The following is a 57,671-nucleotide window of genomic DNA, read 5'->3' as shown; positions in this document are numbered from 1 at the left end:
AGCGGGGAGTTCCGCGGAGTCATCCGCGTCGAACGGAGTCGGGCTCGAGGTGTCGGGCACGCTCATCGTCAGCGTGATCGAGGCCTCGCCCGCCGTCGACGACGGCGACACCGTCGAGCCCTCCAAGCGGAGCTATTCGGTGCGCACCCGCACCGGGGCTACCGTCTCCGTCGACGGTCCCGAGCTCGACCTCGCGCGCACCGGAGACGCGTTCGACGGCGTGGTCGAGGTCGCTGACGAGATCGTCGACGAGATCGGCGGTCGTACCGAGTCGCGTGTGCGCGAACGGGCCGCGGATTCTGCGGTCGAGCTCGACACAGCGGAGGGTGCGGCACTGCTCGAAGTCGTCGACGGATCGGACGAACCGCTCACCGTGCTCGAGGCCGAGATCACGCCCGTGGCCGAATCGTCGGCGACCGAGGCTGCTCGCGACCATGTGATCGACATCGTCGTACTCAACCCGACCGGTGTGCCAGCGTTGGGCGGCGCCTATTCGAACGGAGCGCTGAACGAGATCTCGGCCACTGCCGCACGCTTCTGGTTCGACGAAGCGGCACGCGCCGCTGGCGACGGCGACATCGGTTCGTTCACCGTCTCGTCCACGATCGTCCGCACCACGTCGGCGAAGGGGTGCGAGCAGGACCTCGTCGAAATCTGGGACACGGCGGCGCAGCAGCTCGGCTTCGTCCACGCCAACGCCTATCTCGACGCGAACACCACCACGGGTCCGGTCCGCCACCTCGTCACCTACCTGCCGCCGGGGTGCCTCAACGTCGAGCCGATCGCCGTCGGCACCGTGGGCATGTCCGTCGACGACGGCGGCCTGACCATGATCACCCTCGGCACGGAGTACGACACGGCCTTCACCGCGCACGAGCTCGGCCACAACTTCGGTCTCGACCACGCGAACATGGACTTCTGCACCTCGGACGCGGTCGCGCTCGGTTGCACGGAGTACGAGTACGGCGACCTGTACGACATCATGGGTGCGACCGTGCCGGGTGCGTTGACGTCGCTGAATTCGTCGACGGCGCTCGCGCTCGGTTGGAACGACCCGGCGACCACGATGCAGCTCGCGTTGGCCGAGGGCGAATCCACGAAGACCTGGTCGATCGACCTGACGAACCTCGGAGGGCAGGGCTCGCCGAGTGCCCCTCGAATCATCGAGATCGCCGATCCCATCACCGGCGAGACCTACACGGTCGAGCACCGTCACGCATACGGCGATCTCGCGTACTACGACAGCGGGTTCTGGGCTTCATGGGATGAGGCAGCCGATGACGTCGTGTACTACGACAACGGTGTTCGCCTGCTTCGACAGACCGTGGGTGGCGGGAGCTCCGCCTTCACGGTGAGCTCGTCGAAGGGGGCGTACAACCAGTCGAGTGCCTGGTACGGCGATCCGGAGCAGGACGAGTCGATCGCGAATCCACCTCGCAGCGTGGTGGTGAAGGTCACCGGTGGCGACAGCGGTGGCGTCGCCACGATCGACGTCACGTTGTCGCGGTCGTCGGCGACGGCGCCTGCGACGCCGGTGTATCGGTTCTGGAGTGATCGGTTCCAGGCGCACTTCTACACGATCGATGCGGCGGAGCGGGATCGGGTCAAGAAGCTGTGGCCCGGGACCTGGACGTACGAGGGTTCGCGGTACTCCGCGTACACGACGCAGCAGCCGGGCACGGTTCTGGAGCGACCGCTATCGCGGGCACTTCTACACGGTGGATGTGGCGGAGCGCGATCGGGTGATCGCGACGTGGCCGAACACGTGGTCATTCGAGGGTGTCGCGTACTACGTGTATCCGGAAGACACGATTGAGCCGTCGACGGTGGCGGTGACCCGGTTCTGGAGCCCGAAGAAGCGGCATCACTTCTACACGGCCGACCCGGTCGAGCGCGACACCGTGCTGCGGTTGTGGCCGAGTCCCATCTGGGACTACGAGGGCGAGGTCTTCCGAGTCCCGACCGCAGGGTGACGGACGCGCCGGGCGTGGTGAGCACTCGTTTGCCAATGGGGGAGCGGTTCCGTTAGGATTGAGCGTCACTCGTGTGACATCCCTGTCCGCATGCCCATCGCGGAACCAACATATCGCTCTCCCACGCGATGGGCTCGATTTTGTCCTTTACGGAGCATTCACTACATGACAACCGCAACGACCAAGGCGCCCAAGCAGGTCGCGATCAACGACATCGGATCTGCTGACGATTTCCTCGCCGCGGTCGAGAAGACTTTGAAGTTCTTCAACGACGGCGACCTCATCGAGGGTACCGTCGTGAAGATCGACCGCGACGAGGTTCTCCTCGACGTCGGTTACAAGACCGAGGGTGTCATCCCCTCGCGTGAGCTTTCGATCAAGCACGATGTCGACCCCAGCGAGGTCGTCGGCGTCGGCGACACCGTCGAGGCCCTCGTCCTCCAGAAGGAAGACAAAGAAGGCCGACTCATCCTGTCGAAGAAGCGCGCTCAGTACGAGCGTGCATGGGGCGACGTGGAGAAGATCAAGGAAGCCGATGGCGTCGTGACCGGTTCGGTCATCGAGGTCGTCAAGGGCGGCCTGATCGTCGACATCGGCCTCCGTGGCTTCCTCCCGGCGTCGCTCATCGAGCTCCGCCGCGTGCGCGACCTCACGCCGTACCTCGGCCAGGAGATCGAGGCGAAGATCCTCGAGCTCGACAAGAACCGCAACAACGTCGTGCTCTCGCGCCGCGCGCTCCTCGAGCAGACGCAGTCCGAGTCGCGCTCGACGTTCCTCGCGAACCTCCACCCGGGACAGATCCGCAAGGGTGTCATCTCGTCGATCGTCAACTTCGGTGCGTTCGTCGACCTGGGCGGCGTCGACGGTCTCGTCCACGTCTCCGAGCTCTCGTGGAAGCACATCGAGCACGCCAGCGAGGTCGTCGAGGTCGGTCAGGAAGTCACCGTCGAGGTGCTCTCCGTCGAGCTCGACCGCGAGCGCGTCTCGCTGTCGCTCAAGGCGACGCAGGAGGACCCGTGGCAGGTCTTCGCCCGTACCCACGCGATCGGTCAGGTCGCTCCGGGTAAGGTCACGAAGCTCGTTCCGTTCGGCGCGTTCGTTCGCGTCGCAGACGGCATCGAGGGCCTCGTCCACATCTCCGAGCTGTCGGGCAAGCACGTCGAGCTCGCAGAGCAGGTCGTGTCGGTCGGCGAAGAGGTCTTCGTCAAGGTCATCGACATCGACCTCGAGCGTCGCCGCATCTCGCTCTCGCTGAAGCAGGCGAACGAGGGCGTCGACCCCGAGGGCACCGAGTTCGACCCGGCGCTCTACGGCATGCTCACCGAGTACGACGAGCAGGGCAACTACAAGTACCCCGAGGGCTTCGACCCCGAGACCAACGAGTGGCGCGAGGGCTTCGAGGCCCAGCGCGAGAAGTGGGAGCAGGACTACGCTGCAGCCCAGGCTCGCTGGGAGGCTCACAAGAAGCAGGTCGCCGCGGCGAACGCTGCTGCTGTGGCCGACGACTCGTTCGCTTCGGCTGGTGCTTCGTACTCGAGCGACTCGGCCGGCGCGGGCACCCTCGCCGACGACGCGTCGCTCGCGGCGCTGCGCGAGAAGCTCTCGAGCAACAACTAGTCACGAACCGCGACACGTCGCGGTCCGCGATACGGAAGGCCGGTCCCCTCGGGGGCCGGCCTTTCCGGCGTTCCAGGGGGAGGTCGACAGTTCGAGCAGCTTCGCCTCCTGAGGCGTCGCGTCGTGGGTCGCACGATTAGAGTGGGGAGCGTGTATCTGATCGGTCTCACGGGCGGCATCGCCTCAGGCAAGTCCACGGTCGCGCGTCGACTCTACGAACACGGTGCCGTGCACATCGACGCCGACCAGCTCGCCCGGCGCGTGGTGGAGCCGGGAACGCCGGCTCTGGCTGCGATCGTCGAGGAGTTCGGCGCCGACGTACTGCACCGCGACGGCACGCTCGACCGGGCGAAGCTCGCCGCGCACGTCTTCGGCGATGCCGAGCAGCTCGCGAAGCTGAACGCGATCGTGCATCCTGCGGTGCGAGAGCTCTCGGGCCGCCTGATCGCGAAGGCCGAGCAGGAGGACCCCGATGCCGTCGTGGTCTACGACGTGCCGCTGCTCGTCGAGGCATCCGTCGATCACCCGTTCGACCTGATCGTCGTGACCAACGCCCCCCGACGCGCCCAGGTCGAGCGTCTCGTCGAGAACCGCGGACTCGAACGGGGCCAGGCCGAGGCTCGCGTCGACGCTCAGGTCGACAACACGGCTCGCCTCGCGATCGCCGACGTCGTGATCGACACGGATGGCTCGCTGGCCCACACGATGAGCCAGACCGACGAACTCTGGCACCGCATCGTCGAAGAGCGTCGCGCCCGCGCCTGATCATCGCCTCCTCGGGCTGACAGCCCGCTCACAGGGGGAGTGTCGGCGGGCGCTCCTAGACTGGAGAGCATGCAGGCCACACGTTCAGTTCGGCCGTTCGAGGTCATCAGCGAGTACACGCCGAGCGGCGATCAGCCGGCGGCGATCGCCGAGCTCGCGGCACGCATCAATGCCGGTGAGACCGACGTCGTGCTGCTCGGCGCGACCGGCACCGGCAAGTCCGCGACGACGGCTTGGCTCATCGAGCAGGTGCAGCGGCCGACGCTCGTGCTCGCGCACAACAAGACGCTCGCGGCGCAGCTCGCCAACGAGTTCCGCGAACTGCTCCCGAACAATGCCGTCGAGTACTTCGTCTCGTACTACGACTACTACCAGCCCGAGGCGTACGTTCCGCAGACCGACACCTTCATCGAGAAAGACAGCTCGATCAACGCCGAGGTCGAGCGCCTGCGCCACTCGACGACGAACTCCCTACTGAGTCGCCGCGACGTCGTGGTCGTGTCGTCGGTCTCGTGCATCTACGGCCTCGGCACGCCCGAAGAGTACCTCGGCGCCATGATGCCGCTCCAGGTGGGCCAGCAGGTCGATCGCGACTGGCTGATCCGCAAGTTCGTCTCGATGCAGTACCAGCGCAACGACGTCGACTTCTCGCGCGGCAACTTCCGCGTGCGCGGCGACACGATCGAGATCATCCCGATCTACGAAGAGCTCGCCATCCGCATCGAGATGTTCGGCGACGAGATCGAGGCGCTCTACAGTCTGCATCCGCTGACCGGCCAAGTCGTCGCGAAGCTCGACTCCGTGCCGGTCTTCCCCGGCTCGCACTACGTGGCGAGCACCGAGGTCATGCAGCGCGCGATCGGCACCATCCGCATCGAGCTCGAAGAGCGGCTGGCCGAGCTCGAGCGCGAGGGCAAGCTGCTCGAGGCGCAGCGGCTGCGCATGCGCACCACGTTCGACCTCGAGATGATGGAGCAGATCGGGTTCTGCTCGGGCATCGAGAACTACTCGAGGCACATCGACGGCCGTCAGGCCGGTGAGGCGCCGCATTGCCTCCTCGACTACTTCGCCGACGACTTCCTGGTCGTCATCGACGAGTCCCACGTCACGGTGCCGCAGATCGGTGCGATGTACGAGGGCGACTCCTCGCGCAAGCGCACCCTCGTCGAGCACGGGTTCCGCCTGCCGAGCGCGCTCGACAACCGGCCATTGAAATGGGACGAGTTCAAGGCGCGCGTCGGTCAGACCGTGTACCTCTCCGCGACGCCCGGGCGCTACGAGATGGGCATCGCCGACGGCGTGGTGCAGCAGATCATCCGCCCCACCGGGCTCGTCGACCCGCAGATCGTGGTGAAGCCCTCGAAGGGGCAGATCGACGACCTGCTCGAAGAGATCCGCACCCGCGCCGGTCGCGACGAGCGCGTGCTCGTCACGACCCTCACGAAGAAGATGGCCGAAGAACTCACCGACTTCCTCACCGAGGCGGGCGTGCGGGTTCGGTATCTCCACTCCGATGTCGACACCCTGCGCCGCGTCGAGTTGCTCACCGAACTCCGGGCCGGCGTGTACGACGTGCTCGTGGGCATCAACCTCCTCCGCGAGGGCCTCGACCTGCCCGAGGTCTCGCTCGTGGCGATCCTCGACGCCGACAAAGAGGGCTTCCTCCGTTCGTCGACGTCGCTCATCCAGACCATCGGTCGTGCCGCGCGGAACGTCTCGGGCGAGGTGCACATGTACGCCGACGTGCTCACCGACTCGATGAAGTCGGCGATCGACGAGACGACGCGGCGTCGCGACATGCAGCTCGAGTACAACCGGGTCAACGGCATCGACCCGCAGCCGTTGCGCAAGCGCATCGCCGACATCACCGACGTGCTCGCCCGAGAAGAAGCCGACACGGCTGCGCTCCTCGCCGGTCGCGACGCGAAGAAGAAGACCTCGGTGCCGAACCTCCGACGCGAGGGCATCGCGGCGGCCGGCGCCAACGACCTCGAAGACATCATCCGCGACCTCAACGACCAGATGCTCGTCGCAGCGGGGGAGCTGAAGTTCGAGCTCGCAGCGCGTCTGCGCGACGAGGTCTCCGACCTCAAGCGCGAACTCCGACAGATGGAGAAGGCCGGCCACCTCGGCTGAACATCGACGAGGGTCGCCCCGATTCGAACGTATGTTCGCTCAGAGCACGCGCGCTCGAGGCATCCGTGTCGGTGGGTCTCCTTAGACTCGTAGGGTGCCAGTTTCACGTCTCGATGCCCATTCGCACCTGAGTGTCCGCGGTGCTCGCGTGCACAACCTGCAGAACGTCGACGTCGAGATTCCTCGCGATGCGATGGTGGTCTTCACGGGCCTCTCGGGGTCCGGCAAGTCGTCGCTCGCGTTCGACACGATCTTCGCCGAGGGTCAGCGGCGCTACGTCGAGTCGCTGTCGGCGTACGCCCGCCAGTTCCTCGGGCAGGTCGACCGACCCGATGTCGACTTCATCGAAGGGCTCAGCCCCGCGGTCTCGATCGACCAGAAGTCGACCAACCGCAACCCGCGCTCGACCGTCGGCACGATCACCGAGATCTACGACTACATGCGCCTGCTCTGGGCGCGCATCGGCGTGCCGCACTGCCCGGTGTGCGGTGAGCGCATCCAGCGCCAGACCGTGCAGCAGATCGCCGATCAGCTCATGGAGCTGCCTGAGGGCACCCGCTACCAGGTGGTCAGCCCGGTGGTCTCGAAGAAGAAGGGCGAGTTCGTCGACCTCTTCCGCGACCTCGCTGCGCAGGGCTACTCGCGAGCGGTCGTCGACGGCGATGTCATCCGGCTCGATGACCCGCCGAAGCTCAAGAAGCAGATCAAGCACGACATCTCCGTCGTCATCGACCGGCTCGTCGCCGGGCCCGAGTTGCTCGGGCGCCTCACCGACTCGCTCGAGACCGCGCTGCGGCTGACCGACGGGCTCGTGCAGGTCAACTACGTCGACGAGACCGGCCCCGAAGCATGGGCGACGTTCTCCGAGAAGCTGTCGTGCCCCAACCAGCACCCCATCCAGCTCACCGAGATCGAACCGCGCACCTTCTCGTTCAATGCTCCCTTCGGCGCCTGCCCCGAGTGCTCGGGTCTCGGCACCCGTATGTCGGTCGACGACGCGCTGCTGCTCGGCGATCAGAGCCTCAGCATCGCCGAGGGCGTCATCCTGCCGTGGACCTCGCAGGGCAAGAGCCTCTACAACTACTACGAGAAGCTGCTCGGCGGTCTCGCCCGTGATCTCGACTTCTCGCTCGACACACCCTGGGAGGAGCTCGACGAGGGCGCCCGCCAAGCGGTGCTGCGCGGCGACAACTTCGAGGTCAAGGTGAAGTGGCGCAACCGCTACGGCCGTGAGATGAGCTACACCTCGGGCTTCGAGGGCGTCGTGCCCTACATCGAGCGCCAGTACCTGCAGGCAGAGACCGACGTGCAGCGGGCACGTTGGTCCGAGTACCTCCGCGAGGTGCCGTGCCCGGTGTGCGATGGCAAGCGGCTGAAGCCCGAGGTGCTCTCGGTGCTCATCCACGACCACAGCATCGCCGACGTGGGGCTGCTGAGCCTCACCGACGCTCGCTCGTTCATGGACCGTCTCGCACTCACCGACCGCGAGCAGACGATCGCCGCCCAGGTGCTGCGCGAGATCAAGCTCCGACTCGACTTCCTGATCCGCGTCGGGCTCAGCTACCTCGACCTGTCTCGCGCCGCGGCCACGCTCTCCGGCGGTGAAGCACAGCGCATCAGGCTGGCGACCCAGATCGGCTCGGGCCTCACCGGCGTGCTCTACGTGCTCGACGAGCCGAGCATCGGGCTGCACCAGCGCGACAACCGTCGCCTCATCGACACGCTCATCGCGCTTCGCGACCTCGGCAACACGCTGATCGTCGTCGAGCACGACGAAGACACCATCCGCACCGCGGACTGGATCGTCGACATCGGCCCCGGTGCCGGCGTCAACGGCGGCACCGTCGTGCACTCGGGCAGCTACGCCGACCTCGTCAAGAACACGCGATCGCTGACGGGCGACTACCTCTCGGGTCGCAAGGAGATCCCGATCCCCGAACAGCGCCGGGCGATCGATGCCGAGCGCAAGATCGCCGTGCAGGGCGCAGAGGCCAACAACCTGCGCGGTGTCGACGTCGAATTCCCGCTCGGCGTGCTCACGGCCGTGACCGGTGTGAGCGGTTCGGGCAAGTCCTCGCTCGTCAACGACATCCTCTACCGGGTGCTGGCGAACCGCCTGAACGGTGCGCGCAAGGTGCCCGGCAAGCACCGCCGGGTCACCGGGCTCGACCAGCTCGACAAGGTCGTGCACGTCGACCAGGCGCCGATCGGGCGCACGCCGCGCTCGAACCCCGCCACCTACACCGGTGTCTTCGACCGCATCCGCACGCTCTTCTCCGAGACGACCGAGGCGAAGGCGCGAGGCTACCTGCCGGGTCGATTCAGCTTCAACGTCAAGGGCGGGCGCTGCGAGGCGTGCTCGGGCGACGGCACGATCAAGATCGAGATGAACTTCCTGCCCGACGTCTACGTCGCGTGCGAGGTCTGCGGCGGCCAGCGCTACAACCGCGAGACCCTGCAGGTGCACTACAAGGGCAAGAACATCGCCGAGGTGCTCGAGATGCCGATCAGCGAGGCGGCCGAGTTCTTCGAACCGATCTCGGCGATCCACCGCTATCTCAAGACCCTCGTCGACGTCGGACTCGGCTACGTGCAGCTCGGCCAGAGCGCCACGACGCTCTCGGGCGGGGAGGCGCAGCGCGTCAAGCTCGCCACCGAACTGCAGCGGCGCTCCAACGGGCGCAGCGTCTACGTGCTCGACGAGCCGACCACCGGCCTGCACTTCGAAGACGTGCAGAAGCTCCTGAAGGTGCTCGGCAAGCTCGTCGACAAGGGCAATACGGTCATCGTCATCGAGCACAGCCTCGACGTGATCAAGTCGGCCGACTGGATCATCGACCTCGGGCCCGAGGGCGGCTCCGGCGGCGGCCAGATCGTGGCGACCGGTACGCCCGAGCAGGTGGCGTCGGTGTCCGAGAGCCACACCGGGTACTTCCTGCGCGAGATCCTCGACGCGGCGTCGGTGCGTGCCGCGGTCGCCAGCTGAGGCGATGAGCACTGTGCTGCCCGGCACCGAGGGCGTGCCGTACCGCCCGAAGAAGGGTGAGATCCCGACGGCGCCCGGCGTCTACCGGTTCCGTGACGCCGATCGCCGGGTGCTCTACGTGGGCAAGGCGAAGAACCTCCGGGCGCGTCTCTCGAACTACTTCGCACCGTTGCGAACCCTGCACGAGCGCACGCGACGGATGGTCACGACGGCCGCTTCGGTGGAGTGGACGGTCGTCGCGAACGAGGTCGAGGCGCTGCAGCTGGAGTTCACCTGGATCAACGAGTTCGATCCGCCCTTCAACGTGCAGTTCAAAGACGACAAGTCGTATCCGTACCTCGCGGTGACGCTGGCCGAAGAGTCACCGCGCGCCGTCGTCACCCGCAACCGCAACATCCGAGGGGCCAAGTACTTCGGTCCGTACCCGAAGGTGTGGGCCGTCAACGAGACGCTCGAGATCCTGCTCAAGCTGTTCCCGATCCGCACGTGCAAGGACTCCGACTACCGACGGGCGATGGCCAGCGGCAAGCCGTGCTTCGCCGGCCAGATCGGTCGCTGCTTCGGGCCGTGCTCGGGGGTCGTGACGATCGAGGAGCATCGCGAGAACGTCGACCGCTTCGTCTCGTTCATGCAGAATCAAGACCGCCGCATCATCGGCGAGCTCACGCAGCGCATGCGCTCGGCCGCTGCGGTGCAGGACTACGAGTCGGCGGCGCGATTCCGTGATCGCCTGCAGGCGGCCACGTCCTTCTTCGAGAAGAGCGCCGTGGTGCTCGGCGAGAAGGTCGACATCGACGTCTTCGGCATCGACCACGACGAGCTGGCCGCTGCGGTGCAGCTCTTCATCGTGCGCGGCGGCCGCATCCGCGGTGTGCGCTCGTGGACCGTCGACAAGGAGCTCGACGTGCCGCTCGGCGAACTCGTCGACTCGGTCGTGCAGAACGCCTACGGCGATGGCGAGGTGCCTCCGGCGGAGGTCGTCGTTCCCGAGCTGCCCGACGACGCCGAAGCGCTCGAGACCTGGCTCGGCACGATCGCCGGGCGCAAGGTGCGGCTGCGGGCCGCGCAGCGCGGTGACAAGGCTGCGCTGCTCGGTACGGCGACGCAGAACGCCAAGCAGACGCTCATGCTCTACAAGACACGGCGCAGCGCCGACTTCACGACCCGGTCGCGCGCGCTCGAAGACATCCAAGAGGCGCTCGGCATGGCCGACGCGCCGCTCCGCATCGAGTGCTACGACGTCTCGCACCTCAGCGGCACCAACATCGTCGCCTCCATGGTGGTCTTCGAAGACGGGCTGCCGCGCAAAGACGAGTACCGACGGTTCACGATTCCGCACTCGACCGACGACACCGACTCGCTCCACCAGGTACTCACCCGTCGGCTCGCATACCTGAAGGCCCCCGACTCGATCGGCTCGCCGATCGAACCCACGACCGCGACGGCGACCGTCCCCGCGACGGCAGCGGGCGAAGACGCGGCGACCTCGAGCACCGCCGACGGAGCAGACGTACCAGAGGGCGAAACGGATGCTGCGGCATCCGAGCGCCGCAAGAAGTTCGCCTACCGGCCGAACCTGCTGATCGTCGACGGCGGGCAGCCGCAGGTGGCCGCCGCGGCGCGCGCCCTCGAGGAGTCGGGCGTCGAGGGCATCTACCTCTGCGGCATCGCGAAGCGGCTCGAGGAGATCTGGACGCCCGATGGCGACTATCCCGTGATCCTGCCGCGCAACAGCGACGCGCTCTTCCTCTTCCAGCGGGTGCGCGACGAGGCGCACCGTTTCGCGATCACCCACCAGCGTCAGCGTCGCAAGCGCGACATGGGCAGCGTGCTCTCCGAGATCCCCGGCCTCGGACCGTCGCGCGTGAAGGAGTTGCTGCGGCACTTCGGCTCGGTGAAGCGGTTGCGCGCGGCATCCGAGACCGACATCTCCGAGGTGAAGGGAATCGGTCCCGCTCTCGCGGCGACCGTGCACCGCACCCTGCACGCCGATGGCGCCCCCGCACCCAGATAGGCTTGGGTGTCGACACGCGGAAGGGGGCCTCGACACGATGACCGCAGATTCCGAGCAGCAGGAGATGCTGATCGTCACCGGCATGTCCGGCGCAGGGCGCTCGACGGTGGGCAACGCGCTCGAAGACCTCGGCTGGTACGTCGTCGACAACCTTCCGCCGCAGATGCTGCGCCCCCTGGTCGAGCTCGTCGAGCGGGCCGGCACGTCGTTGCCGCGCATCGCGGCGATCGTCGACATCCGCGGCCGCGACTTCTTCTCCGAGCTCCGCGAGATCATCCAGGCCCTGCGCACCGGCGTGAACGTGCGCGTCGTCTTCCTCGACGCGACCGATTCCGTGCTCGTGCGCCGCTTCGAGTCGGTGCGCCGACCGCACCCGCTGCAGGGCAACGGCACGCTGCTCGACGGCATCGGCGCGGAGCGCGCCCGCCTCGCGGAGCTGCGCGAGGCCAGCGACATCGTCGTCGACACCTCCGACCTGAACATCCACCAGCTGGCCACGCTCATCACCGAGACCTTCGCCGAGGCCGGCCACGCGGGGCTCCGCATCACGATGCAGAGCTTCGGGTTCAAGTACGGCGTCCCCTCCGACGCAGACCTCGTGGCCGATGCGCGCTTCCTGCCCAACCCGTTCTGGATCCCCGAGCTCCGCCACCTCACGGGCGACGACGCCGTCGTGTCCGAGTACGTGCTGAGTCAGCCCGGTGCGATGGAGTTCGTCGAGGCGTACGTGAAGGCACTCGAGCCGGTGCTCGCCGGCTACCAGCGCGAGAACAAGCGGCACGCGACGATCGCGATCGGATGCACCGGCGGCAAGCACCGCTCGGTCGCCCTGGTGCGCGAGCTGGCGAAGCGCATCGCCGCGCTGCCCGGCGTCGCCGTGAGCGTGAAAGATCGGGACCTCGGCCGCGAGTGATCGCCGGCCCTGCAACAGATGAGAGATGGGACGACAAGTGGCACTGACCGCTGACGTGAAAGAAGAACTGGCGCGCGTCGAGGTGTCGAAGACCGGGGTCAGGGTCGCCGAGCTGGCATCGATCCTGCGGTTCGCCGGCGGCCTGCACATCATCTCGAACCGCATCGCGATCGAGGCCGAGCTGGATTCGCCGACGCTCGCGCGCCGCGTGACGCGCGATCTGGGCGAGATCTACGGCGTGCGGCCCGACGTCTCGGTGATCTCACCGACCGGGATGCGTCGTTCCAACCAGTACCTCGTGCGCGTGCTCGAGGGCGGGGAGACGCTCGCGCGTCAGACCGGGTTGCTCGATGCCCGCCGCCGCCCGGTGCGCGGCCTGCCGAACAAGCTCACCACGGGGTCGCGCGACGAGGTCGCGGCGATCTGGCGCGGGGCGTTCCTCGCGAAGGGCAGCCTGACCGACCCCGGTCGCTCGGCCGCCCTCGAGGTGACGTGCCCGGGCAACGAGACCGCCATGGCCCTCGTGGGAGCCGCCGGCCGCCTCGGCATCTCGGCGAAGGCCCGTGAGGTGCGAGGCGTCCACCGCGTCGTGATCCGCGACGGCGAGGCGATCAGCGCCATGCTCGCGGTCATGGGTGCCACCGAGACCGTACGCAACTGGGAGGAACTGCGGCAGCGCCGCGAGGTGCGCGCCACGGCGAACCGCCTCGTGAACTTCGACGACGCGAACCTCCGTCGTTCGGCGCAGGCCGCCGTCGCCGCATGCGCTCGTGTCGAGCGCGCCATGGAGCTCCTCGGCGAAGGCATCCCCGACCACCTGAAGTACGCCGGCGAGCTCCGCCTCGCCCACCGCGAGGCGAGTCTCGACGAACTCGGCCACTACGCCGACCCGCCCATGACGAAGGACGCGGTCGCCGGTCGCATCCGTCGCCTCCTCGCGATGGCCGACAAGAAGGCCGCCGACCTCGGCGTGCCCGGCACCGAGGCGAGCCTTCCCGCAGATCTCGACGAAGTCTGAGCGGATGCCCCGGCGACCGTACCGCCCGGAGCGTGCACGTTCGGCCAGACAGATCTCCGGGGCATCCGGCGCACGGTGTCAAGCCTCTTCGGCACCATGGGTGCCGAAGCGGCGACGGGCATAGACTCGAGGGGCAGCCGCGGAATCCCGGGGAGACGCCCGGGGGATCCGGCGCACCTGACAAGGAGAAGCAATGGCCGACTACACCCTCCCCGACCTGCCCTACGACTACTCGGCGCTCGAGCCGGCGATCAGCGGCACGATCATGGAGCTGCACCACTCGAAGCATCACCAGGCGTACGTGACGGGTGCGAACACCGCGCTCGCCCAGCTCGCGGAGGCCCGCGATTCGGGCAACCTCGCGAACGTCAACAAGCTCGAGAAGGACCTCGCCTTCAACCTCGGCGGCCACGTCAACCACTCGATCTTCTGGACGAACCTCTCGCCCGAAGGCGGCGACAAGCCGACCGGCGACCTCGCCGCGGCGATCGACGACCAGTTCGGCTCGTTCGACAAGTTCCAGGCGCACTTCACCGCGACGGCGCTTGGCGTCCAGGGTTCGGGCTGGGCGGTGCTCGCGTGGGATTCGCTCGGAGAACGCCTGATCATCGTGCAGTTCTTCGACCAGCAGGGCAACCTGCCCGCCGGCATCGTGCCGCTGCTGATGCTCGACGTCTGGGAGCACGCGTACTACCTCGACTACCAGAACGTTCGGGCCGATTACGTCACGGCGTTCTGGGGCATCGCGAACTGGGAGAACGTCCAGAAGCGGTTCACCGCAGCTGGTGAGAAGACCTCAGGGCTGCTGCTACTGTCGTAAACGGATGGTGTCCCCGGACCTGTCCGGGGACACCGTCGTCCGACCAGTTCACCCGTGAAAGTGCGCGTTCGCGCCATCGTCAAACAGGAGACATCTGTGTCTGTAAAGATCGGCATCAACGGCTTCGGCCGTATCGGCCGCAATTACCTCCGTGCCGCCCTCGCGCAGGGCGCCGACCTCGAGATCGTCGCCGTGAACGACCTCACCGACAACAAGACGCTCGCACACCTCCTGAAGTACGACTCCATCACGGGTCGCCTGGACGCGACGGTCGACTACGACGAGAACAACATCATCGTCGACGGCAAGCCCATCAAGGCCTTCTCGGAGCGCGACCCCGCCAACCTGCCCTGGGGCGAGCTCGGCGTCGACATCGTCATCGAGTCGACCGGCTTCTTCACCAAGGCAGCCGACGCCCGCAAGCACATCGAGGCCGGTGCGAAGAAGGTCCTCATCTCGGCTCCCGCGACCGATGAAGACGCGACGTTCGTCATGGGCGTCAACGAGCACGAGTACGACCCCGAGAAGCACAACATCATCTCGAACGCGTCGTGCACGACCAACTGCCTGGCCCCCCTCGCGAAGGTCTTCAACGACGCCTTCGGCATCGAGCGCGGTCTCATGACCACGGTGCACGCCTACACCGCCGACCAGAACCTGCAGGACGGCCCGCACAAGGACCTCCGCCGTGCCCGTGCGGCTGCGATCAACATCGTCCCGACGTCGACCGGCGCGGCCAAGGCCATCGGCCTCGTGCTCCCCGAGCTCATCGGCAAGCTCGACGGCTTCGCGCTGCGAGTTCCGGTGCCCACCGGCTCGATCACCGACCTCACGGTCACCTCGTCGCGCCCCGTGACCGTCGACGAGGTCAAGGCCGCCTACAAGGCCGCTGCAGAAGGCCCCATGAAGGGCATCCTCAAGTACACCGAAGACGAGATCGTCTCGAGCGACATCGTCTCCGACCCGCACTCGTCGATCTTCGACGCCGGTCTGCTCCGCGTCCTGGGCGACCAGGTCAAGCTCTCGAGCTGGTACGACAACGAGTGGGGCTACTCCAACCGCCTCGTCGACCTCACCGAGTACGTCGCCGAACGTCTCTGAATCGAGCTCCTGTGACCCTGCGAACGATCGATTCCCTCGGTCCGCTCGCCGGCAAGCGCGTCGTCGTCCGTTGTGACCTGAACGTCCCCCTCCGGGACGGGGTCATCACGGACGACGGCCGCGTGCGGGCATCGGTCCCCACCCTGGCGGCCCTCGTCGCCCAGGGCGCCCGCGTGATCGTGGTCTCCCACCTCGGTCGCCCCGATGGCGCACCCGACCCTCAATACAGCCTCGCGCCCGTCGCGACGCGCCTCGGTGAACTGCTCGACGCGCCGGTCGCCTTCGCGACCGACACGGTCGGCACGGATGCCGCGGCGAAGGTCGCGGCTCTCGCCGACGGCGAGGTGCTCGTGCTCGAGAACCTGCGCTTCAACGCAGGGGAGACCTCGAAGAACGAGGCCGAGCGCACCGCGTTCGCCGGAGAGCTCGCCGAGTTCGCCGACGCGGTCGTCTCCGACGGCTTCGGCGTCGTGCACCGCAAGCAGGCGAGCGTCTACGAGCTCGAGCAGCTCCGTCCGAGCGCAGCCGGCCTGCTCATCGCCGCGGAGCTCGACGTGCTCGACCGGCTCACCGAGAACCCCGAGCGCCCATACACGGTCGTGCTCGGCGGTTCGAAGGTCTCCGACAAGCTCGGCGTCATCGCGCACCTGCTGCCGCGTGTCGACGCGTTGCTCATCGGCGGCGGCATGCTGTTCACCTTCCTCGCCGCTCAGGGGCACAAGGTCGGATCGAGCCTGCTCGAAGCCGACCAGATCGAGACAGTGAAGGGCTACCTCGCCGAGGCCGCCGAGCGCGGTGTCGACATCGTGCTGCCGACCGATGTGGTCGTGGCCGCCTCGTTCTCTGCTGAGGCCGAGCACGTCGTCGCACCCGCCGACGCGATCGAGCAGACGCCGTTCGGGGCATCCGGTCTGGGGCTCGACATCGGGCCCGACACCGCCTCCGAATTCGCGAACCGCATCCGCGGCTCCAAGACGGTGTTCTGGAACGGCCCGATGGGCGTGTTCGAGCTCGCGCCGTTCGCGGCGGGCACCCGTGTGGTCGCGGCGGCGTTGACCCAGGTCGACGGCCTCAGTGTCGTGGGCGGCGGCGATTCAGCCGCCGCTGTTCGTCAACTCGGCTTCGAAGACGCTCAGTTCGGTCACATCTCGACCGGCGGAGGCGCGAGCCTCGAGTTCCTCGAAGGTAAGAAACTTCCCGGACTGGAGGTCCTCGGATGGCAGTGAAGCGCACCCCGTTCATCGCAGGCAACTGGAAGATGAACCTCGATCACCTGCAGGCGATCGCGTTCGTGCAGAAGCTCGCATGGGCCCTCGCCGACGCGAAGCACGACTTCGCCGACGCGGAGGTCGCTGTCTTCCCGCCGTTCACCGACCTGCGTTCGGTGCAGACGCTCGTGGCGGCCGACTCGCTGCCCATCGGGTACGGCGCGCAGGATGTCTCGGCGCACGACTCCGGTGCCTACACCGGCGAGATCTCCGGCGCATTCCTCAAGCAGCTCGACTGCCGTTACGTGATCATCGGTCACTCCGAGCGGCGCACGCTGCACGCGGAGTCCGACGCCGAGGTCAACGCGAAGGTCAAGGCAGCGCACCGTCACGGCCTCGTGCCGGTCGTCTGCGTCGGCGAGACCGCAGAAGACCTCGAGGCCCACGGACCGAGCGCGGTGCCGGTCGCGCAGCTGCGTGCTGCGCTCGAGGGCGTCGACGGCTCGAAGGGCCTCGTCGTCGCCTACGAGCCCGTCTGGGCGATCGGCTCGGGGCAGGCGGCGACGCCCGCCCAGGCCGAGCAGGTCGCTGCGGCGCTGCGCGCGCTCCTCGTCGAGCTCGTCGGTGAAGAGGTCGCCCAGTCGACCCGCGTGCTGTACGGCGGTTCGGTGAAGGCGGCGAACATCGCCTCGTTCCTTCGCGAACCGAACGTCGACGGGGCCCTCGTCGGCGGCGCGAGCCTCGACATCCCCGAGTTCGCGAGCATCGTGCGGTTCAAGAAGCACGTCGGAGCCTGATCTTTCGTACCCGGGAGTGCGATGCGCTCCCGGGTACGGCCATGCTTCCGGCTATACTCGAATGTCGGCATCGACCCATCTGTCGTGCCCGGAAAGGTTCACCCGTGGAGATTCTCCAGGTCGTCCTGCAGGTGCTGCTCGGTCTCACGAGCCTGCTGCTGACGTTGCTCATCCTGCTGCACAAGGGTCGTGGCGGCGGTCTGTCCGACATGTTCGGAGGCGGTGTCACCTCCAGCCTCGGCGCATCCGGTGTCGCCGAGCGAAACCTGAACCGCATCACGGTCATCCTCGGACTCGTCTGGGTGACCTGCATCGTCGTGCTCGGCCTCATCACCAAGTTCGACTCCGGAATCTGACGGGAACCACCATGGCATCAGGAAACAGCGCCATCCGCGGGTCGCGCGTCGGAGCAGGCCCCATGGGCGAGCAGGATCGTGGCTTCCACGCCGATCGTGTCGCCATCAGCTACTGGGACGCTCACGGCAACGAGACCGTGCGGTACTTCTCGGCGACGCTCCCCGAAGAGGAGATCCCCGAGACCATCGACAGCCCGTCGACCGGTCTTCCGGCCGGCCGCGACCGCGAGAACCCGCCGTCGGTGTCGAAGCTCGAGCCGTACAAGACGCACCTCGCGTACGTGAAGGAACGCCGCACCGACGAAGAGGCTGCTGCGCTGCTCGACGACGCACTCACGCAGCTGCGCACGCGTCGCGGTCAGGCTCCGAAGGACTGACGCGCGAAGCGGCAACGCGAGAAGGGGGCGGCCTGATGGCCGCCCCCTTCTGCGTGCTTCCGTGCGGTGTCGACCGCGTCAGTAGTCGCGCGCGATGAGCGATTCGGGCACTTCGGATGCCGCGTCGGCGTCGACGAAGAACACCGTTCGACGACGGCCCTTGATGCCCGCGACCGGCACCTCGTCGCGGCTGGCGCCGGCCAGGGCGAGACCGAGAGCCGATGCCTTGTCGGCGCCCGCGAGCACCATCCACACGCGCTGCGACGCGTTGATGACCGGCCGGGTGAGGCTGAGCCGCTCGGGCGGGGGCTTCGGTGAGTTGCGCACGGGGATGACCGTGCGATCGGTCACCTGGATGCCTGAGCGGTGCGGGAAGAGCGACGCGATGTGCCCGTCGGGACCGACGCCCAGGAACGTGATGTCGAAGATCGGATGCGACAGGCCGTCGACGCCGTGCGCCGAGAGTTCCGCGGTATAGACCTCGGCCGCCGTGTCGAGGTCGAGTCCCGAGTCGGACGCGGGGAACGGATGCAGGTTCTCGGCCGGCAGGTCGAGCCCACCGAGGAATGCGACCCGGGCCTGCTCGTCGTTGCGCTCGGCGTCGCCGGCGGGCAGCCATCGCTCGTCGCCCCACCAGAAGTGCACGCGCGACCAGTCGATCGAGGTGTGCGCGGGCGAGGCGCCGACCGCCTGCAGCACCGCGCCGCCCATCGAACCGCCGGTGAGCACGATGTGCGCCACCGCCTGGGTGTCGAGGATGTCGAGGAGCTTCGTGATGAAGCGTGCTGCGACTGAACCTGCGAGGGACGCCTTGTCGGGGTGCACGAGCACACGCCGTTCGTTGGTCATTCAGAGCCTCCTTGGCCGCGGGCCTCGAGGAGCTCGAGTCCGCGGGTGATGACCTCACCGTACAACTCGTCGGGGTCGAGGCGGCGCAGCTCGTCGGCGAGACAGTCGCGGAGGTTGCGACGCGCCAGCGCGAGGTCGTGCCGCGGCTGACCCGGCTGGCGCAGCGTCGCGATGCCCGGGACGTCGCGGATCAGTTCGATCGCACCGCTCTCGCGCTCGAGGCTCACGCCGTGGATGCCGTGGTAGCCGGCCTCGGGCCCGGCGAGCTCGTACTCGGTCGGGGCGTTCAGCTGCAGTCGCAGCCATGCCGCGAGGAGCGTGGTCGAGGGCGAGTCGACGGCACCGCTCACGTGCACCCGGGTCACCGGTTCGTACGGCGGCTGGTCGAGCACCGCGGCGAGCTGCGCACGCCAGAGCGTGAGCCGCGTCCACGCGAAGTCGGCGTCGCCCGGGGTGTAGTTGCCGGCGAGTGCGCGCAGCGCCGCCTGCGGGTCGGGCTGCGCCGAGGCATCCGTGATTCTGCGGTGCGCGATGCGCCCGAGCGGTGAGCGCCCGGGTACCTCGGGTGCCGCGCCGGGCCACCAGGTGACGACCGGGGCGTCGGGAAGGAGGAGGCCCATGATGAGGCTCTCCTCATCGCGCGCGGCGTCGCCGCAGGCGCGGAGCACGATGACCTCGCTCGCACCGGCGTCTCCGCCGACGCGGATCTCGGCGTCGAGGCGGGGCTCGACCGCCGACGTCTCGGTGCCGGGCTCGGTCGAGACCACGATGACGCGCATCGGGTGCTCGCGGGAGGCGTCGTTCGCGGCCTCGATGGCCTCTTCCTCGGCGCCGGGCGAGGTGGCGATCACCAGCGTGAGCACGCGGCCGAGGGCGACGACGCCGCCCTCCTCGCGGATCTTCACGAGGGCCTTCGAGACCTGACTGGTCGTCGTGTCGGGCAGATCGACGATCATGGGCGTCTCCAGCTTCGTCCGTCGCGTTCGAGGAGTTCATCGGCGGAGGCCGGGCCCCAGGTGCCTGGCCGGTACTGCTCGGGCTGGCCCTGCGTCGCCCAGAACTCCTCGATCGGGTCGAGGATCTTCCAGGAGAGCTCGACCTCCTCCTGCCGGGGGAAGAGCGGCGGGTCGCCGAGCAGCACGTCGAGGATCAGCCGCTCGTAGGCCTCGGGGCTCGCCTCGGTGAAGGCGTGACCGTATCCGAAGTCCATCGTGACGTCGCGTACCTGCATGCCGGCTCCCGGCACCTTCGAGCCGAAGCGGATCGTGACGCCCTCATCGGGCTGCACGCGGATGACGAGTGCGTTCTGGCCGAGCTGCGAGGTCTGGCTGTCGGCGAACACCTGCTGCGGCGCGCGCTTGAAGACGACCGCGATCTCGGTGACGCGACGGCCGAGGCGCTTGCCCGCCCGCAGGTAGAACGGCACGCCGGCCCAGCGTCGCGTGCCGATGGTGAGCTTCATGGCTGCGTAGGTCTCGGTCGTCGACTCGGGGTTCATGCCGTCTTCGTCGAGGAACCCGATGACCTTCTCACCGCCCTGCCAGCCGCCCGCGTACTGGCCGCGCGCGGTGCCCGTCGCGAGGTCGTCGGGCAGGCGCACGGCCGCGAGGATCTTCTCCTTCTCGGCGCGCAGGTCGCCGGCCTCGAACGAGATCGGCTCCTCCATCGCCGTGAGCGCGAGCAGTTGCAGCAGGTGGTTCTGGATGACGTCGCGCGCGGCGCCGATGCCGTCGTAGTAGCCGGCGCGGCCGCCGACGCCGATGTCCTCCGCCATCGTGATCTGCACGTGGTCGACGTGATTCGCGTTCCAGATGGGCTCGTAGAGCTGGTTCGCGAACCGGAGCGCCAGGATGTTCTGGACGGTCTCCTTGCCGAGGTAGTGGTCGATGCGGAACACCGAGTCGGGCGGGAAGACCGAGGCCACGACGTCGTTCAGCTCGCGAGCCGTCTTCAGGTCGCTGCCGAACGGCTTCTCGATGACGACGCGACGCCACTGGTCGCCGCGCTGCTCGGTCAGCCCCGAGCGCTTCAGTTGCTCGGTGACGAGCGGGAACGACTTCGGCGGGATCGACAGGTAGAACGCGTGGTTGCCCATCGTGCCGCGTTCGCGATCGAGGTCCTGGACGACCTGGCGGAGCCGGTCGAAGGCGGCGTCGTCGTCGAAGTCGCCGGGCACGAAGCGGATGCCTCGGGCCAGCTGCTTCCAGACATCCTCACGGAACTCGGTGCGCGCGTACTTCTTGACCGAGTCGTGCACGACCTGCTCGAAGTCCTGGTCGGCCCATTCGCGACGTGCGAAGCCGACGAGCGCGAATCCGGGTGGCAGGAGCCCTCGGTTCGCGAGGTCGTAGACCGCCGGCATCAGCTTCTTGCGCGACAGGTCGCCCGTCACGCCGAAGATGATGAGGCTCGACGGACCCGCGATGCGGTTCAGCCGGTAGTCCTTGGGGGATCTGAGCGGATTGTGCTGCGCGGTGATCGCGGCCGGTTGCATCGTTCCTCCGGGTATCAGGCGACGACGTCGAACAGCGTCGCCGTATTGGCCGAGGGGTCGGTGAGCGTGAGGGTGAGCACCGGTCGCCCGTGCTCGGCGAGCACGCTCGCGTCGCCGGAGGCCTGCGCTGCGATCAGCTGACCGAAGGTGAACGGGCGATCGGGGATCGCGACGTCTTCGGCAGGCGTCTGCGTGATCTGCAGGAACGCGCCGACCGCAGGACCGCCCTTGTGGAACTGCCCGGTCGAGTGGAGGAAGCGCGGGCCCCAGCCGAACGTGACCGGTCGACCGGCGCGAGCCGCGAGCAGGCCCCTGAGCCGTTCGAGCTCGGGGTGGGCGACACGGTCGACATAGGCCTGGATCGAGAGGTAGCCGTCGGCCGGCAGCTCTTCGAGGAGCACGTCGATCGCCGAGGCGAGGTCGCTCGAGGCGCCGATCACCTCGGCGGTGCCGCGCACCTCGATGCCCTGTTCGACGAATGCCGCCGGGGTGGGCTCGGGACGCGCGTCGAGGAGGCCGCGCGCGGCGATCTTCGCTGATTCCACGTCGGGCTGGTCGAAGGGATTGATGCCGAGGATGCGGCCCGCGACGGCGGTCGCGTACTCCCAGACGAGCAGCTGCGCGCCGAGCGTGCCCGAGACGCGGATCTCGCCGGAGTCGTCGCGACCGAAGATCTCGTCGCCGGCGTCGTCGACGATGCGCACGATCTGCAGGTCGGCGAGGTGCTCGCCGAGTTCGGGCGCGTCGACGTCGAGCACGACGGGGAGGAGCCCGGTGCCGTTCTTGCCGGTGGACTCCGCGATCAGCTGCTCGGCCCAGTCGGGGAGTCCGACGATGTGGGTGCCGTCGGCGATGATGCCGAGCTTGTCGCGGAGGGGAACCGTCGCCGCGATCGCCGCGCCGAGCACGAGACCCGGGTTCTCGGGACTGTCGATGGCGAGCGAGAGCTCGATCGTCTCGGCCTCGTCGAGCACCTCGGAGATGTCGACGCCGGCGAGGCCTGAGGGCACGAGGCCGAAGGCGGTGAGGGCCGAGTAGCGGCCGCCCACGTCGGGGTCGGCGTTGAAGACCCGGTAGCCCGCAGCGCGGGCCGATTCGTCGAGCGGAGAACCGGGGTCGGTCACGACGATGATGCGCGTCGCGGGGTCGATGCCGGCATCGCGGAAGGCCTGCTCGTAGACCCGGCGCTGGCTGTCGGTCTCGACGGTCGAGCCCGACTTCGACGAGACGACGAGCGCCGAGGTCGCGAGCCGGTCGGCCAGGGCGGTGCGAACCTGCCCGGGCTCGGTCGAGTCGAGCACGGTGAGGTCGACGTTCGTCGTGCGCGTGATGACCTCGGGCGCGAGCGATGAGCCGCCCATGCCGGCGAGCACGATGTGATCGACGCCGGCGGCTTCGAGTTCTTCGCGCAGGGCTTCGATCTCGGGGACGAGCGGGCGGGAGATCGCGACGGCCTCGGTCCAGCCGAGGCGCTTCGACGCCTCCGCCTCGGCCTCGGCGCCCCAGAGGGACGCGTCCTGCGCGGTGATGCCGCTGGCCACGAGGTCGGCGACGAGCGTCGGCACCGTGCTGCGCACGGCATCGGCAGCGGCCCCGCTGACGGAGATGCGGAAGCTCATCGTGCGGCCTCCAGCGCGCCGCGAACGGTGTCGAGCAGCTCGTTCCAGGAGACGATGAACTTGTCGACTCCCTCGTTCTCGAGCAACAGGGTCACGTCGTCGTAGTCGACGCCGACGGCTGCGAGCGCGTCGAGCACCTCGCCGGCCTGCACGTAGGCGCCGGTGACGGTGTCGCCAGCGATGACGCCGTGGTCGAATGTGGCCTCGAGCGTCTTCTCGGGCATCGTGTTCACGACGCCCTGCGCGACCAGCTCGGTCACGTACAGGGTGTCGGGCAGCGCCGGGTCCTTCACGCCGGTCGACGCCCAGAGCGGGCGCTGGCGGTTCGCGCCGGAGGCGAGGAGTGCTGCGGCACGCTCGCCGCCGAACTCCTGCTCGAAGAGCTCGTAGGCGAGGCGCGCGTTGGCGAGTCCGGCCTTGCTCTTCAGCGCGAGGGCCTCCTCGGTGCCGATGGCGACGAGTCGCTTGTCGATCTCGGTGTCGACGCGCGACACGAAGAACGAGGCGACCGAGTGGATCGTCGACAGGTCGATGCCGGCGGCCTCGGCCTGCTCGAGCCCCGCGAGGTACGCCGCGATCACCTCGCGGTAGCGGTCGAGGCTGAAGATCAACGTCACGTTGACGCTGATGCCGGAGCCGATCGCCTCGGTGATCGCGTCGAGGCCCTCGGCCGTCGCGGGGATCTTGATCATGGCGTTCGGACGGTCGACCTTCGCCCAGAGCGACTTGGCCTCGGCGATCGTGCCGGCGGTGTCGCGGGCGAGACCGGGGGAGACCTCGATCGAGACGCGGCCGTCGAAGCCGTTCGAGCGGTCGTACACCGGGCGGAAGACGTCGGCGGCGGCCCGCACGTCGTCGGTGGTGATCTCGAAGACCGCCGTGTCGACGTCGGCGCCGGCTGCGGCGAGCGAGTGCACCTGCTCGGCGTAGCGCTCGCCCTTGGCGAGGGCGCCGGCGAAGATCGTCGGGTTGGTGGTGACGCCGACGACGTCGCGCTCGGCGATGAGTCGGGCGAGGTCGCCGGAGGCGATGCGCTCACGCGAGAGGTCGTCGAGCCAGATGCTGACGCCCGCCTCCGACAGTGCTGCAGTGGGGGAGCTGGTCATGGGAGTGTCTCCTCTTCTGGCGCGCGTCAGGCCGACGCGAGCGATTCCTTCGCGGCGGCCACGACGGCCTCGGCCGTGATGCCGAACTCGCGGAACAGGGTCTTGTAGTCGGCGGAGGCGCCGAAGTGCTCGATCGAGACGGCACGGCCGCGCGAACCGAGGTAGCGGTGCCACGAGAGCGCGAGCCCGGCTTCGACCGAGACGCGGGCCGTGACAGCCGAGGGCAGCACCTGCTCGCGGTACTCGGCCGGCTGCTCCTCGAACCACTCGAGCGACGGTGCCGACACGACGCGTGCGCCGATGCCCTCCGCTGCGAGCGTCTCGCGGGCTGCGAGGGCGAGCTGCACCTCGGAGCCGGTGGCGATGAGGATCACGTCGGGCGTGCCCGATGCGGCCTCGGCGAGCACGTAGGCGCCCTTCGCCACGTTCGACGCGGCGGCGAGGGCGTCACCGGATGCCGCGGCCGTGCCCCGCTCGAACACGGGGATGTTCTGCCGGGTGAGGGCGATGCCCGCCGGGGCATCCGTGCGCTTCAGGATCTCGAGCCAGGCGTACGCGACCTCGTTGGCGTCGGCGGGCCGCACGACCGTGAGGCCCGGGATCGCCCGGAGCGTCGCGAGCTGCTCGATCGGCTGGTGCGTCGGGCCGTCTTCGCCGAGGGCGACGGAGTCGTGGGTCCAGACGAAGATCGAGGGCACCTGCATGAGCGCCGCGAGGCGCACGGCGGGCCGCATGTAGTCGCTGAAGATGAGGAAGGTGCCGCCGAAGGCGCGCGTCTTGCCGTGCAGCACGATGCCGTTGACGATCGCGCCCATGGCGTGCTCGCGGATGCCGAAGTGCAGCACGCGGCCGTAGGGGTTGCCCGAGAACTCGTGCGTCGACCACTCGGTCGGGATGAACGAGGCCGCGCCGTTGATCGTGGTCAGGTTCGACTCGGCGAGGTCGGCCGATCCGCCCCACAGCTCGGGCAGCACGCCGGCGAGGGCGTTGATGACCTTGCCCGAAGCTGCGCGGGTCGAGACCTCGGTGCCGCCCTCGAAGACGGGGAGCACGGACTCGACGTCGGCGGGCAGCTCGCCCGCCTCGAGCCGGTCGAGGAGCGCCTTGCGGTCGGGGTTGGCTGCGGCCCATGCGTCGAACGCGAGCTGCCACTCGGCGTGCTGCGCCGCGCCGCGCTCGACGGCACCACGCGTGTGGGCGAGCACGTCCTCGGCGACGACGAAGCTCTGCTCGGGGTCGAAGCCGAGCACCTCCTTCGTCGCGGCGAGCTCCGCCGCACCGAGCGCGGAACCGTGGATCTTGCCGGAGTTCTGCTTGCCGGGCGACGGCCAGCCGATGATCGTCTTCAGGATGATGATCGAGGGCTTGTCGGACTCGCCCTTGGCGGCCTCGATCGCGGCGTGCAGTTCGGCCACGTCTTCGACGTACTGGCCCGTCTTCTTCCAGTCGACGGTCTGCACGTGCCATCCGTAGGACTCGTAGCGCTTCGCGACGTCTTCGGTGAAGGCGATGCTGGTGTCGTCTTCGATGGAGATCTGGTTGGAGTCGTAGATCACGACGAGGTTGCCGAGCTGCTGGTGGCCGGCGAGCGACGACGCCTCGCTCGTGATGCCCTCCTGCAGGTCGCCGTCGCCGGCGACGACGTAGACGAAGTGGTCGAACGGGCTCGTGCCCGCCGCGGCCTCCGGGTCGAAGAGGCCGCGCTCGTAGCGGGCGGCGTAGGCGAAGCCGACGGCGGAGGCGAGGCCCTGGCCGAGCGGGCCGGTCGTGATCTCGACGCCGGCGGTGTGACCGTACTCGGGGTGGCCAGGGGTCTTGGAACCCCAGGTGCGCAGCGACTCGAGGTCGGAGAGCTCGAGGCCGTCGCCGGCGAGGAAGAGCTGCACGTACTGGGTCAGCGAGGAGTGGCCGGCAGAGAGGATGAAGCGGTCGCGGCCGAGCCACGCGTGGTCGGACGGATCGCGGCGCATGACCTTCTGGAACAGGAGATAGGCGGCGGGCGCGAGGCTCATCGCGGTGCCGGGATGCCCGTTTCCGACCTTCTCGACGGCATCGGCCGCGAGAACTCGGGCCGTGTCGATCGCTTGGTCATCGAGAGAATCCCACTGCAGAGTTGCCACGATTGTGCTGTTCCTTCCGGTCGCTGGACGGTGACGGGAACCGACGGCCCCGAGCACCCCTGGAATCGCTTCGGCGCGAATCGCCCGGCGGACGACCTCTGGACGTTTGCACCGGACGGCAATTCGAAAACCGCGCCGTCGGGCGCGCACTGCCAAGTATATGGACTCCTCACGTTTCATGACGGTGACGCGGAGCTCACGCGCACGACGCTCGGTCGTGAGGCTGAAGGGCGCCGAAGCGTGACGGCGGAACGGGCGACACATGATGTCATAGAATCGATGACGAGCGTGGCCGTGTTTTGCGTGCCCGCGCCGGAAGAGGAACGATGCAGGCAGCCGTAGAGACCAGAGACCACCGCCCGGCGATGACCGTCCGGCGCAAGCTCTCGGCCTATCTGGCCCTCACCAAGCCGCGAGTGATCGAGCTGCTGCTCGTCGTCACCGCGCCGACCATGATCCTCGCCCAGCAGGGACTGCCGAGTCTCTGGCTGCTCATCGCCACCCTCATCGGCGGTGCCATGAGCGCGGGCTCGGCCGGTGCGTTCAACTGCTACATCGACCGCGACATCGACCGGGTCATGAAGCGCACGCAGGGGCGTCCACTCGTGACCGGCGAGCTGAGCGATCGCGAGGCGCTCGTCTTCGCCTACGGCCTCGGCATCGCGTCGATCGTCTGGCTCGGCGTCTTCACCAACTGGCTCGCCGCGGGCCTCTCGCTCGGTGCGATCCTGCTCTACGTCGTCTTCTACAGCCTGATCCTGAAGCGCCGCACCGCCCAGAACATCGTCTGGGGCGGAGTCGCGGGCTGCATGCCCGTGCTCATCGGATGGGCCGCCGTCACCGGCGACCTCAGCTGGCCCCCGGTCATCCTCTTCCTCATCATCTTCCTCTGGACGCCGCCGCACTACTGGCCGCTCTCCATGAAGTACAAAGACGACTACGCGGCCGCCGGGGTACCGATGCTCGCCGTCGTACGGGGCCGCGCTCAGGTGGGGCTGCAGGTCATCCTCTACGCATGGGCGACCGTCGCGTGCTCGCTGCTGCTCATCCCGATCGCCGACATGGGACTCGTGTACTCGACGGTCGCGGTCGTCACGGGTGTGTGGTTCATCTACGAGACCCACCGCCTGTACAACCTCGCGATCCGCCACGAACAGGTCTCGCCGATGCGGGTCTTCCACGGCTCGATCGCCTACCTGTCGCTGCTCTTCCTCGCGGTCGGCATCGACCCCTTGCTGCCGTTCTAGCGGCGCGGAGACAGCGCCGGTTCTGCGAGGCGACGCCGGTCGCGGTCGGGACGTGAACTGACGCCGGTCAGGCGTCGGACGCCTCGGGGTCGTCGATCACCCGGTCGTCGACGTGCTCGGCGAAGAACGCCGACTGCCGAGTCATGATCTCGCGCATGCCGGCAGCCCTCGGGCTGCCGTAGACGGTGCCCACGAAATCGAGATCGCGCTGGATCGCCCAGATCTCGTCGTGCCGCTCGGGCGGAAGCACCGTGGCGGGCGACCCGACCGCGACCCACGAGATCGGCACGACCGCTCCCGGGTCGAGGACGGTGTTCACCTGCACCACCGCATTGATGCGCACCTCGGCGCCGCGACCGATGCTCGCGCCGGGGAAGACGGACGCGCCGGTGGCGATGAACACCTCGTCGGCGATGGTCGCGCCGTTCACGTGGGCGTGCGGCCCGATCATCACGTGATCGCCGATGACCACCTCGTGAGCTCGTCGTCCGCGAATGAGGGCGTGTTCCATGACGACGCATTCGATGCCGACGCGGATGGCGCCGTCTTCGGCGCTGAGCACCGCGCCGTGCAGGATGCGACTTCCGGCTCCGACGATGACCTCACCCGAGAGGACGGCGGTGGCGGCGACCGAGGCGTCGGGGTGCACGATGGGCCGACGGCCCCGGTGTTCGATCAGCATTTCGGTCTCCTGGTCGGCCGAGCCCGGGTGTTCAACCGGCTGGCGTGGTCCTCACGGCGCGGCCGGGCTCGACGCCTGTCTCGGGCGCGGCATCCGCCCCCATCGGGCGCTTCAGTCGCATGATGACGATCGTCATCGCGGCGGCCGTGAGCGCAGCGAGCACCATGTGCACGCCGACCGCGAATGCCGGCAGGCCGTTGCGCGCCTGGTAGAGCCCGACGCCGACCTGCACGAGCTCGATCGCGAGCAGTGCGATCGACCAGCGCAACGTGGGAAGCCTCAGTCGCCACGCCGCGACGACGAGCGCGAGGGTGAGCACGACCAGCGCGTAGCCCGGCCACGCGTGCACGTGCTCGAGGATCTCGGAGTCGAAGCCGGAGCGGCCCGCCGCGGCGTCGCCCGAGTGCGGCCCCGAACCGGTGGTCAGCACGCCGAAGACGATCGAGATGAGCAGCACCGCGCTCGTCAGGTGGGTGAGGCTCGCGTACCACCCGGGAACGGCGGATTCGCGGGGACCGGCGGGGGCGTCCATGCGGGCGAGGAACGCCGCGGTGACGCAGACGAGCGCGAGGGACGAGACGTAGTGGAATCCGACGATGAACGGGTTCAGTCCGGTCCACACGGTGATGCCGCCCACGATCGCCTGCGCGACGATGCCGACGCCCACGATGAACGAGAGCACGAAGAGGTCGCGACGCTCGCGTCGGATGCGCCAGACGAGCACGAACACGATGAGCGCGATGATGCCGACCACGCCCGTCATCATGCGATTGCCGAACTCGATGAGCGAGTGGTAGGTCAGCTCGTCGGTCGGCACCAGCGACTCGGCCGTGCACGTCGGCCAGGTCGGGCAGCCGAGACCGGAGCCCGTCAGTCGCACCGCGCCGCCCGTCGCGATGATCGTGACCTGCGCGACGAACGAGGCCCAGGCGAAGATACGGAGAGTGCGGGTCACGCGGGTCGTTCCTGATCCGGATCGCGCTGTGACGGCACTGGGAGTCCTGCCCGGCGCCTGCCGCGACCCTATAGACTTGAGGGGTTGGTAGGCCCGCCGACCGCGCGAGATCGCGCGCCACGGGCCGCATACCATCTTAGGTTGGCACTAGCGCCACCGGGCACATCATCACCCACTCAACGAGCACCTCGACTCACGAGGGGAATGAGCCGGCCTGATAGCCGGTTGCACGGGAGGAGAAGAGGGAGAGCATGACGGACGTACTGATCGACCGACCGGAACTCGAAGGACTCGGTACCTACGAGTTCGGCTGGGCCGACTCCGACGCTGCGGGGGCCTCGGCCCGACGCGGCATCTCGCCGGAGGTGGTCGCCGACATCTCCGCGCTGAAATCGGAGCCGGAATGGATGCTCCAGCGTCGCCAGCGCGCCCTGCAGCTCTTCGAGCGCAAGCCGATGCCCACGTGGGGCGCCGACCTGTCGGAGATCGACTTCGACAACATCAAGTACTTCGTGCGCTCGACCGAGAAGCAGGCCCAGACCTGGGAAGACCTGCCCGACGACATCAAGAACACGTACGAGAAGCTCGGCATCCCCGAGGCCGAGCGCCAGCGCCTCGTCGCGGGCGTCGCGGCCCAGTACGAGTCCGAGGTGGTCTACCACCAGATCAATGAAGAGCTCGAGCGCCAGGGTGTCATCTTCATGGACACCGACACCGCGCTGAAGGAGCACCCCGAGTTCTTCGAGGAGTACTTCGGCACCGTCATCCCCGCCGGCGACAACAAGTTCGCGGCGCTGAACACGGCCGTGTGGTCGGGCGGTTCGTTCGTCTACGTGCCGAAGGGCGTGCATGTCGAGATTCCGCTGCAGGCCTACTTCCGCATCAACACCGAGAACATGGGCCAGTTCGAGCGCACGCTGATCATCGCCGACGAGGGCAGCTACGTGCACTACATCGAGGGCTGCACGGCGCCGATCTACAAGAGCGACTCCCTGCACTCGGCCGTCGTCGAGATCATCGTCAAGAAAGACGCACGCGTGCGCTACACGACGATCCAGAACTGGTCGAACAACGTCTACAACCTCGTCACCAAGCGCGCCACGGCCGCCGAAGGCGCCACCATGGAGTGGGTCGACGGCAACATCGGCTCGAAGGTCACGATGAAGTACCCGTCGATCTTCCTCATGGGCGAGCACGCCAAGGGCGAGACGCTCTCCGTCGCGTTCGCAGGCCCCGGCCAGCACCAGGACGCCGGCGCGAAGATGATCCACATGGCGCCGTACACGCAGTCGTCGATCGTCTCGAAGTCGATCGCACGCGGCGGCGGCCGGGCAGGCTATCGCGGCGAGGTGCGCATCGACGCGAACGCCCACCACTCGGCGAACAGCGTCGTCTGCGACGCGCTGCTCGTCGACACGATCTCCCGCTCCGACACCTACCCGGCGATCGACATCCGCGTCGACGACGTGAAGCTCGGACACGAGGCCACGGTCTCGAAGGTCAGCGAGGAGCAGCTCTTCTACCTGATGAGCCGTGGCATCGACGAGACCGAGGCCATGTCGATGATCGTGCGCGGCTTCATCGAGCCGATCGCGCGCGAGCTCCCAATGGAATACGCGATGGAACTCAACAAGCTCATCGAAATGGGCATGGAAGGATCGGTGGGCTAGTAGTGACCGCCCAGATGACCAGCACCGCCATGCCCACCGCAGGCCAGCACGGCCTCGTCGCCCACTCCGACGGCGCCTTCGTGCCCGTGCAGACCCGCTCGGAGCGATTCCGCTCTGTGAACGTCGAGGACTTCGCGCCCATCAACGGCCGCGAGCACGAGTGGAAGCTCTCCCCGGTCGCGGCGTTCGCCGACCTGACCGGTGGCGAGCTCGACGGTGCGCGCCTCCCGATCGAGACGACGGATGCCTCGGGCATCTCGTTCTCGTACATCCCGCGCGACGACGCCCGCATCGGCACGGCGGGCACGCCCGAAGAGCGCGCGAGCGCCAACGCGTGGTCGACGTTCGACGAGGCCCTCCTCGTCTCCGTGACCGGCGAAGACGAGAAGATCGCGTACGTGACCCGCACGGGGCTCGGCGATGCGCCGCGCGCCGCGCACACCGTCATCGAGGCCGCGCCGAACAGCCGCGGCTTCGTCGTGCTCGCCGGCACGGGCGCCGCCCGCCTCAGCGAGAACGTCGAGATCCTCGTCGGCGCCGGGGCGTCCCTCACCGTCGTCTCGCTGCAAGAGTGGGACGACGAGGCCGTGCACCTCTCGAGCCAGTTCGCCCGCCTCGGCCGCGACTCGTTCCTCAAGCACATCGTCGTCTCGCTCGGCGGCAAGGTCGTCCGGGTGAACCCCTCGACCCACCTCGCCGAGCAGGGCGCCGACATCGAGGCCCTCGGCCTGTACTTCGCCGACGCCGGCCAGCACCTCGAGCAGCAGGTCTACGTGCACCACGACGCGCCGCACACCAAGAGCCGCGTGACCTACAAGGGCGCGCTGCAGGGCGCAGGTGCTCGTACCGTCTGGATCGGCGACGTGCTCATCGGCAACGCCGCGGTCGGCACCGACAGCTACGAGCAGAACCGCAACCTCGTGCTCACCGAGGGCACTCGTGCGGACTCCGTGCCGAACCTCGAGATCGAGACCGGCGACATCGAAGGTGCCGGGCACGCGAGTGCCACCGGCCGGTTCGACGACGAGCAGTTGTTCTACCTCATGGCACGCGGCATCCGCGAAGACGAGGCACGACGGCTCGTCGTGCGCGGCTTCCTCACCGACATCGTGCAGAAGATCGGCTCGGCCGACCTCGAAGCCCGCCTCACCGCGGCGATCGAGGCTGAACTGGAAGGTCGCTGACGTGACATCCGTGCGTGTGTGCGCCATCGACGATCTCGCCGTCAACGAGGCGTCGCGCTTCGTGCTCGAGGGCGTTCCCATCGCCGTCGTGAAGGACGCCGCCGGCGATGTCTTCGCCATCGGGGACACCTGCACCCATGGCGACATCTCGCTCGCCGAGGGCTTCGTGGAAGACGACACCCTCGAGTGCTGGGCGCACGGCTCCATGTTCTCCCTCAAGACGGGCAAGCCGCTCACGCTGCCCGCATACGAGCCCGTCCCGGTCTACCAGGTCGAGCTCAAGGACGGCGACGTCCACATCGATCCCGCGGTCACCCTGACCGTCTGACACACCTTCTCCGGCCCGGAACGGCCGGCAACCGAAAGAGATCATTACGAACATGTCCGTTCTCGAGATCAAGAACCTCCACGTCAACGTCGAGACCGAGCAGGGCACGCGCGAGATCCTGCGCGGCGTCGACCTCGTCATCAACGAGGGCGAGATCCACGCGATCATGGGCCCCAACGGCTCGGGCAAGTCGACGCTCGCGTACACGATCGCCGGCCACCCCAAGTACCAGGTCGTCGAGGGCGAGATCCTCCTCGACGGCGAGAACGTGCTCGAGATGTCGGTCGACGAGCGTGCGCGCGCGGGGCTCTTCCTCGCGATGCAGTACCCCGTCGAGATCCCCGGCGTGACCGTCACGAACTTCCTCCGCACCGCCAAGACGGCGATCGACGGCGAGGCGCCCGCGATCCGCGGCTGGATCAAGGACGTCCGCGAGTCGATGTCGAACCTCAAGATGGACTCGGCGTTCGCCGAGCGCAACGTCAACGAGGGCTTCTCGGGCGGCGAGAAGAAGCGCAACGAGATCCTCCAGCTCGAGCTGCTCAAGCCGAAGTTCGCCGTGCTCGACGAGACCGACTCCGGCCTCGACGTCGACGCGCTGAAGATCGTCTCCGAGGGCGTCAACCGCGCCCACGCGAACACGGGCCTCGGCGTGCTGCTCATCACGCACTACACGCGCATCCTCCGCTACATCAAGCCCGACTTCGTGCACGTCTTCGTCGCGGGCCGGATCGCCGAGCAGGGCGGCGCAGAACTCGCCGACCGTCTCGAAGAAGAGGGCTACGACCGCTACCAGGTCGCCGAGTCCGCGGCCGAAGCGGTGCCGGCCGAAGCTCTGTCTGCCGAATAGGCAGAGGGTAGAATCGCAACCATGGTCACCTCACTCGCACCAGAGCGCTACGACCAGGTCGAAGAAGCGCTGAAAGACGTCATGGATCCCGAGCTCGGGGTCAACATCGTCGACCTCGGCCTCATCTACGACCTCGGTTGGGACGACGAGAACGACGCCCTGGTCATCCACATGACGCTCACGAGCGCCGGATGCCCCCTCACCGACGTCATCGAGGAGCAGACCGCCGAGGCGCTCGACGGCACCGTCGATGCCTTCCGCATCAACTGGGTGTGGATGCCGCCGTGGGGCCCCGAGCGCATCACCGACGACGGCCGCGACATGATGCGGGCACTCGGCTTCGCGATCTGAGTCTCGCGATCCGAGCCACTCGCTCGACATCGACGGATGCCCCGTGCAGCACGCTGCACGGGGCATCCGTCGTCTCAGGCGAGGCCGCGGCGCTCGAGGAGCGCCGCGATGTCGGGCTCGCGCCCGAGCAGGCGCCGGATCGACTCCCGCGGGTCGCGCGAGCCGCCCGGAGCGAGGATCTCCGCGCGGTAGCGCGCACCGTTCTCCCGAGTGGCGCCGCCGTTCGCCTCGAACCAGGCCATGATGTCGGCGCCCGGCACCTCGCTCCAGATGTACGAGTAGTACCCGGCGTCGTACCCGCCCGCGAAGACGTGCGCGAAGTACGTGCTCGAGTAGCGGGGCGGCACGAGCGGGTCGTCGAGTCCGGCGGCGGCGAGTGCCCGGTGCTCGAAGTCGGCGACATCGGCGACAGCATCGGCCTCGGCGGGGGAGAGGCGGTGCCACGCCTGGTCGAGCACGGCCGCCGCGAGGTACTCGGTGGTCGAGAAGCCCTCGTTGAAGGTGCGCGAGGCCAGCAGGCGGTCGACGAGCTGCTGCGGCATCCGCTCGCCGGTCTCGTGGTGCACCGCGTACTCACCGAGCACCTCGGGGCGCAGCACCCACAGTTCGTTGACCTGGCTCGGCAGCTCGACGAAGTCGCGGTAGACGTTCGTGCCCGACATCGACGGGTGCACGACGTGCGAGAGCAGGCCGTGCAGCGCATGACCGAACTCGTGGAAGAGCGTCTCGGTCTCGTCGAGCGTGAGCAGGGTCGGCTCGCCCGCGGCCGGCCGCGCGACGTTCATGTTGTTCACGACGACCGGGAGCGTGCCCTCGAGCGTCGACTGCTCGACGAGCGAGCTCATCCACGCGCCGCCGCGCTTCGAATCCCGGGTGTACAGGTCGAGCAGGTAGAGCCCGACCGGGGTGCCGTCCTCCTCGAACACCTCGAACACGCGCGTCTCGGGGTGGTAGCCGACGAGGTCGGTGCGCTCGAGGATCCGCAGGCCGTAGAGCAGCTCCGCGGCGCGGAAGACGCCGCGCGTGAGCACGCGGTCGAACTCGAGGAACGGGCGCATCTCGTCGAGGTCGACCGCGTACCGCTCGCGCCGCACGGCCTCGCTCAGCAGCGCCCAGTCGGATGCCTCGATCGGCTGTCGTGCCTCGGCGACCGCCTGCTCGGCGAGGGCCAGGGCTTCGCGCCGGGCATTCGCGGTCGCCGCGGGCACGAGCCGGTCGAGCAGTTCGGCGACGGCCTCCGGCGTGCCCGCCGTCTCGTCGACGGTGACTGCGGCGGCGTGGTTGTCGAAACCGAGGAGTGCGGCCCGCCGGGCGCGGATCCGCACGATCTCGAGGAGCGTCGAACGGGTGTCGTGAGCACCGCCGCGGCGTCCACGTGACCGAGAGGCGGCGAGCAGGCGGTCGCGCACGGCGTCGCGCTCGAGGGCCGCGAGAGCCGGCTGCCCGGTCGGCAGCACGAGGGTGATGAGCCAGCCGTCGAGACCGCGCGCGATCGCGGCCTCTCGCGCCGCCGAACGCCGACCGTCGTCGAGGCCTGCGAGGTCGTCGGGATCGGTCAGGTGCAGCGCGAGATCGTTGCCGTCGGCGAGCAGGTGCTGCTGGAACGCCGTCGTGAGCTCGGAGAGACGGGTGTTCACGGCCGTGAGCTCGAGGCGCTGCGGCTCGCTCAGGGCGGCCCCGGCGAGGGTCGCGGTGCGGTGGTACTTGTCGAGCAGCTCGGCCGACTCCGCGTCGAGTCCGAGCTCGTCGCGCGCGTCCTGCAGTTCGGAGAGTCGCGCGTAGAGGCGCGGATCGAGCCGGATCGCGTCCTGATGCGCCGACAAGAGGGGCGCGAACTCCACCTCGAGGGCGTCGATCGCGGCATCGCTGTCGGCCGAGCTCGCATTCTCGAAGACGGGGAGCACTCGGCGGAGCAGCTCTGCCGAGCGTTCGAGGGCGACGACGGTGTTCTCGAACGTCGGCGCCGAGGCATCCGTCGCGATCGCCTCGATCGCCCGACGCTGCTCGCGCATGCCGGATTTGATCGCCTCCCGGTAGTGCTCCGGTCGGATGAGGGCGAAGAGCGGAAGCCGGTAGGGCAGCGGGCTCGGCTCGAGGAACGGGTTGGAATGCTCGGTCATCCATCCACCGTAGTTCGCTGTCACACGAGCGGGCATGAGCCTAGGCTCGGAACATGAGCACCGAACGCGCCGAACACGGTCTCCGAGATGCCTACACGCACGGCCATCATGCGAGCGTGCTGCGCACGCACTCCTGGCGCACGGTCGAGAACTCGGCCGCCTACCTCGTGCCGTATCTGCACGAGGGAGCCCGCATCCTCGATGTGGGCAGCGGCCCGGGCACCATCACGATCGACCTGGCCCGCCGAGTGCGGCCCGGTACGGTCGTCGGCATCGACGCCTCGGCCGACGTGGTCGCCGCGGCGACGGGGCTGGCTGAGAGCGAAGCGGTGTCGAACGTCGAGTTCGCCGTCGGCGACGCCTATGCGCTCGACTTCGACGACGACTCCTTCGACGTGGTGCACGCCCACCAGGTGCTGCAGCACCTCGCGCGCCCAGTCGATGCACTGCGGGAGTTGCGCCGCGTCACGAAGCCCGGTGGCGTCGTCGCCGCTCGCGACGTCGACTACGGCGGCGTCATCTGGAACCCCGCCTCGCCGGGTCTCGCCCGATGGCTCGAGCTCTATCGCGCCGTGCATCGCTGGAACGGCGGCGAGCCCGACGCGGGGCGGCACCTGAAGGGTTGGGCGCGCGAGGCCGGCTTCGTCGACGTCGCCACGACCGGCGACGTCTGGGTCTTCTCCACCGCGCTCGAACGCGAATGGTGGGGCGGCGCGTGGGCCGAACGTGCCACGGAATCGCAGTTCGCCGCGCACGCCATCGAGTCGGGCCATTCCGACATCGACGAGCTCCGCGGCATCGCCGACGCATGGCGGGCGTGGGCCGCCGACGATGACGGCTGGCTGCTCATGCCGCACAGCGAGATCATCGCGCGGGCGTAGCCGAATCCGGCCGCGCATCGTTCCGGCCGCGCGCGTGCGCTGAGCGGGTGGCCGCTACCAGTCCTCGTCGGCGTCGTGCGCGTCGACGATCGTGTCGCGCACGACCGTGCCGTCGTCGAGTTCGGCGATCGGCCGGCCCTCGAGCCAGGTGAGCGTCCAGTGACGGTTCGCACCGTCGCCGGTGAACGCCGTCTCTGCGGCTGCGATGCGTTCGCGCAGCTCGGCCGGCACGCTGACCGGCGGCTGGGAGCCGAACGCCCATCGCGTGCCGAGCCGCATCAGGCGTCCATCTCGTAGGTGACCCAGCTGGTGCGTTTGGCGAGCTGGTCGTAGACCTGCTGCGCCGGCGCATTGTCGGCTGCGGTGATCCAGCTGACCCCGCCCTGGCCGATCTCGGCGGCGCGGGCGTGCACGTACTCGATGAGCGCCCGCCCGATGCCCGATCCCCGAGCACTCTCGTCGACGTAGAGGTCGTCGAGGTACATGCCCCGCGTCGCGGTCAGCGAGTTCGGCACCGCCCGGTAGTGGGCGAGCCCGACGGGCCTGCCCTCGTCGTCGACGGCGAGCGCGGCCTGCAGCGGCTCGGACTCGTCGCGGATCCAGTTCCAGACGATCAGCGCCTTGGCGTCGTCGAGTTCGGTCTCGTAGAAGCGGCAGTACGCCTCGAACAGCGGCAGCCATCCGAAGAAGTCGTCGTCACCGGCCGATCGGATCTCGTAGTTCATGGTTCCCCCTATTCCGACGGCGCCTCGAAGACGACGTCGCGGACTTCGAACGACTCGGCTTCGACGAAACCGAGCTCGGCGATGCGCCCCACCGCACGCAGATCTGATACGACCGACTCCAGCAGCGCGATCGTTGCGGCGGGTGCTGCGATCACGGCACTCGCGACGGGCGTCTTCTGTGACGCCTTCGCGTCGGTCTTGGCACGCCGGATGCCGGTCAGCGCGAGGCCTGCGATCTCGAGCAGCTCGACGCCGGCTTCGCCACGGGCGGCCAGGTCGTCGACGCTCGGCCACGATGCGACGTGCACCGAGCCCTCGTGCGACCAGCGCCACGCCTCTTCGGTCGCGAACGGGATGACGGGCGCGAAGAGACGGAGCAGCACGTCGAGCGCGGTCTTCAGCGCCGCGACCGCCGAGGCCTGCTCGGGGCTCGGCTCGCCGTAGGCGCGCTCCTTCACGAGCTCGAGGTAGTCGTCGCAGAACGTCCAGAAGAACGTCTCCGCGAGCTCGAGCGCGCGTGCGTGGTCGTAGGCCTCGAGTGAACGGGTGGCGCGCTCGACGACGCCCGCGAGTTCGGCGAGCATGCTGCGGTCGACGGGCACGGTCACCGGGGCATCCGCTCGGCCGTCGAAGCCGAGGATGAACTTCGCCGCGTTCAGCACCTTGATGGCGAGGCGGCGGCCGATCTTGACCTGCGTCGGATTCTGCGGGTCGAACGCCGCGTCGGTGCCGAGGCGCGACGATGCCGCCCAGTAGCGCACCGCGTCGGAGCCGTGCTGGTCGAGGAGCCCTGCGGGGGTGACCACGTTGCCCTTCGACTTCGACATCTTCTTGCGATCGGGGTCGACGATGAAGCCCGAGATCGAGGCGTTCGCCCACGGAGCAACTCCGTGTTCGAGCTCGGCGCGGAGCGTGGTGGAGAAGAGCCAGGTCCGGATGATGTCCTGACCCTGAGGCCGCAGCGAGTAGGGGAAGACCAGGTCGAAGAGCTCGGGGTCGCGCTCCCAGCCGCCGGCGAGCTGCGGGGTCAGCGAGGACGTCGCCCAGGTGTCCATGACGTCGTGCTCGCCGATGAAACCGCCGGCCTCGCCACGCTGCGACTCGTCGAAGCCCGGTGCAGCGGCCGACGACGGGTCGACCGGAAGCATCTCGCGGGTCGCGACGATCGGCTCGTCGAACACCGCGTCGCCCGCGGCGTCGAGCGGGTACCAGACGGGGATCGGCACGCCGAAGAAGCGCTGGCGCGAGACGAGCCAGTCGCCAGAGAGCCCACCGACCCAGTTCTCGTAGCGCACGCGCATGAAGTCGGGGTGCCAGTCGATCTCGCGGCCGTGCGAGAGCAGGCGTTCGCGGAGGGCCTCGTCGCGGGCGCCGTTGCGGATGTACCACTGGCGCGTCGAGACGATCTCGAGCGGCTTGTCGCCCTTCTCGAAGAACTTGACCGGGTGGGTGATCGACTTCGGGTCGGCGAGGAGGTCGCCCGAGTCGCGAAGCTGCTGCACCACGGCCTGCTTGGCCGAGAAGGTGGTCTTGCCTACCAGCTCGGCGAACGCCGCCTTGCCCGCCTCGGAGGTGATGACGTCGGGGGCCTCGGCGATGACGCGGCCGTCGAAGCCGATGATCGCGCGGTTCGGCAGGTCGAGTTCGCGCCACCACACGACGTCGGTGATGTCGCCGAACGTGCAGATCATGGCGATGCCCGTGCCCTTGTCCTTCTGGGCGAGGTGGTGGGCGACGACGGGCACCTCGACGCCGAAGACGGGCGTCGTGACAGTCGTGCCGAAGAGCGGCTGGTAGCGCTCGTCGTCGGGGTGGGCCACGAGGGCCACGCACGCGGGGATGAGCTCGGGCCGGCTCGTCTCGATCTCGATGACACCGCCGTCGGGGCGGTGGAACGAGATGCGGTGGTAATGGCCCGGCTGCTCGCGGTCCTCGAGCTCCGCCTGGGCGACGGCGGTGCGGAAGGTGACGTCCCACAGGGTCGGGGCGAGCGCCTGGTACGCCTCGCCGCGCTCGACGTTGCGCACGAAGGCGAGCTGCGACGCGAAGAGCGATTCGTCGCCGATCGTGCGGTAGGTCTGGGTCCAGTCGACCGACAGGCCGAGCTGGCGCCAGAGCGCCTCGAACTGCTGCTCGTCTTCGACGGTCAGCCGCTCGCACAGCTCGATGAAGTTGCGGCGGCTGATCGGCACCTGGTCGGCGGCCTTCGTCGACTTGCCGTCGCCGCCCTCGAACGGCGGCGCGAAGCCCTCGATGTACGCCAGGGTGGGGTCGCAGCGCACGCCGTAGTAGTTCTGCACGCGGCGCTCGGTGGGCAGTCCGTTGTCGTCCCAGCCCATCGGGTAGAAGACGCTCTTGCCGCGCATGCGCTGGAAGCGCGCCACGACGTCGGTGTGCGTGTACGAGAAGACGTGGCCGATGTGGAGCGAACCCGAGGCGGTCGGCGGCGGGGTGTCGATCGAGTAGATGCACTCGCGCGTCGCCGTCGTGCGGTCGAACCGGTACGTGCCCTCGCGCTCCCACGCGCCGCCCCAAACCGATTCGAGGCCTTCGAGAGCGGGCTTGTCGGGAATGCGCGCGGTGTCGGTCATGATGCTCCGGTTCGATATCGGCGGCACCGTGTCGGTGGTGAGGTGCCTGAATGTGCGACGATCCAGCCTACCGGAGAGCGCGCCGAGAGCCGGCTGGACGCCGTCGGCGCGCCTCGCCCGCCCGGATCAGCGGGGGAGGCGGGGCGAATCGGCGACGAGTCGGGCGGTGTACGGATGCTCCGGGTGTGCGAACAGCGCGTCGGCGGCGCCGCTCTCGACGACCCGGCCGGCCTGCATGACCGCGACCCGGTCGGCCATGTGCTGCACGACGCCGAGATCGTGCGAGATGAACAGCAGGGCGAGGCCGCGCTGTCGCTGCAGGTCGTCGAGCAGGTCGAGGATCTGCGCCTGGATCGTCACGTCGAGCGCGGAGACGGGTTCGTCGCAGATCAGGAGCTCGGGCGACCCGGCAAGGGCTCGCGCGATCGCCACTCGTTGCCGCTGGCCACCGGACAGCGTCAGGGGCCGCCGGTCGGCGACGGATGCCGCGAGCCCGACCTGGTCGAGGAGTGCGGTGACGACGGGAGCGGTGGGTCCGGAGGACCTGTCGCTCGTGCCCGCCTCGCGGGCACCGCGCACCGCATCGGCGAGCAGGCGGCCGACGTTCCACCGCGGGTCGAAGGAGCCGAGCGGGTCCTGGTAGATCGCGCCGATCCGATGGCGCGCCGGGCGCCGGCGCCGCTCGGCCAGCTCCGACCACTCCTCGCCGTCGAAGCGCACCGTGCCGCGGTCGGGCGCCGTGAGGGCGAGGGCCAGTCGAGCCACCGTGGTCTTGCCCGAGCCGGATTCGCCGACGAGTCCGAGCGTCTCGCCGCGCCGGAGCGACAGGGACACGTCGTCGACGGCCGTGAAGCGGCCGCCGGGCACGGCGAACGTCTTGGTGAGGTGCGCCAGCTCGAGGAGCGGAGTCGCTTCGACGGTGGGAGCCGCGGCCGGCGGCGTCGGCGTTGCCCTCGTCGTGCGGATCGCCGGTTGCTTCGGCGTCATCGAGAGTCGCTCCCCGCGCGGCGTCTGCGCCGGCACCGCCGCGATCAGTGCTCTCGTATAGTCCTCCCGCGGCGACTCCAGCACGGCTCGGGTCGGGCCCTGCTCGATGATCCGTCCGTCGCGCATGACGAGGATGCGGTCGGCCATGCGCGACACGACGGCCAGGTCGTGGCTGATGAGCAGCATCCCCGTGCCGCGTTCGCGGATCTCGTCGAGCAGGGCGAGGATCCGCGCCTGCACGGTGACGTCGAGCGCAGTCGTCGGCTCGTCGGCGATGAGCAGGGGCGGATCGAGCGCGATCGCCGCGGCGATGAGCGCGCGCTGACGGAGTCCGCCCGACAGTTCGCCCGAACGGCGCCCGGCGGCGAACGCCGGTTCGGGCATGCCGACATCGGCGAGGAGCTCGAGCACTCGAGCCGACCGCTCGGCCGCCGACAGCCGCAGATGGATCCTGAGCGGGTCGTCGATCTCGCGGCCGACGGTTCTGAGCGGATCGAGGGAACCGAGCGCGTCCTGCAGGATGAGCCCCGCCCGACGCCCGCGCACGCCTCGCCACTCGCGTTCACTCGCCGCCCGCAGATCGAGGCCGTCGATGCGCAGCCGCTCGGCCGAGGCCTGTGAACCGGCGCCGGCCATGCCGAGCAGTGCCCGCGCCGTCACCGACTTGCCCGAACCGGACTCGCCGACGATGGCGACGCATTCGCCCCGGGAGATAGTGAGGTCGACGCCGTGCACGACCTCGACTCCTTCGAACGCGACACGCAGTCGCGACACGTCGAGCACCGGAGCGGGTTCCGAGTTCATCGCTCGCCCCGCCCGCGACGTGTGAGTGCGCGACCGAGCACGGTCGTCGCGATGGTCGTGCCGACGATCATGAGCCCGGGGAACACCGTCATCCACCATGCGGTCGCGAGGTACGTACGGCCGGCGGCGAGCATCGCACCCCACTCCGCGGCCGGGGGCTGGGCACCGAGTCCGAGATAGCTGAGGGCGGCGGCCCAGACGATCGCCTGGCCGATGCCGAGTGTCGCGAGCACGAAGATCGGGATGAGCGCGTTCGGCAGCACGTGCCGGGAGAGGATGCGGGCGGGGGAACGGCCGAGCACCCGCGCGGCTTCGACGTACTGCGACGAGCGGATCGCGACGAGCTGGCCACGGATGATCCGGGCGTAGCCCGGCGCCGTGGAGAGGCCGACCGCGACCGTGGCCGTGACGGGGCCGGGTCCGTACACGACGATGACGAGGAGTGCGAGGAGGAGCCCCGGGAAGGCGAAGAGCACCTCGACGAGGCGGTTGACGCCGTAGTCGACGACCCGGCCGCCGAAGCTCGCCAGCACGCCGAGCACGAGTCCGAGCGCGAGGCCGATCGCGGTCGCCGCGACCCCGATGAGGAGCGACGTGGCGGTGCCGGCGACGACGCGGCTGTAGATGTCGCGGCCCGACTCGTCGGTGCCGAACCAGTGCGCGGGCGACGGGGACTGGAACGCGTCGGCGGGGGCGATCTCGTTGGGATCCTGCGTCGCGACGAGTTCCGGCGCGAGTGTCGCTGCGAGGAGGAAGAGCACGAACGCTCCCGCGACGAGGGTGCCGACCCGCGGCATCCGACCTCTACGACGTGCGGGCGCGTGCGCGGCTGCCGAGACCGCGGTGGCCTGCTGGAGTTCGAGATCGCTCATCGGCTGGACTCCTGACGCAATCGAGGGTCGGCGATGCGAGCCGCGAGATCGGTCAGCACGGTCATCAGCACGTACACGAGCGCGACGAGCAGCACCACGCCGGTGACGACCGGGATGTCTCGGAGCGTCACCGCCTGCAGCAGGGTGCGACCGAGCCCGGGCATCGCGAAGATCGTCTCGACGACGACCGCCCCCGAGAGCAGCCAGCCGAGCGCCCAGCCCGACAGGCTGATGGCCGGGAGTGCGGCGTGCCGGATCGTGTGGCGCACACGGAGGCCCAGAGCGCTCTCGCCGCGGGCGCGGGCGGAGACGACGAAGGGCTGCTGCATCGCGTCGAGGAGGCTGTCTCGCATGACCTGGGCCAGGAAGCCCGCGAGCGGGATCGCGAGGGTCACGACGGGCAGCACGAACCCGACGGGAGTGCCGGTGGCGACGGGCGGCAGCCAGTCCAGCGCCACGCTGAAGACCGCGATGAGCACGGCGGCGAGCCAGAAGTGCGGCAGGGCAGCGGTCGTGATCTCGATGCCCTCGCCGACGGCGCTCGCGATCCTGCCGCGCCCGGTCGACCAGATCGCGAGACCGAGCGCCAGGACCCATGCGAGCACCAGGGAGAGCGCGGCGAGCAGCAGCGTGCCGCCGAGCTGGGCCGCGAGCAGGTCGGCGACGGGGAGCTTGAGGGCGTACGACGTTCCGAGGTCGCCCGTGAGCAGGCGACCGAGCATCGCGAAGTACTGCACGATGAGCGGCTGGTCGAGCCCGTAGTCGCGACGCACCTGGTCGAGCGCCTCCTGGGACGCCTGCGAGCCCGGGCCGCCGAGGATCGCCTGCGCCGGATCGCCGGGGATCAGTCGGATCGCGAAGAAGGTCAGCGTGGCCACCGCCCACAGCACGAACACCGCGCCGGCCACGAGCAGGCCGGCGCGGCGAACGGTGGCGCCGCGGGGGGAGCGGCGCTGCTCAGCCGGCGAGCCAGGCGTCATAGAACGTCGGCGTCGAGACGGTCGGCATCGCGCGGGCCCCCTGTACGGACGTGCTGAGCAGGAAGCTGTTCTGCTGGTCGTACAGCGGCAGCAGGTAGTAACCGCCGAGGATCAGCTGCTGCGCCTGCTCGTAGAGCCCGGCGCGGGCTTCGGCGTCGCTCGTCGTCGCAGCATCGGCGAGGAGCGAGTCGACCTCTGGGTCGTCGAGCTGTGCGAGGTTCGCGAAGTACCCGCTCGGCGCCGGCGTGATGCTGTCGGAGTGATACAGGATGCGCAGGACGTCGGGGCCGACCTTGGTGTACGGAGCGCTCACGATCTCGTACTCGTGCGCCGCGAGCGCGCCGTACCAGCTCGAGAGGTCGAGGAGCTCGATCACGACGTCGAAGCCCGCTGCCCCGGCCGTCGCCTGGACCTGCTCGAAGAGCGACTGCTCGGCGGGGATCGACTGGTTCGTGCTCACCGGGAAGCGCAGGGTCAGCCGCGCACCGTCCTTCACGCGATAGCCGTCGGCGTCGCGCTCCGTCCACCCAGCCTCGTCGAGGAGGGCATTCGCCCGCTCGAGGTCGGGCTGGAAGAGCGAGTCGTCGGCGTACGCGACCGCCTCGACCGAGGAGAGCGGCGAGTACGACCGCTCCGCCGTGCCGAAGAAGAGCGCGTCGATGCCCTCGTCGACCTCGACCGCGCGGATGAACGCCTCGCGCACGCGCTCGTCGTCGAACGGGGCCTGACCCGAGTTGAGCTCGATGCGGTTCGCAGCGCCGGGGCGCGGCGCGTCGAGCCAGGTGAGCGAGTCGTTCGACTTCGCAGCCGCGATGGTGTCGGGCTGGGGGTTGTCGATGACGTCGACCTGGCCGCCCTGCAGTGCCGCATACCGTGAAGCGGAGTCGGGAACGAAGCGCCAGTCGATCGCGTCGAGGTACGCGGGCCCCTCGTGCGCCGCATCGGCGGGCGGGGAGGTGTAGTCGTCGTTGCGCACGAGCGACACGCGATCCTGCTTGACCCACTCGTCGACGACGAAGGGGCCGGTGCCGATCGGCGCCTGGCAGTTCTCGTCCATGCCGCGGGCGAGGCCGGCGGGTGATTCGATGGCGACCCACGGCTGGCTGAGAGACTCGAGCAGGGCGCTGTCGGGCGCATTCATCACGAAGCGGGCAACCTGGTCGCCCACGACCTCGACGGCCTCGACCTTGCCGAGAGCGAGGTAGCCCGTCGACGACTGGGTCGCCGGGTCCTTCACGTGCTCGACGTTGGCCTTGACGGCGGCGGCGTCGAACGGCGTCCCGTCGGTGAAGGCGACGTCGTCGCGAAGGGTGAACTCCCACGTGAGGCCGTCGTCGGCGACCGTCCACGATTCCGCGAGCCAGGGGATGATCTCGCCCGATGCGTCGCGCGAAACGAGCGATTCGAGGAACTGGCCGGCGAGCAGCGCCTGCGGGTAGTTGCCGCCGACGTGCGGGTCGAGGCAGGTCGGTTCGGCGTCGCCGCTCGCGTAGCTGAGCGTGCCGCCCGACACCGGCTCGCCGGATGCTACGGGCGCCGGCGCCTGGCAGGCGGCGAGTGCGATCGTCGAGACGAGGGCGACGCCGGCGGCGGCGAGCCTGCGCACGTTCGAGGAGGTGGTCACGGGTGCAGCACGCATCGAGGTCCTTGCGGTGGGGAGCTGGGGCGGGCTCGCGTCGGCGTGGCCCGAACACATCCTGACATCGGCGTGCAGCCGCGACAAGCAGGTTGTTCGACTATCACTAGAACAATAAACTTTGAACATGCTGATCCGCCTCGACCCCACCCTCGACGCACCGCTCTTCGAGCAGCTCGCCTCGGGCCTGCGCGCGTCCATCATCGACGGTCGGCTCTCGGGCGGCGAGCGCCTGCCCGCAGCTCGCGAACTCGCCGACTCGCTCGGCGTCAACGTGCACACGGTGCTCCGCGCATATCACCGGCTGCGCGACGAGCGCCTCATCGAGCTCCATCGCGGCCGGGGTGCCGTCGTCGCCGTGCGCATCGGCGGGCATGCCGCGCTCGCGGGCGCCGTGTACGACCTCGTCGACGAGGCGAAGAACCACGAACTGCCCGAGGCCGCCCTGTTGGCGCTCGTCAGCGAGGCGTACCGCTCGGCGCCCCGTGCCTCTGGCGTGCTGCGTCCCATGCCGACGCGGTAGTCTTGACGGCAACGATGTTGATCCGGCTATCACCGGGGAGTCTTCGGAAGAACCCAGGCGGGCGCCACGCGGCATCCGCTCGGCAGTAGAACCGAACGGTTCGGCCCGTCACCGCCGGCAATGAGGGGCGAGTCGGTCGCAAGACGCGATTCGCAAGCGAGGTGGTACCGCGGCGGCGCTCGATCGAGCACCGGCGTCCTCGTGAGAGCATCCGTCCCCGCAAGGAGCGAGCGTGTACCCCCGTACCTCAGACGACCACGGTGTCGCCCCCTCACCCGAGTTCCCCGCCGTCGAGCGCGACGTGCTGGCCTTCTGGAAGGCCGACGGCACGTTCCAGGCCTCGATCGACCAGCGCGAGGGCGCTCCCGAGTGGGTCTTCTACGACGGCCCACCGTTCGCCAACGGCCTGCCCCACTACGGGCACCTGCTGACCGGCTACGCGAAGGACCTCTTCCCGCGCTTCCAGACCATGCGCGGCAAGCAGGTGCATCGCCGCTTCGGCTGGGACACCCACGGCCTGCCCGCCGAGCTCGAGGCCGAGCGCCAGCTCGGCATCACCGACAAGAGCGAGATCGAGGAGATGGGCATCGCGGCCTTCAACCAGGCCGCTCGCGACGCCGTGCTCCGCTACACCAAGGAGTGGCAGGAGTACGTCACCCGCCAGGCGCGCTGGGTCGACTTCGAGCACGACTACAAGACGCTCGACGTGACCTTCATGGAGAGCGTCATCTGGGCGTTCAAGACGCTGCACGAGAAGGGCCTCGCCTACGAGGGGTACCGCGTGCTGCCGTACTGCTGGCGCGACCAGACGCCGCTCTCGAACCACGAGCTGCGCATGGACGACGACGTCTACAAGATGCGTCAGGACCAGACGGTCACGGTCACCTTCCCCCTCGTCGGCGCGAAGGCCGAGTCGCTCGGGCTCACGGCCGTGCGCGCCCTCGCCTGGACGACCACGCCGTGGACTCTGCCGACGAACTTCGCCCTCGCGGTCGGTCCCGACATCGAGTACGCGGTCGTGCCCGCAGGTCCGAACGGCACGCCCGATGCGACCGTGCTGCGCGAAGAGGTCGGCACCGCCGTCTCGGGCGCCGTGGCATCCGACACCGAGGTGCTCGGCGGCGAGTACCTGCTCGCGATCGACCTCGTCGGCAACTACGCCAAGGAGCTCGGCTACGAGTCGGCCGACGACGCGCGCGCCGCGGTCTCGCGCACGGTGCGCGGCAGCGAGCTCGAGGGCGTGGCCTACGACCGGCTCTTCGACTACTACGCCGACGTCGAGGAGTACGGCCTGCAGAACGCCTGGCGCATCCTCGTCGCCGACTACGTCACGACCGAAGACGGCACCGGCATCGTGCACCAGGCGCCCGCCTACGGTGAAGAGGACCAGAAGATCTCCGAGGCCGCGGGCATCCCGGTGATCATCTCCCTCGACGAGGGCGGCCGCTTCCTGCCGGCGGTGACGGATGTCGCGGGGCTCCTGTGGAGCGACGCGAACAAGCCGCTCACCCAACTGCTGAAGGCCGAGGGGCGCCTGCTCCGCCAGGCGAGCTACGAGCACTCGTACCCGCATTGCTGGCGCTGCCGGAACCCCCTCATCTACAAGGCCGTCTCGAGCTGGTTCATCCGCGTGCCGGAGTTCCGCGACCGAATGGGCGACCTCAACCAAGACATCAACTGGGTGCCCGACAACGTCAAGGACGGCCAGTTCGGCAAGTGGGTCGCGGGTGCCCGCGACTGGTCGATCAGCCGCAACCGCTACTGGGGCTCGCCGATCCCGGTGTGGAAGAGCGACGACCCCGAGTATCCCCGCGTCGACGTCTACGGCTCGCTCGAGGAGCTGCAGCGCGACTTCGGCCGCCTTCCGGTGAACCCCGACGGCGAGCCCGACCTGCACCGCCCCTACATCGACGACCTCGTGCGACCGAACCCCGACGACCCCACCGGCCGTTCGATGATGCGCCGCATCCCCGACATCTTCGACGTGTGGTTCGACTCGGGCTCGATGCCGTTCGCGCAGGTGCACTACCCGTTCGAGAACCAGGAGTGGTTCGACAGCCACAACCCCGCCGACTTCATCGTCGAGTACATCGGCCAGACGCGCGGCTGGTTCTACGTCATGCACGTGCTCTCGACGGCGCTGTTCGACCGGCGCGCCTTCTCGAACGTCGTGAGCCACGGCATCGTGCTGGGCAGCGACGGCCAGAAGATGTCGAAGTCGCTGCGCAACTACCCCGACGTCTCCGAGGTCTTCGAGCGCGACGGCTCCGACGCGATGCGCTGGTTCCTGATGTCGAGCTCGGTGCTGCGCGGCGGCAACCTCGTCGTCACCGAAGAGGGCATCCGCGAGGGCGTGCGGCAGTTCATGCTGCCGCTCTGGAGCACGTGGTACTTCTTCTCGCTCTACGCCAACTCGGCGCGCGAGGGCGGCTACGAGGCATCCGCTCGCACGGATTCGACCGACGTGCTCGACCGTTACCTGCTCGCGAAGCTCGGGGAGCTCGTCACCGACGTCACCGCCGACTTCGAGGCCTTCGACTCGCCGCTCGCCGCGGCGAAGCTGCGCGACTTCGGCGACGTGCTGACGAACTGGTACGTGCGCCGTTCGCGCGACCGGTTCTGGGCGGGCGTCGGTGAAGACGGCTCGGGCAGCGACGCGTTCGACACGCTCTCCACGGTGCTCGAGACGCTCACGCGCCTCTCGGCTCCGCTGCTGCCGCTCGTGTCCGAGCAGATCTGGCGCGGCCTCACCGGCGGGCGCAGCGTGCACCTGGCCGACTGGCCCGACGCCGCGGCCTTCCCGGTCGACCACGACCTCGTCGCCGCGATGGACTCGGTGCGCGAGATCAGCTCTGCGGCGCTCTCGCTGCGCAAGCAGTCGGGTCGCCGGGTCCGGCTCCCGCTCGCCCGCCTCACGGTCGTCGCGACGGATGCCGCGGCGCTCGCGCCGTTCGAGGCGATCCTGCGCGACGAGCTCAACGTCAAGGCCGTCGACCTCGTGACGCTCGACGCCTCGAGCGCCGAGCGCTTCGGGGTCACGAAGCGGCTCACCGTCAATGCGCGCGCCGCCGGGCCACGGCTCGGCAAGACCGTGCAGCAGGCGATCCAGGCCGCCCGCTCGGGCGACTGGAGCGTCGAGGGCGACACCGTCGTCGCGGGCGGCATCGCGCTCGAGGCGGGGGAGTACGACCTCGTGCTCGAAGCGGGCGGCTCGGGCGACGGATCGAGCGCGCTCGCGCTGCTCGCCGACGGCGGTTTCGTCATCCTCGACACGGCGACGACCCCCGAGCTCGAGGCCGAGGGTCTTGCGCGCGATGTCGTTCGCGCCGTGCAGGAGTCGCGCAAGGCAGCCGGCCTCGAGGTCGGCGACCGCATCCGCCTGACGCTGACGCTCGATGAGACCGGGGCGGCGGCGGCCGAGCGGCACCGCGAGCTCATCGCGGGCGAGACGCTCGCGACCGAACTGACCGTGATCGCCGGAGACCCCGACGACGAGGCGAAGACGGTCGGCGAGTCCTCGCGACTGGCCGTGGAGGTGGCGAAGGCATGACCGACGAACTCGACTACGTCGACGCGGCGGACGCCGTGTACCGGAGCCTGCTCGAACGGGTCGGCGAAGCCGCCCCCGAGCGACGGCTCGACGCGACGCGACGCGCCGTGGAGATCCTCGGCGACCCGCATCGCGCCGCGCCCGTGATCCACATCTCCGGCACGAACGGCAAGACCTCGACGAGCCGCATGATCGAGTCGATCCTGCGCGCTGGGGGCCTTCGTACCGGCCTCATGACGAGCCCGCACCTCGAGCGGTTCACCGAGCGCATCCTCATCGACGGCGAGCCGGTCTCCGACGAGGCCGTCGCCCGCAACTGGGAGGAGATCGAGCCGTTCATCGCCATCGTCGACGCCGAGCTCGAAGCGGCCGGCAAGCCCCGGCTGACCTTCTTCGAGACGCTCACGGCGCTCGCGTTCGCGTGCTTCGCCGACGCCCCGGTCGACGTCGTCGTGCTCGAGGTCGGCATGGGCGGCGAGTGGGACTCGACGAACGTGGCCGACGGTCAGGTCGCCGTGTTCACGCCGATCGACCTCGACCACGAGTCGGCGCTCGGCACCACGATCGAGCAGATCGCGCGCACGAAGGCCGGCATCATCAAGTCCGAGGCGGCCGTCGTCACGGCGTTCCAGTCGCCCGAGGCGCTGACGGTGCTGCGCGACGTCACGGCCGAGCGGGGCGGAACCTTCGCCGTCGAGGGCGGCGCATTCGCGGTGCTCGACTCCCGCGTCGCCGTCGGCGGCCAGCTCATCTCGGTGAAGGGCCTCGCGGGGGAGTACCGCGATCTCGCGCTGCCGCTCTTCGGACGCCATCAGGCCGAGAACGCCGCCGTGGCCATCGCCGCGGTCGAGTCGTTCCTCGGCGCCGGCACGATGCGCATGGCCGACGAGGTGCTGCAGCAGGGCCTCGGCGCGGTGACCTCGCCCGGGCGCCTGCAGATGGTCGGCACCGAGCCGCCCGTGCTCGTCGACGCCGCGCACAACCCGCACGGAGCGCGCGCGCTCGTCGCGGCCCTCGACGAGTACTTCGACTTCGACGAGGTCGTCGCAGTGGTCGGCGTGCTGCGCGACAAGGACGCGGAGGGCATCGTCACGGCGCTCGACGGTGCCGTCGAGCGGTTCAACATCACCACCTCGTCGTCGGAGCGCTCGATCCCCGTCGACGAGCTCGCCCTCGCCGCCGTCGGCTGGAGCAACGAGGACAAGGTGTACCAGTACGACGACCTGCTCGACGCGCTCGACGACGCACGGAAGTGGGCGGCTGAAGCACCGAAGCGCGCTGTCGTGGTCACCGGCTCGATCGTGCTCGTGGGCGAGGCCATCGCCATCGCCGCAGACCGTGAATGGGGGCGCTCGTGAGCGACTCGACGTCCATGCCCGAACCCGACGACACCGCGGCCGCGGCGTCCGGTGAGGCCGCGGCGTCCGGCGACCTGGCCGCTGACGCGCCCGTCGCGCCGCTGCGTTCGATCCGCCAGAGCCTCGCCGCCATCGTGCTCGGCTTCGAGGTCATCGTGGTGTTCCTCGCGGCACTCGTCATCTGGGGGCTCGCCCAGGGCGGCGTCGAGGGCTCCCTGCCGTCATGGGTCGCCCTCGCGGCCGGCGGCGTCATCATCCTCGCCCTGATCGCGACGATCGGGCTCCTGCGGTTCAACTGGGCGTACACGCTCGGCTGGGTGATCCAGGCGCTCATCCTCGCATCGGGCTTCCTCAACCCCGCGATGTTCGTCGTGGGCGCGCTCTTCGGCGGCATGTGGTGGTACTGCATGGTGACCGGCGCACGTATCGATCGAGAACGAGCGGCAGCGGCCGCGCAATGGAAGGAACAGCAATGACCAGCCCCATCGAAGAGACCCTCGTGCTCGTCAAGCCCGACGGCGTCGCACGCAACCTCACCGGCGAGATCCTCCGCCGCATCGAGGCGAAGGGGTACTCCCTCGTCGACATCCGCTTCGTGCAGCCCGACCGCGAGCTGCTCGCCCGCCACTACGCCGAGCACGAGGGCAAGCCCTTCTACGAGCCGCTCATCGAGTTCATGGAGTCCGGTGCCATCGTGGCCATGCGCGTCGCCGGCAACCGCGTCATCGAGGGCTTCCGCGTGCTCGCCGGCACGACCGACCCGACGACGGCGGCTCCCGGCACGATCCGCGGCGACTTCGGCCGCGACTGGGGCCTGAAGGTGCAGCAGAACCTCGTGCACGGCTCGGACTCGGTCGAGTCGGCCGAGCGCGAGCTCGCCCTCTGGTTCTGAGGCGTCGCGCTTCGAACCGCTGAACGGATGTCGCGGCGCCCGGGTCACCCGGGCGCCGCGACATCCGTGTCTCAGCTGAAGGCGTTCTTCAGGTCGAGGATGACGCGCGGGATCGCGTCCATCTGCGCCTGTGCGAGGAGCACGACCACGGCGTAGCAGACGACCGTGATGAGCGGCACCCACCCGAACCAGACGCCCGCGATGCGGCGCACGCGTGCCGATGCGGGAATATGCCCCTCGCGGAGGTTGTAGAGCGTGAGCGCCCAGAACGTCGGGATCGTGACCGCCCACGTGAGCATGCACCAGGGGCACAGCACGTCGAGCACGTAGATGCTCTGGTAGATGAGCCAGCCGACGAACACGAGCGCGCCGGCGACGCCGACGTTGAACGCCGCCCAGAACCAGCGTGCGAACGTCGCGCCGGCGAGGATGGCCACGGCGATGGTGATGACCACGGGCCAGGCCATCAGTCCGATGAACGGATTCGGGAACCCGAAGACCCCGCCCTGCCACGAGGCGAGGTTGGTGCTGCACCCGACGAGCACGCCGACATTGCATCCGGGAATGTGCGACGGGTCACTGAGCGAGAGCACCTTCTCGATCGACAGCTCGAACGCTGCGAGGAGGCCGAGACCTCCGGCGATCAGCAGGAATACGGCGAGGCCGACGGGTCGGGAACGGGTGGGCGAGTCCGGCATGCTCGGATTATGGCATGCCGATTCCGCTCCCAGCTGCGAGAGCATGCGATAATCGAAGGAGTCGTCCGGGCCGCGCCCGGCGCGACGCCAATGAGGGCTTTGAGGATGCAGCGCATCCGAGTGGGCGGTGAACGCACCGCAAGACGTGGCGACACAGGCAACCTGCCGGTCGCAGTAATGAAGGATTCGGCGGCTCGGCGCAAGCGCGGAGCCGCTCCAGACGAGTACGGGACGACGGCGCGGCTGTCGGAACCGGCGTAGGAGTGCACCAGAGATGGTGGAAGGCAACGAGAAGAACACGAACGAACCCGAGGCCGGCAACGGCCCGACCCGACGTCGCGGCGGCCTCTTCGGCGCTCGACGCGCGAGCCGCGCGAAGGCGGTCGACACGCAGGTGACGCCCGCGGTCGAGACTCCGGTCGCGCCGGCGGTCGAGAGTGCAGCGACGGATGCCGCGGCGCCGGTCGCTCCCGCGAAGGCCGACGCTCCGCGCGTCGACGCTGCCGCAGCGACCACGCCCGCGACCTCCGACGTCGACCCGGTCGCGGCGACGGGTGCCGAGGCATCCGCTGCGACCGTCGAGGTCGTCGCCGAACCGGCGGTCGAGGCCGTCGAGGTCTCGCCGATCCCCGCGACCCTCACGACCACGTCGCTGATCTTCCACGCGCCGCCCGTGCTCGTGGGCTTCGACCGGCCCGAGCGCGACGAACGCGGCGGCCGTGACGAACGCGGCGACCGCGGTGGCCGCGAGCAGGCACGTGACGACCGCGCCGCTCGCGACCGCGACGACGACGAGTCGTCGACCGTACGCCGGCGCACGCGCCGTCGCAGCGGCGAAGAGGGGCGTGCCAACACCGACGAGCCCGCCAACACGGTCGTCAAGGTGCGCAAGCCCCGCGAGGTCGAGCTCATCACCGAGCCGCAGAAGGTCAAGGGCTCGACCCGGCTCGAGGCGAAGAAGCAGCGCCGCCGCGACGGGCGCGACGCCGGCCGTCGCCGCGCGGTGATCACCGAGGCCGAGTTCCTCGCCCGCCGCGAGTCGGTCGACCGTTCGATGGTCGTGCGCGAGAAGGGCGGCCGCATCCAGATCGGCGTGCTCGAAGACGGCGTGCTCGTCGAGCACTACGTCGCGCGCAATCAGGACGCATCGCTCATCGGCAACGTCTACCTCGGGCGCGTGCAGAACGTGCTGCCGAGCATGGAGGCCGCGTTCGTCGACATCGGCCGCGGTCGCAACGCCGTGCTGTACTCGGGCGAGGTCGACTGGGAGGCCGCCGCCGAGAACGGCGAGAAGAACCAGCCCCGCCGCATCGAACTCGCACTGAAGCCGGGCGACCGGGTGCTCGTGCAGGTCACGAAGGACCCGGTGGGCCACAAGGGCGCCCGCCTCACGAGCCAGGTCTCGCTGCCCGGCCGCTACCTCGTGTACGTGCCCAACGGCTCGATGAACGGCATCAGCCGCAAGCTCCCCGACACCGAGCGTGCGCGCCTGAAGAAGATCCTCAAAGAGGTGCTGCCCGACAACCAGGGCGTCATCGTGCGCACCGCGGCCGAAGGCGCCACCGAAGAGCAGCTCACGCTCGACGTGAACCGCCTCATCGCGCAGTGGGCCGACATCTCGACCCAGCTCGAGAAGGTGCAGGCGCCCGCGCTGCTGCACTCCGAGCCCGACCTGCTCATCAAGATCGTGCGCGACGTCTTCAACGAGGACTTCCAGAAGATGGTCATCGAGGGCGACGAAGCGCGCCAGACCATCGAGCGGTACCTCCGCGCGGTCGCACCCGACCTGCTCGAGCGCGTCGAGGCGTACGCCGGTGAGCGCGACTCCTTCGACGAGTTCCGCATCAGCGAGCAGATCGAGAAGGCGCTCGACCGCAAGGTCTGGCTGCCCTCGGGCGGCTCGCTCGTCATCGACCGCACCGAGGCGATGACCGTCGTCGACGTCAACACGGGCAAGTTCGTCGGCTCCGGCGGCAACCTCGAAGAGACCGTCACGAAGAACAACCTCGAAGCGGCCGAAGAGATCGTGCGCCAGCTCCGCCTGCGCGACATCGGCGGCATCATCGTCGTCGACTTCATCGACATGGTGCTCGAGTCCAACCGCGACCTCGTGCTGCGTCGTCTCGTCGAGTGCCTCTCGCGCGACCGCACCAAGCACCAGGTCGCCGAGGTCACCTCGCTCGGCCTCGTGCAGATGACGCGCAAGAAGCTCGGCCTCGGCCTGCTCGAGTCGTTCAGCGAGCCCTGCGAGATCTGCGCCGGTCGCGGCATCATCGTGCACCACGAGCCCGTCGTGAAGCACCGCAGCGCCCAGCAGTCGCAGCCCGAGCGTCGCGGTCGCGGTCGCGGCGGCAACCAGCAGCAGCCCGCGCAGGCGCCCGCCGAGCCCAAGACGCACACCGGTACCCACGCGATCACCGACGACGTGAAGAACGCGCTCGCGCAGATCGCGGCGTCGACGATTCCGCACACCGAGCACAAGGCCGACGAGCCGGCAGCGGATGTCGCGGGGGAGCAGCCCGCTGCCTCGAACGCCGACGCCGACCGCGCTCCGAAGGCCGACGCCGATGAGAAGCCGGCCGAGACCACGGGCGGCGGTCGTCGTCGCGGTCGTCACCGTCGGGTGTCGCAGGACCAGGGCGCCGCGCCGGTCGTCTCCGAGCCCGTCGCTGCACCGCCGGCTGCGGCCGCGCCGGTCGTCGAGGCGCCCACGGCGCCCGTGGTCCCCGAGGTCGCGCAGATCCTCGACCTGCCCGTGCCCCCGGTGTCGCGCAGGCGCCCGGCTCGCGTCGCCGAGACCGAGGTGCTCCTCGACTCGGTGCTCGACGCGCTCCCTGCTCCGAAGAAGGCGGGCGAGGGGCGCACGCGCAGTCGTCGCGTCTCGACCGCCGCGCTCAGCACGACCGCCGGCGGCCAGCCCGTGATCACTCGGGCCGACGGCTCGGGCGACTCCGCGGCATCCGACTCAGTCGAGTGATGAGCGGGCTGCGCGTTCACGCCGTTCGCGCGGCGTGACGCGCAGTCCGCTCTGCCGGAGGCGCTCGACGAGCTCCCTCGGCGAGACCGGTACGGCGCCCGCGGCGACGAGGTCGTCGTAGCGCTCGACGGGCACGTCGTAGTGGTCGAGATCGAACGATCTCGGCGGCAGCCCGGTTCTCTCAGCGAACTCCCGGAGTTCGTCGATGGACTCATCGCTCACGAGGTGAGCCCAGACGGTGCCGTGCTTCGGCCAGAGCGGCGTGTCGATGAGCACGGTCATGGGCCGATCCTACGCGCCGAGCCTGCGACGCGCCGGTGCCAGTGGTTTGACCGGCCCCGCGACATCCGGTAAACTCGACCGTTGGTGCCGCCGCTTATCACGGTGTGCCCGTCCGCAGGTCTCCGATGTTCGGTTCTCCGAGCTCTGGAATCGCCTGCACAACAGTTTTCTGCCAGTCACCACCCTTCTTCCCGCTGGGGCGACCGCGCAGTGACACCCCATCAGACAGTCGGGGCCCTCGGGCTCCCCAGAGATAGGTACGAGTAGTGGTTTACGCAGTAGTGCGCGCCGGCGGTCGGCAGGAGAAGGTCGAAGTCGGCACCATCGTGACGATGGACCGCATCAAGGCAGACAAGGACGGCAACGTCAAGCTCGCCGCGGTGCTCCTCGTCGACGGCGACAAGATCACCTCCGACGCCAAGGCGCTCGAGAAGGTCACGGTCACGGCCGAGGTCCTCAACGACCTCCGCGGTCCGAAGATCGTGATCCAGAAGTTCAAGAACAAGACCGGCTACAAGAAGCGCCAGGGGCACCGTCAGGACCTCACGCGCGTCAAGGTCACTGGAATCAAGTAAGGGCCCGGGAGAAGCGAAATGGCACACAAAAAGGGAGCAAGCTCCACTCGCAACGGTCGTGACTCCAACGCGCAGCGCCTCGGCGTGAAGCGCTTCGGCGGCCAGGTCGTCGGCGCAGGCGAGATCATCGTCCGCCAGCGCGGCACGCACTTCCACCCGGGCGCGGGCGTCGGTCGCGGTGGCGACGACACCCTGTTCGCGCTCGAGGCCGGTGCAGTGCAGTTCGGCAACAAGGGCGGCCGCAAGGTCGTCAACATCGTGGCGGTCGGCGAATAGTCGATCGACGTTCATCGTGAGGGCGGGCTTCGGCCCGCCCTCACGTGTTTTACTCGGTTTGGAGGATGCAGCATGGTCAGCTTCGTCGACGAGGTGACGCTGTTCCTGCGTGCCGGTCATGGCGGGAACGGCTGCGTCTCCGTTCGCCGTGAGAAGTTCAAGCCGCTCGCCGGCCCCGACGGCGGCAATGGCGGCAACGGCGGCGACATCGTGCTCATCGCCGACCCGCAGGTGACGACACTGCTCGGCTACCACGGGCGTCCGCACCGCTCCTCCGCGAACGGTCAGCCCGGCATGGGCGACCACCGCGCCGGCGCCGTCGGCGAGACCCTCGAACTGCCAGTGCCCGTCGGCACGGTCGTGAAGAACACCGACGGCGTCGAACTCGCCGACCTCACCGAGCCCGGCTCGCGCTTCGTCGCGGCGGCCGGCGGCCTCGGCGGTCTCGGCAACGCCGCCCTCTCGACCACCAAGCGCAAGGCCCCGGGCTTCGCCCTGCTCGGCACGCTCGGCGACGAGGTCGACATCACGCTCGAGCTCAAGTCCATCGCCGACGTCGCGCTCGTCGGCTACCCGTCGGCCGGCAAGTCGAGCCTGATCGCCGCCATGTCGGCTGCTCGACCGAAGATCGCCGACTACCCGTTCACGACGCTGCACCCGAACCTCGGCGTCGTCCAGGCGGGCGACCACCGCTTCACCGTGGCCGACGTTCCCGGCCTCATCGAGGGCGCCAGCGAGGGCAAGGGCCTCGGTCTCGAGTTCCTCCGCCACGTCGAGCGCTGCTCCGCACTGCTGCACGTGCTCGACTGCGCGACGCTCGAGCCCGGCCGCGACCCGATCTCAGACCTCGAGGTCATCCTCGGCGAGCTCGCCGCGTATCCCGTGCCCGAGGGCCAGCTGCCGCTCCTCGAGCGACCGCAGATCATCGCGCTCAACAAGATCGACGTGCCCGAGGCGCGCGAACTGGCCGAGTTCGTGCGTCCCGACCTCGAGGCGCGCGGCTACCGCGTGTTCGAGATCTCGACCGTGAGTCACGAGGGTCTGCGTCAGCTCGGATTCGCCCTCGGCGAACTCGTCGACACGGCTCGCGCAGAGGCCGAAGCTGCGACGCCGCCGGCGCCCGAGCGCATCGTGATGCGGCCGAAGGCCTCCAACGACCCCGGCTTCACCGTGCGCGCAGAGGGCGGCAGCTACGGCACCATGTACCGCGTACTCGGCCAGAAGCCCGAGCGATGGGTGCAGCAGACCGACTTCACGAACGACGAGGCCATCGGCTTCCTCGCCGACCGCCTCGCGAAGCTTGGCGTCGAAGACGCCCTCGTGCGTGCAGGCGCCGACGCCGGTTCGACCGTCGTGATCGGCAAGGGCGCGGGAGTCGTCTTCGACTGGGAGCCCACACTCACCTCCA

49 protein-coding genes (2 of these 49 running past the window's edge) are annotated in these 57,671 nt (G+C 69.1%); 31 read left to right on the top strand and 18 right to left on the bottom strand.

Annotation, left to right across the window (positions count from 1 at the left end; translation table 11 throughout):
* From BJY17_RS18885 to BJY17_RS04290, 15 genes are all read left to right on the top strand, one after another.
* A protein-coding gene (locus BJY17_RS18885) for a hypothetical protein (RefSeq protein WP_179550287.1) crosses the window boundary here: on the top strand, window positions 1-1,816 show its 3' portion. The gene continues 92 nt to the left of window position 1, outside the view; only the last 1,816 of its 1,908 coding nucleotides appear in the window; its start codon lies off the left edge, out of view; the stop codon is at window positions 1,814-1,816.
* Between the two features lie 16 nt (window positions 1,817-1,832).
* A complete protein-coding gene (locus BJY17_RS19055; protein WP_218889848.1) occupies window positions 1,833-1,973 on the top strand; it encodes a hypothetical protein in 141 nt (46 codons plus the stop codon).
* A gap of 165 nt (window positions 1,974-2,138) precedes the next feature.
* Window positions 2,139-3,590 (top strand): 30S ribosomal protein S1, encoded by a 1,452-nt coding sequence (gene rpsA / locus BJY17_RS04350; protein WP_074258955.1) that lies wholly within the window; start codon window positions 2,139-2,141, stop codon window positions 3,588-3,590.
* A gap of 150 nt (window positions 3,591-3,740) precedes the next feature.
* Window positions 3,741-4,355, top strand: coding sequence for a dephospho-CoA kinase (gene coaE, locus BJY17_RS04345; RefSeq protein ID WP_179550285.1), 615 nt, complete (start codon window positions 3,741-3,743; stop codon window positions 4,353-4,355).
* 69 nt (window positions 4,356-4,424) lie between these two features.
* Window positions 4,425-6,491, top strand: coding sequence for an excinuclease ABC subunit UvrB (gene uvrB / locus BJY17_RS04340; RefSeq protein ID WP_074258957.1), 2,067 nt, complete (start codon window positions 4,425-4,427; stop codon window positions 6,489-6,491).
* A 94-nt stretch (window positions 6,492-6,585) separates the two neighbouring features.
* The gene (gene uvrA, locus BJY17_RS04335; RefSeq protein WP_179550284.1) at window positions 6,586-9,477 is read left to right on the top strand and encodes an excinuclease ABC subunit UvrA; all 2,892 of its coding nucleotides are present in this window, start codon (window positions 6,586-6,588) and stop codon (window positions 9,475-9,477) included.
* Between the two features lie 4 nt (window positions 9,478-9,481).
* Window positions 9,482-11,491 carry an excinuclease ABC subunit UvrC gene (uvrC, locus tag BJY17_RS04330; protein ID WP_179550283.1) on the top strand — a complete coding sequence of 670 codons (2,010 nt, stop codon included), beginning with the start codon at window positions 9,482-9,484 and terminating at the stop codon, window positions 11,489-11,491.
* 37 nt (window positions 11,492-11,528) lie between these two features.
* Window positions 11,529-12,404 carry an RNase adapter RapZ gene (gene rapZ / locus BJY17_RS04325; RefSeq protein ID WP_179550282.1) on the top strand — a complete coding sequence of 292 codons (876 nt, stop codon included), beginning with the start codon at window positions 11,529-11,531 and terminating at the stop codon, window positions 12,402-12,404.
* Between the two features lie 37 nt (window positions 12,405-12,441).
* Complete coding sequence (gene whiA / locus BJY17_RS04320; protein WP_074258960.1) at window positions 12,442-13,422, top strand: DNA-binding protein WhiA; 981 nt, start codon at window positions 12,442-12,444, stop codon at window positions 13,420-13,422.
* A gap of 193 nt (window positions 13,423-13,615) precedes the next feature.
* A complete protein-coding gene (locus BJY17_RS04315; RefSeq protein ID WP_179550281.1) occupies window positions 13,616-14,242 on the top strand; it encodes a superoxide dismutase in 627 nt (208 codons plus the stop codon).
* A 96-nt stretch (window positions 14,243-14,338) separates the two neighbouring features.
* Window positions 14,339-15,343, top strand: coding sequence for a type I glyceraldehyde-3-phosphate dehydrogenase (gap, locus tag BJY17_RS04310; RefSeq protein WP_179550280.1), 1,005 nt, complete (start codon window positions 14,339-14,341; stop codon window positions 15,341-15,343).
* 11 nt (window positions 15,344-15,354) lie between these two features.
* Entirely contained in the window at window positions 15,355-16,569 is a 1,215-nt protein-coding gene (locus tag BJY17_RS04305; protein WP_179550279.1) for a phosphoglycerate kinase, read from the top strand.
* A complete protein-coding gene (tpiA, locus tag BJY17_RS04300) occupies window positions 16,560-17,348 on the top strand; it encodes a triose-phosphate isomerase (RefSeq protein ID WP_179550278.1) in 789 nt (262 codons plus the stop codon). Before BJY17_RS04305 ends, tpiA begins: the two co-directional genes overlap by 10 nt.
* Window positions 17,349-17,452: 104 nt before the next feature.
* Window positions 17,453-17,704, top strand: coding sequence for a preprotein translocase subunit SecG (gene secG / locus BJY17_RS04295; protein ID WP_179550277.1), 252 nt, complete (start codon window positions 17,453-17,455; stop codon window positions 17,702-17,704).
* 11 nt (window positions 17,705-17,715) lie between these two features.
* Entirely contained in the window at window positions 17,716-18,081 is a 366-nt protein-coding gene (locus BJY17_RS04290; protein ID WP_056650595.1) for an RNA polymerase-binding protein RbpA, read from the top strand.
* A gap of 78 nt (window positions 18,082-18,159) precedes the next feature.
* Here BJY17_RS04290 and pgl read toward each other — a convergent pair whose 3' ends face one another.
* From pgl to tkt, 6 genes are read right to left on the bottom strand one after another with little or no spacing between them, the layout of a single operon-like run.
* Window positions 18,160-18,930, bottom strand: a complete 771-nt coding sequence (gene pgl, locus BJY17_RS04285) for a 6-phosphogluconolactonase (protein ID WP_179550276.1) — start codon at window positions 18,928-18,930, stop codon at window positions 18,160-18,162.
* The gene (locus tag BJY17_RS04280) at window positions 18,927-19,886 is read right to left on the bottom strand and encodes a glucose-6-phosphate dehydrogenase assembly protein OpcA (protein ID WP_179550275.1); all 960 of its coding nucleotides are present in this window, start codon (window positions 19,884-19,886) and stop codon (window positions 18,927-18,929) included. The genes pgl and BJY17_RS04280 overlap by 4 nt, the downstream gene beginning before the upstream one ends.
* The gene (gene zwf / locus BJY17_RS04275) at window positions 19,883-21,424 is read right to left on the bottom strand and encodes a glucose-6-phosphate dehydrogenase (protein ID WP_179550274.1); all 1,542 of its coding nucleotides are present in this window, start codon (window positions 21,422-21,424) and stop codon (window positions 19,883-19,885) included. The genes BJY17_RS04280 and zwf overlap by 4 nt, the downstream gene beginning before the upstream one ends.
* 14 nt (window positions 21,425-21,438) lie before the next feature.
* Window positions 21,439-23,043 carry a glucose-6-phosphate isomerase gene (locus tag BJY17_RS04270; protein WP_179550273.1) on the bottom strand — a complete coding sequence of 535 codons (1,605 nt, stop codon included), beginning with the start codon at window positions 23,041-23,043 and terminating at the stop codon, window positions 21,439-21,441.
* On the bottom strand, window positions 23,040-24,149 hold the full coding sequence (gene tal / locus BJY17_RS04265; protein WP_179550272.1) for a transaldolase: 1,110 nt from the start codon (window positions 24,147-24,149) through the stop codon (window positions 23,040-23,042). The genes BJY17_RS04270 and tal overlap by 4 nt, the downstream gene beginning before the upstream one ends.
* A 26-nt stretch (window positions 24,150-24,175) precedes the next feature.
* Window positions 24,176-26,269, bottom strand: a complete 2,094-nt coding sequence (gene tkt, locus BJY17_RS04260) for a transketolase (protein ID WP_179550271.1) — start codon at window positions 26,267-26,269, stop codon at window positions 24,176-24,178.
* A 326-nt stretch (window positions 26,270-26,595) separates the two neighbouring features.
* Here tkt and BJY17_RS04255 point away from each other — a divergent pair, with 326 nt between their 5' ends.
* Window positions 26,596-27,516, top strand: coding sequence for a heme o synthase (locus BJY17_RS04255; protein ID WP_179550270.1), 921 nt, complete (start codon window positions 26,596-26,598; stop codon window positions 27,514-27,516).
* Window positions 27,517-27,583: 67 nt separating this feature from the next.
* Here BJY17_RS04255 and BJY17_RS04250 read toward each other — a convergent pair whose 3' ends face one another.
* A complete protein-coding gene (locus BJY17_RS04250) occupies window positions 27,584-28,198 on the bottom strand; it encodes a gamma carbonic anhydrase family protein (protein ID WP_179550269.1) in 615 nt (204 codons plus the stop codon).
* Window positions 28,199-28,229: 31 nt separating this feature from the next.
* The gene (locus BJY17_RS04245; protein WP_322789741.1) at window positions 28,230-29,153 is read right to left on the bottom strand and encodes a COX15/CtaA family protein; all 924 of its coding nucleotides are present in this window, start codon (window positions 29,151-29,153) and stop codon (window positions 28,230-28,232) included.
* 251 nt (window positions 29,154-29,404) lie between these two features.
* On the opposite strand from BJY17_RS04245, the gene sufB reads away from it, so the two are divergent.
* Genes sufB through BJY17_RS04220 form a run of 5 tightly spaced genes read left to right on the top strand, consistent with a single transcriptional unit; the run spans window position 29,405 to window position 33,536 of the window.
* Entirely contained in the window at window positions 29,405-30,823 is a 1,419-nt protein-coding gene (gene sufB, locus BJY17_RS04240) for a Fe-S cluster assembly protein SufB (protein WP_056009191.1), read from the top strand.
* 14 nt (window positions 30,824-30,837) lie between these two features.
* Entirely contained in the window at window positions 30,838-32,007 is a 1,170-nt protein-coding gene (gene sufD, locus BJY17_RS04235; protein WP_246303653.1) for a Fe-S cluster assembly protein SufD, read from the top strand.
* A 1-nt stretch (window position 32,008) separates the two neighbouring features.
* Window positions 32,009-32,335: a non-heme iron oxygenase ferredoxin subunit gene (locus BJY17_RS04230; protein ID WP_056650583.1), complete on the top strand. Its 327-nt coding sequence runs from the start codon at window positions 32,009-32,011 to the stop codon at window positions 32,333-32,335.
* Between the two features lie 52 nt (window positions 32,336-32,387).
* On the top strand, window positions 32,388-33,185 hold the full coding sequence (sufC, locus tag BJY17_RS04225; protein ID WP_179550267.1) for a Fe-S cluster assembly ATPase SufC: 798 nt from the start codon (window positions 32,388-32,390) through the stop codon (window positions 33,183-33,185).
* Between the two features lie 21 nt (window positions 33,186-33,206).
* Entirely contained in the window at window positions 33,207-33,536 is a 330-nt protein-coding gene (locus BJY17_RS04220; RefSeq protein ID WP_074258975.1) for a metal-sulfur cluster assembly factor, read from the top strand.
* Between the two features lie 74 nt (window positions 33,537-33,610).
* Here the strand turns inward: BJY17_RS04220 and BJY17_RS04215 are convergent, their stop codons facing one another.
* Window positions 33,611-35,656, bottom strand: a complete 2,046-nt coding sequence (locus tag BJY17_RS04215; protein WP_179550266.1) for a M3 family metallopeptidase — start codon at window positions 35,654-35,656, stop codon at window positions 33,611-33,613.
* Window positions 35,657-35,709: 53 nt separating this feature from the next.
* On the opposite strand from BJY17_RS04215, the gene BJY17_RS04210 reads away from it, so the two are divergent.
* Window positions 35,710-36,537 (top strand): methyltransferase domain-containing protein, encoded by an 828-nt coding sequence (locus BJY17_RS04210; protein ID WP_179550265.1) that lies wholly within the window; start codon window positions 35,710-35,712, stop codon window positions 36,535-36,537.
* Between the two features lie 54 nt (window positions 36,538-36,591).
* Here BJY17_RS04210 and BJY17_RS04205 read toward each other — a convergent pair whose 3' ends face one another.
* The 7 genes from BJY17_RS04205 to BJY17_RS04175 form a co-directional block, all read right to left on the bottom strand.
* Window positions 36,592-36,816, bottom strand: a complete 225-nt coding sequence (locus BJY17_RS04205; RefSeq protein WP_179550264.1) for a hypothetical protein — start codon at window positions 36,814-36,816, stop codon at window positions 36,592-36,594.
* A complete protein-coding gene (locus BJY17_RS04200) occupies window positions 36,816-37,262 on the bottom strand; it encodes a GNAT family N-acetyltransferase (RefSeq protein ID WP_179550263.1) in 447 nt (148 codons plus the stop codon). Before BJY17_RS04200 ends, BJY17_RS04205 begins: the two co-directional genes overlap by 1 nt.
* An 8-nt stretch (window positions 37,263-37,270) precedes the next feature.
* A complete protein-coding gene (gene valS / locus BJY17_RS04195) occupies window positions 37,271-39,853 on the bottom strand; it encodes a valine--tRNA ligase (RefSeq protein WP_179550262.1) in 2,583 nt (860 codons plus the stop codon).
* Window positions 39,854-39,979: 126 nt separating this feature from the next.
* Window positions 39,980-41,644 (bottom strand): dipeptide ABC transporter ATP-binding protein, encoded by a 1,665-nt coding sequence (locus BJY17_RS04190; RefSeq protein ID WP_179550261.1) that lies wholly within the window; start codon window positions 41,642-41,644, stop codon window positions 39,980-39,982.
* Window positions 41,641-42,516 carry an ABC transporter permease gene (locus BJY17_RS04185; RefSeq protein ID WP_179550260.1) on the bottom strand — a complete coding sequence of 292 codons (876 nt, stop codon included), beginning with the start codon at window positions 42,514-42,516 and terminating at the stop codon, window positions 41,641-41,643. The genes BJY17_RS04190 and BJY17_RS04185 overlap by 4 nt, the downstream gene beginning before the upstream one ends.
* Window positions 42,513-43,496 carry an ABC transporter permease gene (locus BJY17_RS04180; RefSeq protein WP_179550259.1) on the bottom strand — a complete coding sequence of 328 codons (984 nt, stop codon included), beginning with the start codon at window positions 43,494-43,496 and terminating at the stop codon, window positions 42,513-42,515. Before BJY17_RS04180 ends, BJY17_RS04185 begins: the two co-directional genes overlap by 4 nt.
* Window positions 43,474-45,135: an ABC transporter substrate-binding protein gene (locus BJY17_RS04175; RefSeq protein WP_179550258.1), complete on the bottom strand. Its 1,662-nt coding sequence runs from the start codon at window positions 45,133-45,135 to the stop codon at window positions 43,474-43,476. The genes BJY17_RS04180 and BJY17_RS04175 overlap by 23 nt, the downstream gene beginning before the upstream one ends.
* A gap of 124 nt (window positions 45,136-45,259) precedes the next feature.
* On the opposite strand from BJY17_RS04175, the gene BJY17_RS04170 reads away from it, so the two are divergent.
* The 5 genes from BJY17_RS04170 (at window position 45,260) to ndk (ending at window position 51,455) form a co-directional block, all read left to right on the top strand.
* On the top strand, window positions 45,260-45,655 hold the full coding sequence (locus tag BJY17_RS04170; protein ID WP_179550257.1) for a GntR family transcriptional regulator: 396 nt from the start codon (window positions 45,260-45,262) through the stop codon (window positions 45,653-45,655).
* A 232-nt stretch (window positions 45,656-45,887) separates the two neighbouring features.
* A complete protein-coding gene (gene ileS, locus BJY17_RS04165; protein WP_179550256.1) occupies window positions 45,888-49,205 on the top strand; it encodes an isoleucine--tRNA ligase in 3,318 nt (1,105 codons plus the stop codon).
* Complete coding sequence (locus BJY17_RS04160) at window positions 49,202-50,563, top strand: bifunctional folylpolyglutamate synthase/dihydrofolate synthase (RefSeq protein ID WP_179550255.1); 1,362 nt, start codon at window positions 49,202-49,204, stop codon at window positions 50,561-50,563. The genes ileS and BJY17_RS04160 overlap by 4 nt, the downstream gene beginning before the upstream one ends.
* Window positions 50,560-51,039, top strand: a complete 480-nt coding sequence (locus BJY17_RS04155) for a DUF4233 domain-containing protein (RefSeq protein ID WP_179550254.1) — start codon at window positions 50,560-50,562, stop codon at window positions 51,037-51,039. Before BJY17_RS04160 ends, BJY17_RS04155 begins: the two co-directional genes overlap by 4 nt.
* Window positions 51,036-51,455, top strand: coding sequence for a nucleoside-diphosphate kinase (gene ndk, locus BJY17_RS04150; RefSeq protein WP_179550253.1), 420 nt, complete (start codon window positions 51,036-51,038; stop codon window positions 51,453-51,455). Before BJY17_RS04155 ends, ndk begins: the two co-directional genes overlap by 4 nt.
* Window positions 51,456-51,526: 71 nt before the next feature.
* Here the strand turns inward: ndk and BJY17_RS04145 are convergent, their stop codons facing one another.
* Window positions 51,527-52,153: a vitamin K epoxide reductase family protein gene (locus BJY17_RS04145; RefSeq protein WP_179550252.1), complete on the bottom strand. Its 627-nt coding sequence runs from the start codon at window positions 52,151-52,153 to the stop codon at window positions 51,527-51,529.
* A gap of 274 nt (window positions 52,154-52,427) precedes the next feature.
* Between BJY17_RS04145 and BJY17_RS04140 the strand changes: the two genes are divergently transcribed.
* Window positions 52,428-55,130, top strand: coding sequence for an Rne/Rng family ribonuclease (locus BJY17_RS04140; RefSeq protein ID WP_179550251.1), 2,703 nt, complete (start codon window positions 52,428-52,430; stop codon window positions 55,128-55,130).
* Here BJY17_RS04140 and BJY17_RS04135 read toward each other — a convergent pair.
* Complete coding sequence (locus tag BJY17_RS04135) at window positions 55,119-55,412, bottom strand: DUF4031 domain-containing protein (RefSeq protein ID WP_179550250.1); 294 nt, start codon at window positions 55,410-55,412, stop codon at window positions 55,119-55,121. The genes BJY17_RS04140 and BJY17_RS04135 overlap by 12 nt on opposite strands.
* Before the next feature lie 266 nt (window positions 55,413-55,678).
* On the opposite strand from BJY17_RS04135, the gene rplU reads away from it, so the two are divergent.
* The 3 genes from rplU to obgE form a co-directional block, all read left to right on the top strand.
* Window positions 55,679-55,987, top strand: coding sequence for a 50S ribosomal protein L21 (gene rplU, locus BJY17_RS04130; RefSeq protein ID WP_074258992.1), 309 nt, complete (start codon window positions 55,679-55,681; stop codon window positions 55,985-55,987).
* An 18-nt stretch (window positions 55,988-56,005) separates the two neighbouring features.
* The gene (rpmA, locus tag BJY17_RS04125) at window positions 56,006-56,263 is read left to right on the top strand and encodes a 50S ribosomal protein L27 (RefSeq protein ID WP_056009138.1); all 258 of its coding nucleotides are present in this window, start codon (window positions 56,006-56,008) and stop codon (window positions 56,261-56,263) included.
* A 72-nt stretch (window positions 56,264-56,335) separates the two neighbouring features.
* Window positions 56,336-57,671: the 5' portion of a GTPase ObgE gene (gene obgE / locus BJY17_RS04120; RefSeq protein ID WP_179550249.1), read on the top strand. 266 nt of this gene lie beyond the right edge of the window; 1,336 of the gene's 1,602 nt are visible here — the first part of the coding sequence; the start codon lies at window positions 56,336-56,338; its stop codon lies off the right edge, out of view.

It is taken from the genome of Agromyces hippuratus, from assembly GCF_013410355.1.
Lineage (GTDB): Bacteria > Actinomycetota > Actinomycetes > Actinomycetales > Microbacteriaceae > Agromyces > Agromyces hippuratus.
This window is presented reverse-complemented; position numbering and strand designations above follow the sequence as displayed.

What these genes read in the sequence shown, in the direction of transcription:
- BJY17_RS04160 (WP_179550255.1), top strand. Translation starts at nt 49,202, where the DNA reads ATGACCGACGAACTCGACTACGTCGACGCGGCGGACGCCGTGTACCGG.
- BJY17_RS04145 (WP_179550252.1), bottom strand. Translation starts at nt 52,153, where the DNA reads ATGCCGGACTCGCCCACCCGTTCCCGACCCGTCGGCCTCGCCGTATTC.
- BJY17_RS04200 (WP_179550263.1), bottom strand. Translation starts at nt 37,262, where the DNA reads ATGAACTACGAGATCCGATCGGCCGGTGACGACGACTTCTTCGGATGG.
- pgl (WP_179550276.1), bottom strand. Translation starts at nt 18,930, where the DNA reads ATGACCAACGAACGGCGTGTGCTCGTGCACCCCGACAAGGCGTCCCTC.
- ndk (WP_179550253.1), top strand. Translation starts at nt 51,036, where the DNA reads ATGACCAGCCCCATCGAAGAGACCCTCGTGCTCGTCAAGCCCGACGGC.
- BJY17_RS04210 (WP_179550265.1), top strand. Translation starts at nt 35,710, where the DNA reads ATGAGCACCGAACGCGCCGAACACGGTCTCCGAGATGCCTACACGCAC.
- BJY17_RS04170 (WP_179550257.1), top strand. Translation starts at nt 45,260, where the DNA reads ATGCTGATCCGCCTCGACCCCACCCTCGACGCACCGCTCTTCGAGCAG.
- rapZ (WP_179550282.1), top strand. Translation starts at nt 11,529, where the DNA reads ATGACCGCAGATTCCGAGCAGCAGGAGATGCTGATCGTCACCGGCATG.
- uvrB (WP_074258957.1), top strand. Translation starts at nt 4,425, where the DNA reads ATGCAGGCCACACGTTCAGTTCGGCCGTTCGAGGTCATCAGCGAGTAC.
- BJY17_RS04270 (WP_179550273.1), bottom strand. Translation starts at nt 23,043, where the DNA reads ATGAGCTTCCGCATCTCCGTCAGCGGGGCCGCTGCCGATGCCGTGCGC.
- BJY17_RS04205 (WP_179550264.1), bottom strand. Translation starts at nt 36,816, where the DNA reads ATGCGGCTCGGCACGCGATGGGCGTTCGGCTCCCAGCCGCCGGTCAGC.
- BJY17_RS04140 (WP_179550251.1), top strand. Translation starts at nt 52,428, where the DNA reads ATGGTGGAAGGCAACGAGAAGAACACGAACGAACCCGAGGCCGGCAAC.
- BJY17_RS04180 (WP_179550259.1), bottom strand. Translation starts at nt 43,496, where the DNA reads ATGACGCCTGGCTCGCCGGCTGAGCAGCGCCGCTCCCCCCGCGGCGCC.
- sufB (WP_056009191.1), top strand. Translation starts at nt 29,405, where the DNA reads ATGACGGACGTACTGATCGACCGACCGGAACTCGAAGGACTCGGTACC.
- BJY17_RS04250 (WP_179550269.1), bottom strand. Translation starts at nt 28,198, where the DNA reads ATGCTGATCGAACACCGGGGCCGTCGGCCCATCGTGCACCCCGACGCC.
- valS (WP_179550262.1), bottom strand. Translation starts at nt 39,853, where the DNA reads ATGACCGACACCGCGCGCATTCCCGACAAGCCCGCTCTCGAAGGCCTC.
- BJY17_RS04255 (WP_179550270.1), top strand. Translation starts at nt 26,596, where the DNA reads ATGCAGGCAGCCGTAGAGACCAGAGACCACCGCCCGGCGATGACCGTC.
- sufD (WP_246303653.1), top strand. Translation starts at nt 30,838, where the DNA reads ATGACCAGCACCGCCATGCCCACCGCAGGCCAGCACGGCCTCGTCGCC.
- BJY17_RS04315 (WP_179550281.1), top strand. Translation starts at nt 13,616, where the DNA reads ATGGCCGACTACACCCTCCCCGACCTGCCCTACGACTACTCGGCGCTC.
- BJY17_RS04215 (WP_179550266.1), bottom strand. Translation starts at nt 35,656, where the DNA reads ATGACCGAGCATTCCAACCCGTTCCTCGAGCCGAGCCCGCTGCCCTAC.
- zwf (WP_179550274.1), bottom strand. Translation starts at nt 21,424, where the DNA reads ATGCAACCGGCCGCGATCACCGCGCAGCACAATCCGCTCAGATCCCCC.
- BJY17_RS04190 (WP_179550261.1), bottom strand. Translation starts at nt 41,644, where the DNA reads ATGAACTCGGAACCCGCTCCGGTGCTCGACGTGTCGCGACTGCGTGTC.
- tal (WP_179550272.1), bottom strand. Translation starts at nt 24,149, where the DNA reads ATGACCAGCTCCCCCACTGCAGCACTGTCGGAGGCGGGCGTCAGCATC.
- BJY17_RS04175 (WP_179550258.1), bottom strand. Translation starts at nt 45,135, where the DNA reads ATGCGTGCTGCACCCGTGACCACCTCCTCGAACGTGCGCAGGCTCGCC.
- BJY17_RS04290 (WP_056650595.1), top strand. Translation starts at nt 17,716, where the DNA reads ATGGCATCAGGAAACAGCGCCATCCGCGGGTCGCGCGTCGGAGCAGGC.
- rpsA (WP_074258955.1), top strand. Translation starts at nt 2,139, where the DNA reads ATGACAACCGCAACGACCAAGGCGCCCAAGCAGGTCGCGATCAACGAC.
- BJY17_RS04220 (WP_074258975.1), top strand. Translation starts at nt 33,207, where the DNA reads ATGGTCACCTCACTCGCACCAGAGCGCTACGACCAGGTCGAAGAAGCG.
- BJY17_RS04280 (WP_179550275.1), bottom strand. Translation starts at nt 19,886, where the DNA reads ATGATCGTCGATCTGCCCGACACGACGACCAGTCAGGTCTCGAAGGCC.
- BJY17_RS04185 (WP_179550260.1), bottom strand. Translation starts at nt 42,516, where the DNA reads ATGAGCGATCTCGAACTCCAGCAGGCCACCGCGGTCTCGGCAGCCGCG.
- BJY17_RS04135 (WP_179550250.1), bottom strand. Translation starts at nt 55,412, where the DNA reads ATGACCGTGCTCATCGACACGCCGCTCTGGCCGAAGCACGGCACCGTC.
- sufC (WP_179550267.1), top strand. Translation starts at nt 32,388, where the DNA reads ATGTCCGTTCTCGAGATCAAGAACCTCCACGTCAACGTCGAGACCGAG.
- uvrC (WP_179550283.1), top strand. Translation starts at nt 9,482, where the DNA reads ATGAGCACTGTGCTGCCCGGCACCGAGGGCGTGCCGTACCGCCCGAAG.
- tpiA (WP_179550278.1), top strand. Translation starts at nt 16,560, where the DNA reads ATGGCAGTGAAGCGCACCCCGTTCATCGCAGGCAACTGGAAGATGAAC.
- rpmA (WP_056009138.1), top strand. Translation starts at nt 56,006, where the DNA reads ATGGCACACAAAAAGGGAGCAAGCTCCACTCGCAACGGTCGTGACTCC.